This is a genomic window from Streptomyces sp. NPDC060194 (genome assembly GCF_042728285.1).
GTDB lineage: Bacteria > Actinomycetota > Actinomycetes > Streptomycetales > Streptomycetaceae > Streptomyces.
The window spans coordinates 1-52,031 of record NZ_JBHWZH010000030.1 but is presented as its reverse complement, the minus strand read 5'-3'; the positions used below and the strand labels follow the sequence as shown (position 1 = coordinate 52,031).

The 52,031-nt window shown below is 73.1% G+C and carries 39 protein-coding genes, 1 pseudogene and 1 riboswitch; of the genes and pseudogenes, 12 read left to right on the top strand and 28 right to left on the bottom strand.

Going from position 1 to position 52,031, the window contains the following annotated elements; translation table 11 throughout:
• Positions 1–183: 183 nt before the first annotated feature.
• From ACFWEG_RS09585 to ACFWEG_RS09575, 3 genes are all read right to left on the bottom strand, one after another.
• Positions 184–1,020, bottom strand: coding sequence for a M23 family metallopeptidase (locus ACFWEG_RS09585; protein WP_387211298.1), 837 nt, complete (start codon positions 1,018–1,020; stop codon positions 184–186).
• A 14-nt stretch (positions 1,021–1,034) separates the two neighbouring features.
• Positions 1,035–1,193: riboswitch (cyclic di-AMP (ydaO/yuaA leader) on the bottom strand.
• 266 nt (positions 1,194–1,459) lie between these two features.
• A complete protein-coding gene (locus ACFWEG_RS09580; protein WP_387211309.1) occupies positions 1,460–2,827 on the bottom strand; it encodes a M16 family metallopeptidase in 1,368 nt (455 codons plus the stop codon).
• Between the two features lie 23 nt (positions 2,828–2,850).
• A complete protein-coding gene (locus ACFWEG_RS09575; RefSeq protein ID WP_387211296.1) occupies positions 2,851–4,248 on the bottom strand; it encodes a M16 family metallopeptidase in 1,398 nt (465 codons plus the stop codon).
• A gap of 207 nt (positions 4,249–4,455) precedes the next feature.
• Here ACFWEG_RS09575 and ACFWEG_RS09570 point away from each other — a divergent pair, with 207 nt between their 5' ends.
• Positions 4,456–6,906, top strand: a complete 2,451-nt coding sequence (locus tag ACFWEG_RS09570; RefSeq protein WP_387211293.1) for a DNA topoisomerase (ATP-hydrolyzing) subunit A — start codon at positions 4,456–4,458, stop codon at positions 6,904–6,906.
• A gap of 34 nt (positions 6,907–6,940) precedes the next feature.
• On the opposite strand, the gene ACFWEG_RS09565 is transcribed toward ACFWEG_RS09570, so the two are convergent.
• Positions 6,941–7,993: a CobW family GTP-binding protein gene (locus ACFWEG_RS09565; RefSeq protein WP_387211307.1), complete on the bottom strand. Its 1,053-nt coding sequence runs from the start codon at positions 7,991–7,993 to the stop codon at positions 6,941–6,943.
• A gap of 289 nt (positions 7,994–8,282) precedes the next feature.
• On the opposite strand from ACFWEG_RS09565, the gene ACFWEG_RS09560 reads away from it, so the two are divergent.
• Positions 8,283–8,747 carry a DUF6082 family protein gene (locus ACFWEG_RS09560; protein WP_387211290.1) on the top strand — a complete coding sequence of 155 codons (465 nt, stop codon included), beginning with the start codon at positions 8,283–8,285 and terminating at the stop codon, positions 8,745–8,747.
• Positions 8,748–8,965: 218 nt separating this feature from the next.
• The gene (locus ACFWEG_RS09555) at positions 8,966–9,202 is read left to right on the top strand and encodes a hypothetical protein (RefSeq protein WP_387211287.1); all 237 of its coding nucleotides are present in this window, start codon (positions 8,966–8,968) and stop codon (positions 9,200–9,202) included.
• Positions 9,203–9,257: 55 nt separating this feature from the next.
• Here ACFWEG_RS09555 and ACFWEG_RS09550 read toward each other — a convergent pair whose 3' ends face one another.
• Positions 9,258–10,409, bottom strand: coding sequence for a citrate synthase (locus ACFWEG_RS09550; protein WP_387211284.1), 1,152 nt, complete (start codon positions 10,407–10,409; stop codon positions 9,258–9,260).
• Between the two features lie 105 nt (positions 10,410–10,514).
• Between ACFWEG_RS09550 and ACFWEG_RS09545 the strand changes: the two genes are divergently transcribed.
• Positions 10,515–11,747, top strand: a complete 1,233-nt coding sequence (locus ACFWEG_RS09545; RefSeq protein ID WP_387211281.1) for a citrate synthase — start codon at positions 10,515–10,517, stop codon at positions 11,745–11,747.
• A gap of 144 nt (positions 11,748–11,891) precedes the next feature.
• Here ACFWEG_RS09545 and ACFWEG_RS09540 read toward each other — a convergent pair whose 3' ends face one another.
• Positions 11,892–12,902, bottom strand: coding sequence for a LacI family DNA-binding transcriptional regulator (locus ACFWEG_RS09540; RefSeq protein ID WP_387211278.1), 1,011 nt, complete (start codon positions 12,900–12,902; stop codon positions 11,892–11,894).
• A gap of 110 nt (positions 12,903–13,012) precedes the next feature.
• Here ACFWEG_RS09540 and ACFWEG_RS09535 point away from each other — a divergent pair, with 110 nt between their 5' ends.
• The 3 genes and pseudogenes from ACFWEG_RS09535 (at position 13,013) to ACFWEG_RS09525 (ending at position 15,515) form a co-directional block, all read left to right on the top strand.
• Positions 13,013–13,969, top strand: coding sequence for a sucrase ferredoxin (locus tag ACFWEG_RS09535; protein WP_387211275.1), 957 nt, complete (start codon positions 13,013–13,015; stop codon positions 13,967–13,969).
• A 36-nt stretch (positions 13,970–14,005) separates the two neighbouring features.
• Positions 14,006–15,179 (top strand): annotated as a pseudogene (locus tag ACFWEG_RS09530) (ATP-binding protein); the annotation flags it as partial.
• Positions 15,180–15,212: 33 nt separating this feature from the next.
• Entirely contained in the window at positions 15,213–15,515 is a 303-nt protein-coding gene (locus ACFWEG_RS09525) for a response regulator (RefSeq protein WP_387211304.1), read from the top strand.
• Positions 15,516–15,551: 36 nt separating this feature from the next.
• Here ACFWEG_RS09525 and ACFWEG_RS09520 read toward each other — a convergent pair whose 3' ends face one another.
• The 3 genes from ACFWEG_RS09520 to ACFWEG_RS09510 form a co-directional block, all read right to left on the bottom strand.
• Positions 15,552–17,144, bottom strand: a complete 1,593-nt coding sequence (locus ACFWEG_RS09520; protein WP_387211272.1) for a cation acetate symporter — start codon at positions 17,142–17,144, stop codon at positions 15,552–15,554.
• Positions 17,141–17,611: a DUF485 domain-containing protein gene (locus ACFWEG_RS09515; RefSeq protein WP_387211269.1), complete on the bottom strand. Its 471-nt coding sequence runs from the start codon at positions 17,609–17,611 to the stop codon at positions 17,141–17,143. Before ACFWEG_RS09515 ends, ACFWEG_RS09520 begins: the two co-directional genes overlap by 4 nt.
• 138 nt (positions 17,612–17,749) lie before the next feature.
• Positions 17,750–19,867, bottom strand: a complete 2,118-nt coding sequence (locus tag ACFWEG_RS09510; protein WP_387211266.1) for a type IIA DNA topoisomerase subunit B — start codon at positions 19,865–19,867, stop codon at positions 17,750–17,752.
• 445 nt (positions 19,868–20,312) lie between these two features.
• Here ACFWEG_RS09510 and ACFWEG_RS09505 point away from each other — a divergent pair, with 445 nt between their 5' ends.
• Positions 20,313–20,543, top strand: a complete 231-nt coding sequence (locus tag ACFWEG_RS09505; protein ID WP_387211263.1) for a hypothetical protein — start codon at positions 20,313–20,315, stop codon at positions 20,541–20,543.
• A gap of 126 nt (positions 20,544–20,669) precedes the next feature.
• Here ACFWEG_RS09505 and ACFWEG_RS09500 read toward each other — a convergent pair whose 3' ends face one another.
• The 7 genes from ACFWEG_RS09500 to ACFWEG_RS09470 all read right to left on the bottom strand — a co-directional run bounded on the left by ACFWEG_RS09500 (position 20,670) and on the right by ACFWEG_RS09470 (position 31,497).
• Complete coding sequence (locus ACFWEG_RS09500) at positions 20,670–21,473, bottom strand: S1 family peptidase (protein ID WP_387211260.1); 804 nt, start codon at positions 21,471–21,473, stop codon at positions 20,670–20,672.
• A 223-nt stretch (positions 21,474–21,696) separates the two neighbouring features.
• Positions 21,697–23,268 carry an RNA polymerase sigma factor gene (locus ACFWEG_RS09495; RefSeq protein WP_387211257.1) on the bottom strand — a complete coding sequence of 524 codons (1,572 nt, stop codon included), beginning with the start codon at positions 23,266–23,268 and terminating at the stop codon, positions 21,697–21,699.
• 319 nt (positions 23,269–23,587) lie between these two features.
• Positions 23,588–24,457 (bottom strand): FadR/GntR family transcriptional regulator, encoded by an 870-nt coding sequence (locus ACFWEG_RS09490; RefSeq protein WP_387211301.1) that lies wholly within the window; start codon positions 24,455–24,457, stop codon positions 23,588–23,590.
• Between the two features lie 259 nt (positions 24,458–24,716).
• Positions 24,717–25,487: an NUDIX domain-containing protein gene (locus tag ACFWEG_RS09485; RefSeq protein ID WP_387211254.1), complete on the bottom strand. Its 771-nt coding sequence runs from the start codon at positions 25,485–25,487 to the stop codon at positions 24,717–24,719.
• 51 nt (positions 25,488–25,538) lie between these two features.
• A complete protein-coding gene (locus tag ACFWEG_RS09480; protein ID WP_387211251.1) occupies positions 25,539–27,464 on the bottom strand; it encodes a glycogen debranching N-terminal domain-containing protein in 1,926 nt (641 codons plus the stop codon).
• 395 nt (positions 27,465–27,859) lie between these two features.
• Positions 27,860–29,251, bottom strand: coding sequence for a DUF4192 domain-containing protein (locus ACFWEG_RS09475; RefSeq protein WP_387211248.1), 1,392 nt, complete (start codon positions 29,249–29,251; stop codon positions 27,860–27,862).
• 95 nt (positions 29,252–29,346) lie between these two features.
• The gene (locus tag ACFWEG_RS09470; RefSeq protein WP_387211245.1) at positions 29,347–31,497 is read right to left on the bottom strand and encodes a RecQ family ATP-dependent DNA helicase; all 2,151 of its coding nucleotides are present in this window, start codon (positions 31,495–31,497) and stop codon (positions 29,347–29,349) included.
• Between the two features lie 356 nt (positions 31,498–31,853).
• Here ACFWEG_RS09470 and ACFWEG_RS09465 point away from each other — a divergent pair, with 356 nt between their 5' ends.
• Positions 31,854–32,471: a hypothetical protein gene (locus tag ACFWEG_RS09465; RefSeq protein ID WP_387211242.1), complete on the top strand. Its 618-nt coding sequence runs from the start codon at positions 31,854–31,856 to the stop codon at positions 32,469–32,471.
• A 114-nt stretch (positions 32,472–32,585) separates the two neighbouring features.
• On the opposite strand, the gene ACFWEG_RS09460 is transcribed toward ACFWEG_RS09465, so the two are convergent.
• From ACFWEG_RS09460 to ACFWEG_RS09440, 5 genes are all read right to left on the bottom strand, one after another.
• Complete coding sequence (locus tag ACFWEG_RS09460; protein WP_387211239.1) at positions 32,586–33,218, bottom strand: hypothetical protein; 633 nt, start codon at positions 33,216–33,218, stop codon at positions 32,586–32,588.
• Positions 33,219–33,285: 67 nt separating this feature from the next.
• A complete protein-coding gene (locus ACFWEG_RS09455; protein WP_387211236.1) occupies positions 33,286–33,987 on the bottom strand; it encodes a ribonuclease HII in 702 nt (233 codons plus the stop codon).
• A 138-nt stretch (positions 33,988–34,125) separates the two neighbouring features.
• Positions 34,126–35,064: an ADP-ribosylglycohydrolase family protein gene (locus tag ACFWEG_RS09450; protein ID WP_387211233.1), complete on the bottom strand. Its 939-nt coding sequence runs from the start codon at positions 35,062–35,064 to the stop codon at positions 34,126–34,128.
• A gap of 4 nt (positions 35,065–35,068) precedes the next feature.
• Complete coding sequence (locus ACFWEG_RS09445; RefSeq protein WP_387211230.1) at positions 35,069–35,737, bottom strand: histidine phosphatase family protein; 669 nt, start codon at positions 35,735–35,737, stop codon at positions 35,069–35,071.
• 120 nt (positions 35,738–35,857) lie between these two features.
• Entirely contained in the window at positions 35,858–36,463 is a 606-nt protein-coding gene (locus ACFWEG_RS09440; RefSeq protein WP_387211227.1) for a YdbC family protein, read from the bottom strand.
• A 152-nt stretch (positions 36,464–36,615) separates the two neighbouring features.
• Here ACFWEG_RS09440 and ACFWEG_RS09435 point away from each other — a divergent pair, with 152 nt between their 5' ends.
• Positions 36,616–37,158 carry a TerD family protein gene (locus tag ACFWEG_RS09435; protein ID WP_387211224.1) on the top strand — a complete coding sequence of 181 codons (543 nt, stop codon included), beginning with the start codon at positions 36,616–36,618 and terminating at the stop codon, positions 37,156–37,158.
• A 120-nt stretch (positions 37,159–37,278) separates the two neighbouring features.
• Here the strand turns inward: ACFWEG_RS09435 and ACFWEG_RS09430 are convergent, their stop codons facing one another.
• Together ACFWEG_RS09430 and nrdR are read right to left on the bottom strand one after the other, a co-directional pair.
• Positions 37,279–40,170, bottom strand: a complete 2,892-nt coding sequence (locus tag ACFWEG_RS09430; protein ID WP_387211221.1) for a vitamin B12-dependent ribonucleotide reductase — start codon at positions 40,168–40,170, stop codon at positions 37,279–37,281.
• A 149-nt stretch (positions 40,171–40,319) separates the two neighbouring features.
• Positions 40,320–40,811, bottom strand: coding sequence for a transcriptional regulator NrdR (gene nrdR, locus ACFWEG_RS09425; protein ID WP_387211218.1), 492 nt, complete (start codon positions 40,809–40,811; stop codon positions 40,320–40,322).
• A 421-nt stretch (positions 40,812–41,232) separates the two neighbouring features.
• Here nrdR and lexA point away from each other — a divergent pair, with 421 nt between their 5' ends.
• The gene (gene lexA / locus ACFWEG_RS09420) at positions 41,233–42,015 is read left to right on the top strand and encodes a transcriptional repressor LexA (RefSeq protein ID WP_387211215.1); all 783 of its coding nucleotides are present in this window, start codon (positions 41,233–41,235) and stop codon (positions 42,013–42,015) included.
• 83 nt (positions 42,016–42,098) lie between these two features.
• Here the strand turns inward: lexA and ACFWEG_RS09415 are convergent, their stop codons facing one another.
• The 5 genes from ACFWEG_RS09415 to ACFWEG_RS09395 form a co-directional block, all read right to left on the bottom strand.
• Positions 42,099–44,078, bottom strand: a complete 1,980-nt coding sequence (locus tag ACFWEG_RS09415) for an ATP-dependent DNA helicase (protein WP_387211212.1) — start codon at positions 44,076–44,078, stop codon at positions 42,099–42,101.
• 32 nt (positions 44,079–44,110) lie between these two features.
• Positions 44,111–45,964 carry an IucA/IucC family protein gene (locus tag ACFWEG_RS09410; RefSeq protein WP_387211209.1) on the bottom strand — a complete coding sequence of 618 codons (1,854 nt, stop codon included), beginning with the start codon at positions 45,962–45,964 and terminating at the stop codon, positions 44,111–44,113.
• Between the two features lie 77 nt (positions 45,965–46,041).
• Positions 46,042–46,818, bottom strand: coding sequence for a GNAT family N-acetyltransferase (locus ACFWEG_RS09405; protein WP_387211206.1), 777 nt, complete (start codon positions 46,816–46,818; stop codon positions 46,042–46,044).
• Positions 46,819–46,880: 62 nt separating this feature from the next.
• On the bottom strand, positions 46,881–48,773 hold the full coding sequence (locus tag ACFWEG_RS09400) for an IucA/IucC family protein (RefSeq protein WP_387211203.1): 1,893 nt from the start codon (positions 48,771–48,773) through the stop codon (positions 46,881–46,883).
• A 172-nt stretch (positions 48,774–48,945) separates the two neighbouring features.
• Entirely contained in the window at positions 48,946–50,370 is a 1,425-nt protein-coding gene (locus tag ACFWEG_RS09395) for a diaminobutyrate--2-oxoglutarate transaminase family protein (RefSeq protein ID WP_387211201.1), read from the bottom strand.
• Between the two features lie 362 nt (positions 50,371–50,732).
• Between ACFWEG_RS09395 and ACFWEG_RS09390 the strand changes: the two genes are divergently transcribed.
• Positions 50,733–51,968 carry a trypsin-like serine peptidase gene (locus ACFWEG_RS09390; RefSeq protein WP_387211198.1) on the top strand — a complete coding sequence of 412 codons (1,236 nt, stop codon included), beginning with the start codon at positions 50,733–50,735 and terminating at the stop codon, positions 51,966–51,968.
• Positions 51,969–52,031: the final 63 nt, after the last annotated feature.

Genomic DNA, 52,031 nt, shown 5'->3' with positions numbered 1-52,031 from the left:
GTCCGCACCAGCGCCGGTGCCCTGCACACCTTCGAGATCCCCGACGCCCTCGCGGCCCGCCTCACCGCGGCCGGGCGCGGCGAGGGCGCCAGCCTGTTCATGGTGCTGACCGCCGTCACCCAGCTGCTGCTCTCCCGGTGGACGGGATCGCGTCGCCGGGGCCCTCGCGGGAGCGTGCTGCCGTCAGACCTTGACGCCGTGCCCGCGCAGGTAGGCGACGGGGTCGATGTCCGAGCCGTACTCCTCGGAGGTGCGGGCCTCGAAGTGGAGGTGCGGGCCGGTGGAGTTGCCGGTCGAGCCGGATATGCCGATCTGCTGGCCCGGGGTGACGGTCTGGCCGACGGAGACCGTGGCCGAGGTGAGGTGCCCGTACTGGGTGTACGTGCCGTCGTGCATCTTGATGACGACGTTGTTGCCGTAGGCGCCGCCCCAGCCGGTCTCGACGACCGTGCCGTGGCCGACCGAGACGACCTCCGTGCCGGAGGCGGCGTGGAAGTCGACGCCGGAGTGGCTGCCGGAGGACCACAGCGAACCGCCGGAGTGGTAGCCGGTGGAGACGTAGGAGCCGGCGACCGGCGCCACGTAGGTGTTGAGGCGCTTGCGCTCGGCGGCGGCGCGGGCGGCCCGCTCCTTCGCCTCGCGCTCCTTCTTCGCCTTCGCCTCCGCGGCGCGGCGCTCGGCGACCAGCCGCTCGGCCTCGGCCTTGCGGGCGGCCTCGACGCGGGCCTGCTCGGCGGCCAGCTGCTGGGCGGCGGCCTGGTCGCCGATGCGGTCGGCGAGCGCGTCGGTGGTGCCGATGGCCTGGGCGAGCGCCGGCTCCGCGTCGGGTTCGGCCTGGCTGACGCCCGCGGGCAGCAGGTCGAGCGTGGTCTCCGGGGCGGGGCCCGAGGCGAGCGCGGGGCCGGCCAGGGTTCCGATGACGCCGGTGGCGGCGAGGGCGCCGGTGGTGGCGAGACGCGCGGTGGTGCGGGACATCCGGCCCGGCGCACGGTGCTTGCCGGAGGGGCGGGTGAACGCCATCGAGTGGGGTGATCCTTTCCTTCCTTCTCGCCTACCGGGTTAGCTGACGGGTTCGGAGCAGGAAGGTCTCCTACGGACCCCGCCCGAGGACGGCGTCCGATTCACCCCAGGGACACAGGTGGGTCCCCGGCTCCCCAGGCTCGCGCCTGACGGGGACTCGGCGATGGCTGCCCGGTCGCCGCGGGCGCGGCGCGTGGGTGACGGACAGCCGGATCGAAGGTAGGCGGGTGATCGGGTAATCATCAAACGGAACATGCGATATGTAGCGCACCCCACATCCCATACGCCTCGCCGCGCGGCAAATCGGGCACAACTCGCGCACAGAGGGCCCCTGCTGACAGAACGGCCCCCGGCGACACACAACGGTCGCCGGGGGCCGTGCCGTTCGGGCGCGGGGCCGGTGCGGACCGGCGGGCCGGCCGCGGTGTCGGGCGCGGTCTCAGCCGCCGACGACCGTCACCTCGCCGATGCCCAGCGCCCTCACGGGTTCGGCGATCTGCGCCGCGTCCCCCACGAGGACGGTCACCAGGCGGTCCGCCGGGAAGGCGTTGACGACGGCCGCGGTGGCCTCCACCGTGCCCGTCTCGGCCAGGCGGGCGTACAACTGCGCCTGGAAGTCGTCGGGGAGGTGCTGCTCGACCTGGTCGGCGAGGGTGCTCGCGACGGCGGCGGCCGTCTCGTACTTGAGCGGGGCGACTCCCACCAGGTTCTGCACGGCGACGTCCCGTTCGGCGTCGGTCAGGCCGCCCTCGGCCAGGGTGCGCAGGACCGTCCACAGGTCGTCGAGCGCCGGGCCGGTGTTGGGCGTGTCGACCGAGCCGCTGATGGCGAGCATGGCGGCGCCGGTGCCGTCCGGGGCCGAGCGCAGCACCTGGCCGAACGCGCGGACGCCGTAGGTGTAGCCCTTCTCCTCGCGCAGGACCCGGTCGAGCCGCGAGGTGAGAGTGCCGCCGAGGCAGTAGGTGCCGAGCACCTGGGCCGCCCACACCCGGTCGTGGCGGTCGGGGCCGACCCGCCCGATGAGGAGTTGGGTCTGCACGGCGCCGGGCCGGTCGACGATGACGACCCGTCCGGTGTCGTCCGCGGTGACCGGCGGGACGGGGCGCGGCTCGGCGGTGGAGCCGGTCCAGGCGCCGAGGGTCTCGGCGAGCGCCTTGTCCAGGTCGACGTCCTCCAGGTCACCGACGACGACCGCGACGGCCGTCGCGGGGCGCACGTGGGCGTCGTAGAACGCGCGGACGGCGGCCGCGTCGATCCCGGCGACGGTCTCCTCGGTGCCCTGGCGGGGGCGCGACATGCGGGCCGTGGCCGGGAAGAGCTCCTTGGAGAGCTGCTTGGCCGCCCGGCGGGCCGGGTTGGCCTGCTCGTGCGGGATCTCGTCGAGGCGGTTGCGGACGAGCCGGCCCACCTCGGCGCCGTCGAACGCCGGGGCGCGCAGGGCGTCGGCCAGCAGCCCGAGCGCGCGGGGCAGCCGGGAGACGGGGACCTCCAGGGAGACCCGGACGCCGGGGTGGTCGGCGACGGCGTCCATGGTGGCCCCGCAGCGCTCCAGTTCGGCGGCGAAGTCCTCGGCGGAGTGGTTGTCGGTGCCCTCGTTGAAGGCGCGCGCCATGATCGTGGCGACGCCGTCGAGGCCGGCCGGTTCGGCGTCGAGCGGCGCGTCGAGGTGCACCTCGACGGCGACGACCTGCTGTCCGGGGCGGTGGCAGGTCAGCAGGGTGAGGCCGTTGGGCAGGGTGGAGCGGTTTGGGGCGGGGAACGCCCACGGCGTCGGCTCACCCGCCTGCGGCCGCGGGTGGAAGGTCATCTCGGTCAGGGGCGCGGTCCCGCTCACTTGGCCGCCTCCTCGGTGTCGGCGTCGGCTTCGGTCTGCGTGGCGAGGTCGGTCTCCGCGGCGTCGTCGTCGACCTCCTCCAGGTCGGCGCCCGGCAGCGGCTCGTAGACGAGGACGGCGCGGTTGTCGGGGCGCAGGGTGGCCGCGGCGATCGCCTTGACCTCGTCGGCGGTGACGTCCAGGACGCGCTGCACGGCGGTCAGCGCGAGCTGCGGGTCGCCGAACAGGACGGCGTAGCGGCACAGTTCGTCCGCGCGGCCGGCGACCGTGCCGAGCCGGTCCAGCCACTCGCGCTCCAGCTGGGCCTGGGCGCGCTCCATCTCCTCGGGCGTGGGGCCCTCGGCGGCGAAGCGGGCCAGCTCCTCGTCGACGGCCGCCTCGATGGCGGGCACCTCGACGCCGCCGGACGTCTTGACGTCCAGCCAGCCCAGCGAGGGGGCGCCGGCCAGGCGCAGCAGGCCGAACCCGGCCGCCACGGCCGTCTGGTCGCGGCGCACCAGCCGGTTGTGCAGCCGGGACGACTCGCCGCCGCCGAGGACGGTCAGCGCCAGGTCGGCGGCGTCGGCCTCGCGGGTGCCGTCGTGCGGGAGGCGGTAGGCGGCCATCAGCGCGCGGGCCGGGACCTCCTCCCGGAGCTCCTCGCGCAGCTCCTCGCCGATGACCGCGGGCAGGGTGCCGTCGCGCGGGGGCTGCTTGCCGTCGTGGGCGGGGATGGAGCCGAAGTACTTCTCCACCCAGGCGAGCGTCTGCTCGGGGTCGATGTCGCCGACCACCGACAGGACCGCGTTGTTCGGCGCGTAGTACGTGCGGAAGAACGCGCGGGCGTCCTCCAGGGTGGCCGCGTCCAGGTCGGCCATGGAGCCGATCGGGGTGTGGTGGTAGGGGTGGCCCTCGGGGTACATCAGGGCGGTGAGCTTCTCGAACGCGGTGCCGTAGGGCACGTTGTCGTAGCGCTGGCGGCGTTCGTTCTTGACGACGTCGCGCTGGTTCTCCATCGACTCCTCGTCGAGGGCCGACAGGAGCGAGCCCATCCGGTCCGCCTCCAGCCAGAGGGCGAGCTCCAGCTGGTGGGCGGGCATGGTCTCGAAGTAATTGGTCCGCTCGAAGCTCGTGGTGCCGTTCAGCGAGCCGCCGGCGCCCTGCACCAGCTCGAAGTGGCCGTTGCCCTCGACCTGGCCGGAGCCCTGGAACATCAGGTGCTCGAAGAGGTGGGCCAGGCCGGTACGGCCCTTCACCTCGTGGCGCGAGCCGACGTCGTACCAGAGGCAGACCGCGGCGACCGGGGTCAGGTGGTCCTCGGAGAGGACCACGCGCAGGCCGTTGGCCAGCCGGTGCTCGGTCGCTGTGTGGCCGCCGGACGCGGCGGCGGCGGTGGCCGTGTGACCCATGGGCATGTACGTCCCTTCGATCGCGGTGCGGAGAAGTCCCGCCACCCTATGCAAGCGAGCGGGCCCCGCGCGAAGTTCCCCTACCGGGCCACATGCACTCGTACGGTGCCCCGCCGGACCCCGGACCCGGGTCGCGGTCCGGGTTGTCAGTGCGACGGTCCACAATGGTCGGCGTCACCCCCAGACCTGGCATGTGAAGGAGCAGCAGCCGCGATGGCCCGCCGCAGCACCAAGACCCCGCCGCCGGACGACTTCGAGGAGAAGATCCTCGACATCGACGTCGTGGACGAAATGCAGGGCTCCTTCCTCGAGTACGCGTACTCGGTGATCTACTCCCGCGCCCTGCCCGACGCCCGCGACGGCCTGAAGCCGGTCCACCGCCGGATCGTCTACCAGATGAACGAGATGGGCCTGCGGCCCGACCGCGGCTACGTCAAGTGCGCGCGGGTCGTCGGCGAGGTCATGGGCAAGCTGCACCCGCACGGCGACGCGTCGATCTACGACGCCCTGGTCAGGATGGCCCAGCCGTTCTCCATGCGGCTCCCGCTGGTCGACGGGCACGGCAACTTCGGCTCGCTCGGGAACGACGACCCGCCGGCCGCGATGCGGTACACCGAGTGCCGGATGGCCGACGCGACCTCGCTGATGACGGAGTCGATCGACGAGGACACCGTCGACTTCGCGCCCAACTACGACGGCCAGGAGCAGGAGCCCGTCGCGCTCCCGGCGGCCTACCCCAACCTGCTGGTCAACGGCGCCTCGGGGATCGCCGTCGGCATGGCGACCAACATGCCGCCGCACAACCTGGGCGAGGTCATCGCGGCCGCCCGGCACCTCATCCGGCACCCGGGGGCCGACCTGGAGACGCTGATGCGCCTCGTGCCGGGCCCCGACCTGCCCACCGGCGGCCGGATCGTCGGCCTCCAGGGCATCAGGGACGCGTACGCGACCGGCCGCGGCACGTTCAGGATCCGCGCCACGGCGACCGTCGAGGACGTCACGCCGCGCCGCAAGGGTCTGGTCGTCACCGAACTGCCCTTCGGCGTCGGCCCCGAGCGGGTCCGGGCCAAGATCAAGGACCTGGTGGCGGCGAAGAAGCTCCAGGGGATCGCCGACTTCAAGGACCTCACCGACCGGGCCCACGGGCTGCGCCTGGTCATCGAGATCAAGAACGGCTTCGTCCCCGAGGCCGTCCTGGAGCAGCTCTACAAGCTGACGCCGATGGAGGAGTCCTTCGGCATCAACAACGTGGCCCTGGTCGACGGCCAGCCGCTCACCCTGGGCCTGAAGGAGCTCCTGGAGGTCTACCTCGACCACCGCTTCGAGGTCGTCCGCCGCCGCAGCGAGTTCCGCCGCTCCAAGAGGCGCGACCGGCTGCACCTGGTCGAGGGCCTGCTCGTCGCGCTGATCGACATCGACGAGGTCATCCGCCTCATCCGCTCCAGCGAGAACTCCGCGCAGGCCAAGGAGCGGCTGATCGCGCGCTTCTCGCTGAGCGACGTCCAGACGCAGTACATCCTGGACACGCCGCTGCGCCGGCTCACCAGGTTCGACCGGATCGAGCTGGAGAGCGAGCGCGACCGGCTCAACGAGGAGATCGACGCGCTCACCGTGATCCTGGAGTCGGACGCCGAGCTGCGCAAGGTGGTCTCCGGCGAACTGGCCGCCGTCGCCAAGAAGTTCGGCACCGACCGCCGTACCCTGCTGATGGAGTCCACCGGCGCGGCCCCCGTCGCCGTCTCCCTGGAGGTCGCCGACGACCCCTGCCGGGTGCTGCTGTCGTCGACCGGCCTGCTCGCCCGCGCGGCGGACGGCGCACCGGCCGCCGACGGGAACGCCAAGCGCGTCAAGCACGACGTGGTCGTCTCCGCGGTGCCGGCGACCGTCCGCGGCGAGGTGGGCGCGGTGACGTCGGCCGGCCGGCTGCTCCGGCTCACCGTCGTCGACCTGCCGCAGCTGCCCGACACCGCCGGCACGCCGAACCTGTCGGGCGGCGCGCCCGTCACCGAGTTCCTGTCGCTGGAGGCCGACGAGAAGGTGGTCTGCCTGACCACCCTCGACGAGTCCTCCCCCGGCCTCGCGCTCGGCACCGAGCAGGGCGTCGTCAAGCGGGTGGTGCCCGACTACCCGGCCAACAAGGACGAGTTGGAGGTCATCAGCCTCCGCGAGGGCGACCGGATCGTCGGCGCGCGCGAGCTGCGGACCGGCGAGGAGGACCTCGTCTTCATCGCCGACGACGCCCAGCTGCTGCGCTACCCCGCCGCGCAGGTGCGACCGCAGGGCCGCCCTGCCGGCGGCATGGCCGGCATCAAGCTGGCGGCCGGTGCGAAGGTGATCGCCTTCGCCGCGGTCGACCCGTCGGCCGACGCGGCGGTCTTCACCGTCGCCGGATCGCGCGGCACCCTCCTCGGCGACGCGGAGGGGACGGTCAAGCTGACGCCGTTCGACCAGTACCCGCGCAAGGGGCGCGCCACCGGCGGCGTCCGCTGCCAGCGCTTCCTGCGGGGAGAGGACATGCTGACCCTCGCCTGGGCCGGCGCGATGCCCGCCCGCGCCGCGCAGCAGAACGGCACCCCCGTGGACCTGCCGGAGCCCGACCCGCGCCGGGACGGTTCGGGGACGCCGCTGGGCCGCTCGGTCGCGGTGGTGGCGGGCCCGGCGTAGGGCCCGCCGATCCGGCGGACGGCGGCGCGCCCGCTCAGGCGGGGTCGTCGCCGTCCGGCGCGTACCGCAGCACGCCCCACATGGCGCGCTCCAGCACGTCGGGGTCCTGCGGGAGGTCCGCGTCGGTGACCCGGCAGCCGTCGAGCTGCTTGCGGACGGCGTCCGCGTCGATCCCGGCGCCGATCAGGACGAGCTGGGTGAGCCGCGGCTCGCCCGCCGGCCAGGGTTCGGGGTGGAAGCGCAGGAAGCGGCCCACCGCGTGCAGGCCGTAGCGGTTGCGCGGGTCGCCGGCGCCGAGGTCGACGAACCCCTTGATGCGGTAGAGGCCGGCGGGCCGGGTGTCGAGGAACGCCATCAGCCGGCGCGGGTCGAGCGGCTCGGCGGAGGTGAACGCGACGCTCTCGTACGCGGCATGCGGGTGGGCAGTGTGGTCGCGCTCGGGGTGCAGCAGCTCCTCGAAGGAGAGCTGCCCCGCGACCTGCTCCTCGCGCGGCCGGCACTCGAACAGCAGCTCCGGGTCGATCCTGCCGTGCGCGACCGGCAGCACCGGCGACCCCGGGGCGAGACCGGCGAGCACGTCGCCGACCCGGTCGAGCTCGGCCTCGGCCACCTGGTCCCGCTTGTTGAGGACCACGAGGTCGGCGAGCGCGAGGTGGCGGTCGGTCTCGGGGTGCCGGGTCCGGGTCGCGTCGAAGTGGGCGGCGTCCACGACCTCGATCAGGCCGCCATACCGGGCGTGCGGGTTCTCCGTGCCGAGGACCATCCGCACCAGCTCCTGCGGCTCGGCGAGGCCGCTCGCCTCGATGACGATCGCGTCGAGGCGGTTCTCCGGGCGGGTGAGGCGGTCCAGGTACGTGTCGAGTTCGCTGCCGTCCACCGCGCAGCACATGCAGCCGTTGCCGAGGCTCACCGTCGAACCCGCCTGTCCCGCCACGGACATCGCGTCGATGCCGATCGCCCCGAAGTCGTTGACGACCACCCCGATCCGGTTGCCGCCGCTGTGCGCGAGGAGGTGGTTCAGCAACGTCGTCTTCCCCGCACCGAGGAACCCCGCGAGCACGACGACGGGGATCGCCCTGAAGGACACCTTCACGACCTCGTTCCTCTCGTCGACACGCGCCTCTCCCGCGCGCCGGAGCCGTCCACCCTACGCCGTGGCCCGAGGTTGCACGTCCCGTGAACGGGGAACAACGTAATGGCACAACGCCGCACGACGCGGCGTGCTTCTGTGCGCCCGCTCTACGCCCCTCCACGCCGATCAAAACCACCCGGCACGCTGAGGGACGCAACATGGCTGCCCACCGATCGCTCGTCGGCACAGCGACTCCGCACAAGGGATCCGACGACCGGCGGGGGGCCAGACCCGGGGGGTTGACATGGCCACACGGAAGCACCGTCGGCGAGGATGGGGCTTCTCGCTTCCCAGCGCACGCCGACACCGCGAGACGAACCTGATCCAATACCAGCGGCTCCACCTCGATCTGCTGTTCAAAGCCATCGACGACCCGGATCTGGTGGCGGTGATGGACACCTACGGCGGCGCGGTCCCGGCCGACACGCAGCGCCAGTACCTCATGGCCAACGCGCTGTACACCAACATGCTGCTGGCGTACCGGGTGGGCAGCGTCACCCGCAAGGAACTGTTCGGGCACATGCGGTTGTTCTTCCAGAATTCTGTTTGCCGGGAGTTCTGGCTGGCCACGGCACCGCAGCGGGCGAGTCTCGACCCGGACTCCGAGGAGTACTCCATCGGTCGGATGATGGACCAGTTGCTTCAGGACCTCGACGAGGCCTCCGACAACGAGGACTGGTGGGTCGTCGGCACCCCGCCCGAGTCATAGCCCGCTGGGCCCGCACCGTCGGGGCCAGCGGGAGGGGTCAACCTCGGTCCCGGCACACAGGGTGAATCCGCACGGCAGGCCGCTTACCCAACTCCCCTGCGCACAGGCCATGTTGTGCAGAATCTATGTGTAACGTTTCCATGAAGCCCTGTGTGCACACCTGCCACTCCCGGACGATGGAACCTCATGTCCACATCCCTCCTATAGGACCGGTTCCATTGAAGATCGTGCGTCGCATCGGTGTGCCCCCGACAGCCCGTGGAAGCATCACAGGCCAGTCGTGTCCCGACATCTTCGAGCTGTCGGACGGCAACTTCGCCGTCATCGGCACCGAGGCCACCTCCCGCCTCGACGGTGAACTCCCGGACGACGCATCCCGCGCCGACTACGAGCGCATTGTGATCGTCTCCCGCGAAACCCTGGTCCGCGCGAAGGCCGACATCCCCGACGCCTGACTCCGTCCGCACCGCGGGACGGCCCGGCGGCCACGGCTGCCGGGCCGTCCGCGTGTCAGGACACCGCCGGCACGGGCCGCGGCGCCTCCGCCCCCACATACCGCGCGGACGGCCGGATGATCTTCGCATCCCGAGCCTGCTCGAGAACGTTCGCACTCCACCCGACGACCCGCGCCGCACAGAACGTCGGGGTGAACATCTCCCGCGGCAACCCGCACAGCTCCATGACCACACCGGCGTAGAACTCGACGTTGGTGTGCAGCTCCCGCCCCGGCTTGAGCTCGGCGAGGATCGCCTCCACCCGCGCCTCGACCTGCACGGCGAACTCCACCAGCGGCCCGCCGAACTCCTCGGCGATCCCCCGCAGCATCCTCGACCGGGGATCCTCGGTGCGGTAGACGGGGTGGCCGAAACCCATGATGCGCTCCCCGGCGAGCACCCGGGACCGGATCCACGGATCGATCCGGTCCGGCGTCCCGATCGCGTCGAGCGTGTCGAGCGCCCGGCTCGGCGCCCCTCCGTGCAGCGGCCCCGACAGCGCGCCGACCGCGGCGACCAGGCACGCCGCCACGTCCGCCCCGGTGGAGGCGACGACCCGGCCGGTGAACGTGGACGCGTTGAAGCCGTGGTCGACGGTGGAGACGAGGTACCGCTCGACGGCCCGGGCCCGCGCGGGGTCGGGCTCGGCCCCGGTCAGCATGTACAGGTAGTTCGCCGCGTAGGGGAGGTCGTCGCGCGGCGCCACGGGCTCCAGCCCCTGCCCGAGCCGGTGCAGCGCGGTGAGCAGCGTCGGCACGGCGGCGCACGCGGCGAGCGCGTCGGCCGCGCGGCGCTCGTCGGTCAGGTCGTACACCGGCCGGAAGCCGGCCGACGCGCCGAGCAGGGAGAGCGCGGTGCGCAGTCCGGCGAGCGGGCCGGAGAGGGCGCAGGACCGGGCGAGCGCGGGCAGCGCGTCCCGCACGTCGGCGGGCAGGTGTCGCAGCGGCGCGATCTCAGCGGCGAAACCGGCCCGTTCCGCCGCGTCGGGAAGCCGCCCGCGGAACATCAGGTGCCACACGTCCTCGAACGTGCGCTGCTCGGCCAGGTCGATCGCCGAGTACTCCCGGTAGTGGTAGAAGCCCTCGCGGCCTCGGACGTCGCCGAGCGCGGTCTCGGTGACGACAACGCCCGCGAGCCCGCGGGGGACGGTCGGTTCGGTGGTCTGCATGACGGCGGCTCCCATGTCTCGTACCTGACTCGACCATCCATGCTTGACCTATTGCATGTCAATATTGATTTGATCAACATTGAAAGCCGGACCTAGGATGTCGTCATGACGGAAGACAGCGCCCATCGCCTGACGACCGCCGAGGCCGCCGACCTCCTCGGCGTCAAGGCGGCGACGGTCTACGCGTACGTGAGCCGCGGCCGGCTGACCCGGCGGCCGGGCGAGAGTGGGCGGGGCAGCACGTTCGACGCCGCGGAGGTCGAGGCGCTCGCACGCCGGAGCCGGCGGGAGTCGGCGGCGCCGCAGGGCGAGCTTTCGGTGCGCACGGCGCTGACCCTGATCGAGGGGGACCGGTACTTCTTCCGCGGCGTCGACGCGACGGAACTCGCCGCGTCGCACCCGTTCGAGCAGGTCGCGGAGTGGCTGTGGACGGGAGCGTCGGCTCCGGGCGCCCACTTCACCGCCCCGCCGGACGCACTGGCGGCCGCGCGCAGAGCGGCCGGCGCCCTGCCGCCGCACAGCGGTCCGACCGACCGGCTGCGGGTCGCCGCCGTGGCCGCGGCGGTCGCGGACCCGCTGCGCTTCGACCTCTCGACGGACGCCGTCCTGGGGACGGCACGCGCCCTCATCCCCACCCTGGTCGGGGCGTTGACACCTGGAGAGGGCACAGAGGGCGAGGCCGGCGGCGACGCGTCCGTCGCCCTGCGGCTCTGGACCGCCCTGAGCGAGCGGGAACCCGACCCGGCGGCCGTGCGTTGCCTGGACACCGCACTCGCGCTGCTGGTGGACCACGACCTGGCGGCGTCCACCCTCGCCGCCCGGGTCGCCGCCTCGGCCCGCTCCCATCCCTACGCCGTGGTCTCCGCCGGGCTCGGCGCACTGGACGGCCCGCTGCACGGGGCGGCGAGCGCCCTGGCGCACCGGATGCTGGTCGAGGTGACGGAGCGCGGCGCCGCACCGGTGGTCGCCGACCGGCTGCGGGCGGGGCAGCGGGTGCCCGGCCTCGGGCACCGGCTCTACGCGGCCGAGGACCCGCGCGCCCGGCTCCTGTTCGAGCTGCTCGACGGCCTGCCGCAGGCCGCTCCCGCGCTGGCCGCGGCCCGGGACGTCGTGGCGACGACCGCGCGGCACACCGTGCTGCCCGCCAACGTCGACCTCGCGCTCGCCGTGCTCACGGTCGGCGCGGGCATGTCCGCGGAGGCGGGCGAGGCGATCTTCGCGGTCGCCCGCACGGCCGGCTGGATCGCGCACGCACTGGAGGAGTACGGGGAGCGGCCGCTGCGGATGCGGCCGTCGGGCACGTACATCGGCCCGCGCCCGCCTCTGCCCCCTCCCTGAGCCGATCCGGACACGGGCACCGCTCGCGACGTCATGATCTAGTAAAAGTCGAGACCTCTGACGCAAGAACCGGATGATCGACCGGGATTTCTTGAGTCGCCGACCGAAGGCGAGGGGTTGGACTCCCCGGTGAGTCCCGCGGGATCAGCTCCTCGGCGCCATCGCCGTCGAGCCCCGCACGACGAGCTCGGGCTCGAAGAGCAGCTCCTCCGACGGCACCGAGCCGCGTCCGATCTGGACCGAGAGCAGCTCGACCGCCGCCCGCCCCATCGCCTCGATCGGCTGCCGCACGGTGGTGAGCGGCGGCTCGGTGCAGTTCATGAACGCGGAGTCGTCGTAGCCGACGATCGAGACGTCCTCCGGCACCGAGAGCCCGCGCCGGCGCGCCGCGCGCACCGCCCCGAGGGCGATGGGGTCGCTCGCGCAGACGATCCCGGTGACCCCTTGGTCGAGGAGACGCGCGGTCGCGGCCTGACCGCCCTCCAGCGAGAACATCGCGCGGACGACGCGCTCCTCCGGCAGTTCCTCGCCGCTCGCCTTGAGCAGCGCCCGCGCGGCCGCCAGTTTGCGCTGGGAGGGCATGTGGTCGCCGGGGCCGAGGACGAGGCCGATCTTCTCGTGCCCCAGCGAGGCCAGGTGCCGCCAGGCCTGCTCGACGGCGACGGCGTCGTCGCAACTGACCCCGGGGAAGCCGAGGTGCTCTATGGCCGCGTTGACGAGGACGACCGGGATCTTGCGGTCTGCGAGCAGCCGGTAGTGGTCGTGGGGGGCGTCGGCCTGGGCGTAGAGGCCGCCGGCGAAGACCACCCCCGACACCTGCTGCTGGAGCAGCAGCTCGACGTAGTCCTCCTCCGAGACACCGCCCTTCGTCTGCGTGCAGAGCACCGGTGTCAGCCCCTGCTGGGCGAGCGCTCCCCCGATGACCTCGGCGAAGGCCGGGAAGATCGGGTTCTGCAGCTCCGGCAGGACCAGACCGACCAGCCGGGCGCGCTCACCGCGCAGCTGCGTCGGGCGCTCGTACCCGAGCACGTCGAGGGCGGTCAGCACGGACTGCCGGGTGGCGTCGGAGACCCCCGGCTTGCCGTTGAGGACCCGGCTCACCGTGGCCTCGCTGACCCCGACCTTCTTGGCAACCTGAGCAAGTCGTCGCGTCATGCCTGCAAGATTAGCGCAAGAGCCGCAAGCCGTTTGCGCGTGGTGGGAAGGGCGTGAAAGGACGTGAACCCGGGGGAGAGCGGTGACGAGGAGAGGCTAGCCTTGCCTGCGTGAGTACGTGCGCGACCGCGTCATGGAATCTGGCCGAGCCCCTCGCGGGGACAGCGGCCACGGCCACCACCTGGCTGCTGGTAGAGCAGCCGGGGCCGTGGGGCCCCAAGGCGCTCACCGCCAGCCGCCTCGACCCCGAACTGGGGCGGGCCCTGGAATCGGCCGCCGAGGGCACGGGCGTCCGCGTCGCGCTCGTACGGCGTCCGGGCCCCCACGCCGACGACCGGGCGCAGACCGCCCCCGCCCCGCGTCAGGTCTACGCCGCCCACACCGTGCCGGGCCGCTCGTGGGTCCGCTCCGCGCGGGTCGGGGACCCCGCGGCGCTCCGGCGGCTGGACCTCGCGGCACTCGGAGCGGGCGACCCCGCGTCGTTCGACCACGCGCTCGGCGGCGAGGCCCACACCGGGCCTCCGCTGGCGCTCGTCTGCACCAACGGCAAGCGCGACCGGTGCTGCGCCGTCCTCGGCCGTCCGCTGGCCGCGGAGCTCGCCGCGTCCGGCGAGGAGGGCGTCTGGGAGGTGACCCACCTGGGCGGCCACCGCTTCTCCCCCACCCTCCTGGTCCTCCCCCACGGCTACGCCTACGGCCGGGCCGACGCCCCGTCCGTCAAGGACGTGCTGCGCGCCGTCGAGACCGGCCGCGTCGTCACCGACGGCTGCCGTGGGCGCTCAGCCTGGGAGCGGCCCGCGCAGGCCGCGGAGCTGGCCGTGCGGCGCGCGACCGGGGAGGACCGCGCGGAGGCGCTGACCGTCGCGACGGTCCGGACCGCGGCGCCCGTCGCGGACGACCCGGGGCCGCGCTGGGAGGTGACCGTCGCGCACACCGACGGCGGACGGAGCTGGCAGGTGGTGGTCGCCCAACGGGCGTCGCTGCCGGAGCGGCCCGAGAGCTGCGGCGCGGCGCTGGGCGCCCCGGCGCGGATGGATGTCGTCGGCGTCACAGCCGCACCCCGCTAGCCGGTCCCGCCCGGCCCGTACCGTTCATCCCTACGGGTGCGGCGGAGGGTACGGATCGGCCCGCCCCGGCGGGTCTCCGCCCAGGTGCTCCTCGCGCAGCCGGCGATCGCGGCGGGGGTGGCGGTGCTCGCCACCGGCCTGTTCCTGGCACCGCTCGGCGACAAGCTCGACGACCAGGCGATGCGCCGGGCCCTTGCCGTCGCCCAGTCCACGGCGGCCTCCCCCTCCCTCGGCAAGGCCCTCGAAGCGCACGCCTCCGGGCCGGACGCGTCCGCCGCGCGACCGGCGCCGAGTACGTCGTCGTCATGGACGCGCGCGGCATCCGCCGGTCGCACCCGAGCGCCGACCTGATCGGGAGACCCGTCTCAGGGAGATCGACGACGGGACCCCTCGGCCGCTCCGCCCGCGGAAAGGTGCCGCTGTACGGCCCGGGCGGAGACGTGGTGGGCGCGGTGTCCGTCGGCATCGCCTACGACAGCGTCCGCGCCCGGCTGCTCGCGACGATCCCCACCCTGCTCGTCTACGCGGGCGGCGCGCTCGCCGCCGGCGCGCCGGCCGCCTGGCGGGGCTCCCGCCGGGTCCAGCGGCAGACCCGCGACCTGGCCTTCTCCGACACCGCCGGACTGCTCGCCGAACGCGAGGCCATGCTGCACGGCATCCGCGAAGGCGTGGTCGCCCTCGACCCGCAGGGCCGCATCAGGCTGCTCAACGACGAGGCCGCGCGGCTCCTCGGCCTCGACCCGGCGGTGCGCGGGCTGCCGCTCGACGACGCGCTCGGTCCGGGCCGGACGGCCGAGACCCTGACCGGCCGGGTCGGCGGCCGCGACCTGCTCGCCGTGGCGGGCGGCCGGGTGCTCCCTCGTCGTCGGGAAGGTGACCGTGGCCGCCGAGCGCGGGGTCGGTGAAGACCGCCGCGCGCCGGTCGGCGGGCTCCTTGGGCCCCGAGTCCCGCACCCGGGCCGACACCGTCCGCCCCCGTACGACCAGGGAGAGCCCCACCCGGGCCCGCTCCGAGCCGGCCGCCGCGTTGAGGGCGTTGTCCAGCAGGTTCCCCAAGGGCTGGACGACGAAGCCGGCGCCCGCGCACCGCGGCCGGGGCATCGGCCTCGCCCTCGTGCGGCGCTTCGCGGAGCGGCAGGGGGGCAGCGCCGAGGTGGCCGGCGCGCCGGGCGGGGGGGCGGAGTTCACCGTCGTACTGCCCGAGGCGCTGCCCGCGGCGGAGAGCGAGAGGCGCACTGTGGAGTTGTCGGTGCTCGTCGTGGACGACGACCGGCGGGTTGCCCGGATCAACGCCGCGGTCGTCGCGAAGGTTCCCGGCTTCCGGGTGGTCGCGCTCGCGCACTCCGTGGCCGAGACCCTCGACGCCGTGGCCCGGGCGCGGGTCGACCTGGTCCTGCTCGACCACTACCTGCCCGACGGCACCGGCCGCAGCCGGCAGACCGCCCAGCGCTACCTGAAGCTCCTGGAGCGCTCCGGCCGGGTCCGCCTGAGCCTGCGCTACGGCGACACCGGCCGTCCGGAGCACCGGTACGTCTGGGAGGGGTGACTCCGTAAGGGCCCGGTCTTGCGGGACCCGCGCCGCTCACACCGCGCCCGCGCCCGTCAGCGAGCGGACCTCCGTCTCCGCGTGCTTCGCCGCGTCGGGTGTCTCGCGCGAGGTGACCGTGCCGAGCCAGCCCGCCAGGAAGCCCAGCGGGATGGAGACCAGACCGGGGTTCTGCAGCGGGAAGACCTGGAAGTCCATCCCCGGGAACAGCGCGTCGGGCCCGCCGCTGACCACCGGCGAGAGCACCACGAGCGCCACCGCGGGCACGAGCCCGCCGTAGACCGACCACACGGCGCCGCGGGTGGTGAACCCGCGCCAGAACAGGGAGTAGAGCAGCACCGGCAGGTTCGCCGAGGCGGCGACGGCGAACGCGAGGCCGACCAGGAACGCGACGTTCAGGTCGCGGGCGACCAGGCCCAGGCCGATGGCGACCGCCCCGATGCCGGCCGCGGCGAGCCGCGCCACCTGGACCTCGCTGCGCTGCCGGGCGCCCGGGCGGCGGAAGGACGCGTACAGGTCGTGAGCGACGGACGCCGAGGAGGCGAGGGTGATGCCAGCGACGACGGCGAGGATCGTGGCGAAGGCGATCGCGGCGACGATCGCGAAGAGAACCGTTCCGCCGGTGGAGTCGGCGCCGCCGCCCAGGGCGCCGGCGAGCAGCGGGACCGCGGTGTTGCCGGCCGCGTTGGATTCGCGGACCGCGTCCGGGCCGATGATCGCCGCGGCGCCGAAGCCGAGCACGATCGTCATCAGGTAGAAGCTGCCGATCAGCCCGATGGACCAGATGACCGACCGGCGCGCCGCGCGGGCGGTGGGCACGGTGTAGAAGCGGGACAGGATGTGCGGCAGCCCGGCCGTGCCGAGGACCAGGGCGAGGCCCAGGCTGATGAAGTCGAAGCGGGCCGTCCAGTCGCCGCCGTAGCGCAGCCCGGGGCCGAGGAAGTCGCTGCCGTGTCCGCTGCGGTCGGCCGCGGAGAGCAGCAGCTGGTTGAAGTCGCCGTGGAAGCGGAGCAGCACGAGGACGGTGAGGGCGAGAGCGCCGCCCATGAGCAGCACGGCCTTGACGATCTGGATCCAGGTGGTGGCGCGCATCCCGCCGAGCGTCACGTAGATCACCATGAGCGCGCCGACGCCGACGACGGTCCCGGTCTGGGCCGCCTCGCCCGTCCCGCCGAGGAGCAGGGCGACCAGGCTGCCCGCGCCGACCATCTGGGCGACCAGGTAGAGGATCGAGACGGTGACGGACGAGGTGCCCGACGCGATCCGCACCGGACGCTCGCGCATCCGCGCGGCGACGACGTCGGCCAGCGTGAAGCGGCCGACGTTGCGCACCAGCTCGGCGACCAGGAAGAGCACGACCAGCCAGGCGACCAGGAAGCCGACCGAGTAGAGCATCCCGTCGTAGCCGTAGAGGGCGATCAGACCGGAGATGCCGAGGAAGGAGGCGGCGGACATGTAGTCGCCGGCGATGGCGAAACCGTTCTCCATGGGGGAGAACAGCCGCCCGCCGGCGTAGAACTCCTCGGCGGAGCCCTGGCGTCTGCGGCTGCACCAGGTGGTGATCGCCAGGGTGACGGCGATGAAGAGGCTGAAGAGGACCAGCGCGAGGGTCTGGTGGTCGGTGGTCAACGCCGCATCCCCCGGGTCATCTCCTGGGTGTCCCAACGCAGGTCGAGGGCGGCGCGGTCCCGGCGCAGCCGGGCGTGCCGGGCGTAGGCCCAGGTGAGCAGGAACGTGGTGAGGAACTGGCCGAGGCCGGCGAGCATGGCCACGTTGACCGCGCCGAGGACCGGGCGCGCCATGAGGTCGGGCGCGGTGGTCGCCGCGACGACGTAGGCCACGTACCAGCCGAAGAAGGCGACGGAGGCCGGGAGCACGAAACGGCGGTAGCGGCGGCGCACCTCCTGGAAGGCGGCGCTGTGCTGCACCTCCAGGTAGACGTCGCCCTCGGTGGTGCGGGGGGCCTCGGCCGCGGGCGGCCGCGGTGCGGGCACCGGGGCGGATCCGTCGGACTCGCCCCATCCCGCGGCCAGTGCGTCGTACCAGGGGTCGTCGAGCCGCACCGCCGCGGCCTCGCGCCCGTCGTCCTTCTCCACCGCTCCGCACTCCTTGTCGGCGGCCTCCGATGGCCGCGTGCCCAAGGATGGGCGCGAGGGTGGGCGGCGGACCCCGCAATCCCGACTCTTCACCCCATCAGGTGACGGGAGACGGGGTCCGCGGTGCGGCGCGGACCGTCAGGCGTCGATGCGGGAGCGGTCCAGGGTGGCCGCGGAGCTGGTGATGAACTCCTTGCGCGGGGCGACCTCGTTGCCCATGAGGAGGTCGAAGATCTGCTCCGAGGACTCCAGGTCGCCGATGTTGATCCGGCGCAGCGTCCGGAACCGCGGGTCCATGGTGGTCTCCGCGAGCTGGTCGGCGTCCATCTCACCGAGGCCCTTGTAGCGCTGGATCGAGTCCTTGTAGCGGACGTTCTTCCGCTGGAACTCCAGGAGCGTCTGCCGCAGCTCGTTGTCGGAGTACGTGTACACGTACTTGTCCTGGCCCTTCTTGGGCTGGACCAGCTCGATCCGGTGCAGCGGCGGGACGGCGGCGAAGACGCGCCCGGCCTCGACCATCGGCCGCATGTAGCGCTGGAACAGCGTCAGCAGCAGGCAGCGGATGTGCGCGCCGTCGACGTCGGCGTCGACCAGGAGCACGATCTTGCCGTAGCGGGCGGCGTCGATGTCGAAGGTCCGGCCGGACCCCGCTCCTATGACCTGGATGATCGCGCCGCACTCGGCGTTCTTGAGCATGTCCGAGACGGACGACTTCTGGACGTTGAGGATCTTGCCGCGGATCGGGAGCAGCGCCTGGAACTCGCTGTTGCGGGCCAGCTTGGCGGTGCCGAGCGCGGAGTCCCCCTCGACGATGAACAGCTCGCTGCGGTTCACGTCGTCGCTGCGGCAGTCGGCGAGCTTGGCCGGCAGCGACGAGGTCTCCAGGGCGGTCTTGCGGCGCTGCGCGTCCTTGTGCTGGCGGGCCGCGATGCGGGTCCGCGCGGCCGCGACGGCCTTGTCCATGACGGCCCGGGCCTGGGCCTTCTCGTCCCGCTTGGAGGACGTCAGGAAGGCCTTCAGCTCCTTGGCGATCACGTTGGAGACGATCCGGTTCGCGGCGGAGGTGCCGAGGATCTCCTTGGTCTGGCCCTCGAACTGCGGCTCCGCGAGCCGCACGGTGACGACCGCGGTGAGGCCCTCCAGGGCGTCGTCCTTGACGATGTCGTCCTCGGCGACGCGCAGCAGCTTGGCGGAGCGGAGCACCTCGTTGACGGTGCGGGTCAGGGAGCGCTCGAAGCCGGAGACGTGGGTGCCGCCCTTGGGGGTGGCGATGATGTTGACGAACGAGCGGAGCGTCGTGTCGTACCCGGTGCCCCAGCGCAGCGCCACGTCGACGCCGAGTTCGCGGGTGACCTCGGTGGGGGTCATGTGGCCGCGGTCGTCGAGGACCGGGACGGTCTCCTTGAAGGTGCCCTGGCCGGTCAGGCGCAGCACGTCGCAGATCGCCTTGTCCGGCGCCAGGTACTCGCAGAACTCGCTGATGCCGCCGTCGAAGCGGAAGGTCTCCTCGCTCTTGCCCTGGCCGTCGATCTCGCGCTCGTCGCGGACCACGAGGGTGAGGCCGGGGACGAGGAAGGCGGTCTGACGGGCGCGCTGGTGGAGGTTGTCGAGGGAGAGCTTGGCGTCCTTGAGGAAGATCTGCCGGTCCGCCCAGTAGCGCACCCGGGTCCCGGTGCGGGTCTTGGGGACGCGCTTGGCCTTGCGCAGGCCGCTCGCCGGCTCGAAGGAGGCCTCGGCGCCCTGGCCGCCGAAGGCGCCGGGGACCCCGCGGCGGAAGCTGATCGCGTGGGTCGCGCCGCCCTTGTCCACCTCGACGTCGAGCCGCGCGGACAGGGCGTTCACCACGGACGCGCCGACGCCGTGCAGACCGCCGGAGGCGGCGTACGAGCCGCCGCCGAACTTGCCGCCGGCGTGCAGCTTGGTCATGACGACCTCGACGCCGCTCAGGCCGGTCTTGGGCTCGACGTCGACCGGGATGCCGCGGCCGTTGTCCCGGACCTCGACGGAGTTGTCGGCGTGGAGGACGACCTCGATGTGGTCGCAGTGGCCGCCCAGGGCCTCGTCGACCGAGTTGTCGATGATCTCCCAGAGGCAGTGCATCAGGCCGCGGCTGTCGGTGGACCCGATGTACATGCCGGGGCGCTTGCGGACCGCCTCCAGGCCCTCGAGCACGAGGAGGTGCCGCGCGGTGTAGTTGTCGCCGTCCCGGTCCCCGGTCAGCAACGCTGTGGACGGCACGGACGTATCGGCGGTCACGCGGGTTCGCTCCTCGCTGAATCTGTGATCTTGCGGCGGTGGGGCCCGGCGCTCCGGGGTCGCCGGTGAGAGGGTACCGATGCCTGATGGGACAGGTGCAACGCCACCCTCGCACAGCCTTCAGCCTAATCCAGGCTCGAAGATGTGTTCGATCGCTCGATGGGGTGATGCAAACATCACGTTCCCTTCCAGGCATGAACCATTTAGGCTCCGGGCACGTCCTCATTTACAACCGGCAAGCCAGCCGGGAGGCCGACCACCGACAAGCGACCACCCGAGCGACGCGAAACCGTAAAGCAACGCACTACGGCACATTCGCCGCCAACCCGGCAGCAAGCCAGCCTCCTCGAGAAACTTTCGAGGAAAAGCCACGAGCGGGAACGTTTTGGGGCTGGTTGGATGTTGACCCTGGTACGACAGCTCGTCGAGCTAGAGAAGAGGCGACGTGACTACTGTTCTGACACCCGCGAGCCCGCTGACGGCCGCTGACCGCTGCGACCGGTGCGGCGCCCAGGCCTACCTGCGCGTCGTTCTCGAAAGCGGCGGCGAACTGCTCTTCTGCGCTCACCACGGGCGCAAGTTCGAGCCGGAACTCAAGAAGATCGCCGCGGAGATACAGGACGAGACGGAGCGACTGACCGCCGTTCGTGCCGCCGCACCCGACGAGGATCGCTGACCCTCGCACCACGACGAGCAGCGCCGACCGAGGTCGGTCGTCCGGGCCGTCGCCCCTGTGACCCACAGGAGCGGCGGCCCGTCCTCGTGTCCGGCCCGCTCAGCCCCGCTGGGCCCCCCGGACGCGTCAGGCGCTCTCCAGGGCCCCCAGGACCGCCGAGACGCGGGTGTACACGCCGGGGCTCCCCGCCTCCCCGCAGCCGTTCCCCCAGGACACGAGGCCGATGAGCCGCCCCTCGGCCACGAGCGGTCCCCCGCTGTCCCCCTGACAGGCGTCGCGCCCGCCCTCGGTCTCGCCCGCGCACAGCATCGAGCGGCGCCGGTAGGTGCCGTTGCCGTCACCCGGATAGGCGCGCTCGCACGTGGTGTCGGGCAGGACGCCGACCGAGGCCGCGCGGAGCGAGGTCGCGTAGTCCCCCCGCCCGGTGGTGTCCCCCCAGCCGTACACGGTCGCCCGGGTGCCGGGCCGGTAGGCGGGGTCGCCCGCACGGGCGAGCGGGACGGCGTCCTCGGCGGGCAGCGCCTCGGCGAGCGTGAGGACCGCGAGGTCGCCGGCGTTGGAGGCGGGGTCATAGGCCGGGTTGATGCGGACGGAGCGCACGGTGATCTCGCGTCCGGCGTCCCCGCGCAGATCGGTGCGGCCGGCCAGCACGGTGAGGTCGGTCAGGCGGCGCAGCGGGACGCCGAGCACGTCCCGGCCCAGGCAGTGGGCGGCGGTGACCACGGTGGTGGGTCCCACGAGCGCGCCGCCGCAGAACTGCCCGGACCGTTCGTCGCCGAAGCGGTCCCGGCTGCTGAGGGCCACGGTCCACGGGCTCGCGGTGATCTGCGCCGGCTCGCCGCCGATCACCGCCCCGTCCGCGCTCGCGGGGGCGGGCAGGGTCAACGAGGCCGCGGCGGCCGCGGCCGCAAGGACGAGGGGACGGCGCATGCGTGCTCCTGTACTCGGAGTGATCGATGTCCCACTCAGCGTCGATCAGCCCGCGCCCGCCCGCACGCGCACTTCCGGCGGATCGCCCGGACGGCGTCCGGGAGCGCGGCCCGGTGTCACCCGCACGGGCCTCTGCGCCCGAGACCGTAGAAGAGAGGCTGTGCAAAGGGCCCGGCCCCCTCGGAGGGAGGGGGTCGGGCCCGGGTGGTGCGCTGCTCGCGACTCAGTCGAGGTAGTCGCGCAGGACCTGCGAGCGGGAGGGGTGGCGCAGCTTCGACATGGTCTTGGATTCGATCTGGCGGATGCGCTCGCGCGTCACGCCGTAGACCTTGCCGATCTCGTCGAGGGTCTTGGGCTGGCCGTCGGTGAGGCCGAAGCGCATGGAGACCACGCCCGCCTCGCGCTCGGACAGGGTGTCCAGGACCGAGTGCAGCTGCTCCTGGAGGAGGGTGAAGCTGACCGCGTCGGCCGGGACGACCGCCTCGGAGTCCTCGATGAGGTCACCGAACTCGCTGTCGCCGTCCTCGCCGAGCGGGGTGTGCAGCGAGATGGGCTCGCGGCCGTATTTCTGGACCTCGATGACCTTCTCGGGGGTCATGTCGAGTTCCTTGGCCAGCTCCTCCGGGGTGGGCTCGCGGCCCAGGTCCTGGAGCATCTGGCGCTGCACGCGCGCCAGCTTGTTGATGACCTCGACCATGTGCACCGGGATGCGGATGGTGCGGGCCTGGTCGGCCATGGCGCGGGTGATCGCCTGCCGGATCCACCAGGTGGCGTACGTGGAGAACTTGTAGCCCTTGGTGTAGTCGAACTTCTCGACCGCGCGGATCAGACCGAGGTTGCCCTCCTGGATGAGGTCCAGGAAGAGCATGCCGCGGCCGGTGTAGCGCTTGGCCAGGGAGACCACCAGGCGGAGGTTGGCCTCCAGGAGGTGGTTCTTGGCGCGGCGGCCGTCCTCGGCGATGATCTCCAGCTCGCGCTGGAGCTTCGGCGCGAGCTTGTCGCTGCCCGCGAGCTTGTCCTCGGCGAAGAGCCCGGCCTCGATGCGCTTGGCGAGCTCGACCTCCTGCTCGGCGTTGAGGAGCGGGACCTTGCCGATCTGCTTGAGGTAGTCCTTGACCGGGTCGGCCGTGGCGCCGGCGACGGCGACCTGCTGGGCCGGCGCGTCGTCCTCGTCGTCGTCGGAGAGGACGAAGCCCTTGGCCTCGGTGCCCTCTTCCTCCTCCTCGCCCTTGCCGGGCACGACGGGGGCCTCGTCGACGACCTCGTCCTCGCCGAGGTCGTCGTCCTTCTTGGCCCCGGCCTTCTTCGCGACGGTCTTCTTGGCCACCGTCTTCTTCGCGGTGGCCTTCTTGGCCACCGTCTTCTTGGCGGCGGCCTTCTTGGCGGGGGCCGCGGTCTCGTCGGCGGGGACCGGCTCGGCGGCCGGGGCCGAGAGCTCGGAGCCGTCGGTCGCGGGGGGCGCGACGGCCGTCGCGGTCCGCGCGGGGGCGGCCTTCGCGGCGACGGTCTTGGTGGCGGTGCGCTTGACCGGGCTCTTCGCCGCGACGCTCTTGCGGGCGCGCTTGGGCGACTCCGCGGCACTGACCATCAGCGTCACACCCTCTTCCTCGAGGATCTGATTGAGGCTGCGCAGAACGTTCTTCCACTGGGTTGGCGGAATCTGGTCAGCCTCGAAGGCCCGACGCACGTCATCGCCGGCGATCTGCCCATCAGCCTTTCCCCGCTCGATGAGCGCCATCACAGACTCTGACTCGGCGATCTCCGGCGGGAGCGTACGGGATGTGCTGGCCGACACGAACAACCTCTCGGAACGTTGGAAAACGGCTTCCGGTCCGATCCGCTGGGGACCGGGACCGACGACCGCCGGCTTGGGGATGGGCCGACGACGCGGGCGGAGCCGGGGAGTAGTACAGCGCCTGGAACGGCCGCCGCATTCCCTCCTCGACTGTCACCTCTTAGGTCATCGCGCTGATTCGCGGAGCGTTACGCCCAATCTTCGTGGCCCGAGTCACACCGCCGGGTATGCCGGGGCGCCCGCCCGGACGCCCGCACGTCGGGACCGGCTCTCCGGGCCTTGGGCGGTCGGGAGAGCCGGCGATGCGGCCGTCGCCGCCTCAGTGCTCGCGCGGGGCGGGGACGACCGGGGGCTCCACGTCCGCGTGGACGACGAAGAGCTGCCGCATGGCCGACTCGGCGCCCGTGGGGTCCCCCTCGGCCACCGCCGCCACGATCCGGGCGTGGTGCGCGAGGGAGGCCTCGCCGAAACGGTCGCAGCCCGCGACGGGGCCGCCGGAGACCTGGAGGGCGGCGGCGACGATGCCGGAGAGGTGCTCCAGCATCCGGTTGTCGGCGAGCTGGACGAGCAGCGCGTGGAACTCGGCGTCGGCCCGCGAGAAGGTGAGCGAGTCGCCCTGGCCGAGGGCGTGGCCCATGATCTCCACCATGTCGGCGAGCCGCTGCTGGATCTCGTCACGTCCGTGGCCGACGGCGAGCCGGGCGGCCAGGGGCTCGATGACGAGCCGGAGCTCGCCGAGCTCCCGGCGCTGGTCGTCCCGCTGGGGGCCGTAGGCGCGCCACTCGATGATGTCGGGGTCGAGCAGGTTCCAGTCGCTGACCGGACGGACCCGGGTGCCGACGTTGGGCCGGGCACTCACCAGGCCCTTGGCCTCCAGGACGCGCAGGGACTCGCGCACGACCGTGCGGGAGACCTCGAAGCGCTGACCGATCTCCTCGGGCACCAGGGGGCGCTCCGCGCTGAGGTCGCCGGCGACGATCATCTGTCCGAGCTGCTGGACGAGCTGGCCGTGCAGACCTCGGCCGCGGCTGCCCGCCGCGCGCCGCGCGCCGCGGCCGAGGTCGGCGTCACCGCCGTCCCAGGCGGCGTAGCCGGGCCGGTCGACACCGGGGGTCTCGGCGTAGGAGTAGCGGTCGGTTTCGCCCGGTCCGGCGAGGCCGGAGTCGGCGGAGCGGGCGGCGGTCATCAGGGTGTGCGCAAGGGTACTCACGGAACCTTTGTCGGCGCTGTTCCCTTGTGGCTTGAGGTCTTTGGTGAAAAGCACACGAAAGGGTGATCGCTTGTCCCGCCCCAATTGACGCTGCACAGCGGGGAGATGATCCCACCGAACCCGATGGCGAGCGGTTGGCGGGGCGGGCGATTTCGACGAATACCGTTCGACAACTACCGCTGTGAAAACCTGAGTTGCGCGCGACGGGGACATCCCGCGGAGCCGGGACGTCCTCTCGTCAGATCTCGGGCCGCAGCATCGGCGGGTTGAGCACGGTGGCTCCGCCCGCGCGGAAGAGCTGGGCGGGGCGACCGCCCTGGCGGGTCGTGGTCCCGCCCGTCGGCACGAGGAAGCCGGGCGTCCCGGTCACCTTGCGGTGGAAGTTGCGCGGATCGAGGACGACGCCCCAGACCGCCTCGTACACCCGGCGCAGCTCGCCGACGGTGAATTCCGCGGGGCAGAACGCGGTGGCCAGGGAGGAGTACTCGATCTTGGAGCGGGCCCGTTCCACCCCGTCCGCAAGGATCCTCGCGTGGTCGAAGGCGAGCGGGGCGTCGCCCTCGGCGTCCCCCGTCCCGCCGTCTTCCTCGCCGAGGAGCGAGGCGACCTGGGCCCAGCGGGCGCTGTTCGCGTCCCCGCCCGCGCGCGGGGCGGGGAGGTCGGGGGCCAGCACCAGGTGCGCGACGCTGACGACGCGCATCCTCGGGTCGCGGTCCGGATCGCCGTAGGTGGCGAGCTGTTCGAGGTGGGCGCCGTTGCCGGCCGCCTCCGCCGTGGCCTTCGGGTCGTGGACGCTCAGGCCGGTCTCCTCGACGAGCTCCCGCGCGGCCGCGCCGGCCAGGTCCTCGCCGATCCGCACGAAACCGCCGGGGAGCGCCCAGCGCCCCTGGAACGGGGCCTCGCCACGCCGGACGGCCAGTGCGCACAGGGCGTGGCGGCGCACGGTGAGAACGACCAGGTCGACGGTGACGGCGAAGGGCGGGAAGGCCGACGGGTCGTAGGGCGACATGCGGCGATCATAGTCGTCTTCCTGACGATAAGCACTCCCTTCCCGCACGTCTCATCGACTCAGTTGCAAGCCGTCGGCAGCCTCCTCGATCATGCCGAGGCCGAGTCTGCTGACGCGGACCGAGAGCGGGGCGCCGGCCGCGGTGAGTCCGGTGAGCTGGAGCGCGCCGAGCGGCGCGCCGGGCAGGGGATGCAGGGAGAGCGTCCGGGCGGGGGTGTCCGGGCGGATGCCGACGAGCGCAGTGAGCAGGTGGAGGCAGGCAGCCGTGGAGACGGCGGCGGGCCGACAGGCCGCCGGGTGCGGCGAGGGGATCCTGCCGCGGGAGCGCTGCTCCCCCGCGTACATCTCGGGCAGGCGCAGTCCGAAGCCCTCCGCCGCGTCGAGCGTCCCCCGCAGCAGGGCTGCCGCCTCCTTCTCGCAGCCGGCCGCGGCCAGCCCCGCCACGGCGACCGCGGTCTCCTGCACCCTGACCGCGCCGCCCCGGTGGCCGAACGGGTTGAACCCCGGCTCCTTGGCGCCGAGGCTGCGCAGGCCCCATCCGGAGTCGAGAGCGGGGGCGGCGAGGAGGCGGGCGAGCTGTTCGGTGCGCGTCCGGTCGAGGAGGCCTGGCGCGAGGACCCGGCCGCCGAGCAGCCCCGTGTCGAGGAGGTGCGCGGCCGCGGCGCCCAGGTGCGGCACCGGGCGGCCGTCCGGCGCGAGCGCTGCAGCCGGGCGGCCGCCGCCGTGGTCGTCGACCCAGAAGTCGCGGCGGAACGCGGTCCGGAGCGCCTCGGCGCGCTCGCGCAGGGCGTCGGCTCCGGGGCGGCCGCAGTCGTCGAGCAGGTCGGCGCCGAGGAGCGCGGCGCGGTGGGCGTGCGCCTGCACCTCGGCCCGGACGTGGCCGGCGGGCCCGGAGGTGCCGGGATCGCGGAGGTACGGCCCCTCGCCGAGGGCGGTCCGCAGCCAGTCGAGGCATTTCTCGGCGGACGGCAGGAGCTGTTCGGTGTCGGGCTCCGCCATGCCCCACCGGCGGGCCTCGGCGAGGAGGACGGGGAAGAGCAGGGTGGCTTCGGTGCCCGTGCAGCCCGGCGGCAGATGGGGCCCCGCGTCCCGGAACGGTCCCGGGACGTGTCCCGCTTCCGGGCCGGCGCCGGTGCGCTGGGTGCGGGCCACGGCACGCAGGGTGCCGACCGCGAGCGCGGTGCCGAGCGGCAGGGCCATGCGGGCCGCCGCGAGCGCTTCGCCCGGCGCCAGTCCGCAGCGCCAGGGCACTCCGGCGGCCGGGAACAGATCGCCGGGCCGGTCGGGCGAGCGGGTGAGCAGGGCGCGCAGATCGTCCAGTGCGGCGTCGAGGAGCGGGCCGACCCGGGGGTCGTCCCCTTCGGCCCGTGCCGGGGAGAGCAGCCGGGCCGCGGCGGCCGGCCGGCCGGCGACGGCGCTCCGCCCCTCGCGGCCCTCACCGGTGTCCCCCGCCCGCACCCGGAGCTCGATGCTCCGCACCGCGCCGGGGGCGAGGTCGAGGTCCCAGCGCAGGAGGCCGGTGGCGGCCAGCACGGTGTGCGGGGCGGGATCCGCGGTGACGGTGGAGTGCCGCGTGCCCGAGGTCCAGCGCAGTCCCGAGTCGTGGACCGACGCCGGGAGTTCGCGGCCCGGTGTCCCGGCCGCGACCGCGCCCAGCTCGGCGAGGTCGGCGCCGAGCACGATCTCCACCGGGAGCCGCATCGGCCGGCCGGCGGAGCTGCGCAGGACGATCCGTTCGACTCCCTCGGCATGGCGGGTGCGTTCGACCACGAGGTCGGGGTCGGGTCCGGCCTCCGCCCCGGTGCGGAGGGTGGCGACGAAGACGGCCTGGTCGGCGGCCGTGACGGCGGCCTGGACCGGTACGGGTTCCCGGCCGCCGATCAGCAGGCGGCAGCGGGAGAGAATCCGCCGGCCGGACCGGTAGCAGCCTTCCAGGCCCGCTCCCGTCAGCTGCCCGTGGCGCGCGGAGACAGACATGGCGGGCAGAGCCACGCAGATGAGCAGCTCGTGGGTGGGGGGCGGGGCGACTCCGGACCGGGTTCCGGGCCGGGCGGCGCGTCGGGGAGGGATCGGATGGGGGGCGAGCGACATCAGGGGCCTCTTCCGCGCTCCGGGCGTGGGGGGACGGTGCGGTTCGGACGCGGGGCGCGGGCCGGAGCCGCCGCCGACGGCGGGGCGTGGCTCGGGCTCCCCCGCACCGACTCCCCGGTGAACGGAGCGGCGGGTGGCAAGGTCACGCATCCCTCGCCCGTGCGTGCGCCGTGCGGCAGCGGTGGGCCCGGGCGGCCAGGCCTCGGCGGGGCCCGGGATCCGGTCGCCGCCGCCCGGTGGGAGCGGTCCGGCGCCCTCCGGGAGCCGACGGCGGGCGGGGATCACCGCGTGCTCCGCGTCGTGCGTCGCAGCTCGCGGTTCCTGGCGCCGGGGCCGGACGCCGGGCGCTGGAGCTTCAGCTCCCTGAGCTTCCTGATCCTTCTCAGCCGCCTGGGCGTCGTGCCCGCACCGGAGTACCGGGCGTCCGCGGCCGCCGCCGGGGCCCGGCACGGGGCAGCGCGGCTCGCGGTGGGATCGGGCTCTGGGCGGGGCGCGGGCGGGTCGTCCGATCCGGCGGGGTCCACGTCCTGGTCGTCCTGCTCCTGGCGCAGGCAACGCCGCAGCTCCTCCGGGTCGAACCCCTCGTTGCACGCGTGGTGGAGGAGCTGCGCGAACCGGTAGCCGGGGTCGGCCCTGAGCGCCATGGCGAGGGCCACCCTTGCCTCCGGTTCGTCCCCGGTCGACCACGCCACCCAGCCGGCCAGGGTCAGCGGCGCCGCCGCGTACTCGGCGTAGGAGCCCACGCAGCGGCGGGCGAGGGCGCGCCAGAGGCGCAGGGCGGGACCGGCGACCTCGTGCTCCATCCATGCGGCCACGTGGTCCCGGGTGGCGCGGTCCTGGAGTCCGAGGATCAGCCGGGCGGCCTCCTCGGTGGTGAGGCAGGAGTCGTCCTGGGCGTCGCTCGGGCGGGATCCGCCACGCCGGGGGGCGGGCAGGGCCGGCCGGCCGCGCAGCCGGTCCATGACGCGCCGGGCCAGTTCGAGGGTCTCGGCGGCGACCGCGGTGCGGTCCTCCGGACGCAGGACCCGCGGGACGATGTCTGTCGCGGCCCGGCCCAGCGCCGCCTCCTGCTCCCGTACGCGCTCCGTGCCGCCCGTCCAGGGGGCGAGCCCGGCCTCCATGTCCCGGAGGCTGCCGCGGACGCGGACTCCCGCGTAGGTGGCCGCGGCCGCCATCACCGAGGTGCCGGGCGGGGCGAGCGGCGATCCCTCGGGTGGGCAGCAGTGCGCGTCGGGGCAGCAGTACGACCAGTGCCTGCCGTCGGAGATGCACAGGGCCTCCAGGACCGGGACGTCCAGTGCGCCGCAGCCGGTGCGCACGAGCTGGGCCAGCGGGCGCAGCCGCCGCATGACGTGCGCGCCCGTCTCGTCAGGGCCGGGTTCCTGGCAGAGGAAGGCGACGATCCCGTCGGGCCGGCCCGTCCGTTTCTCGCTGCCGCTCACCAGGCTCGTGGTGATCTGGTCGACCAGGCCGGGCCAGTCGTCGGGGTCGGGGATGCCGATGCGCAGCCGTCCGCCGAAGCGGCTGCGGCCACCGTGTACCGCGACGAGGACGAGGCTGTCGTTCGGGGTGAAGCCGAGCAGGTACGGCAGGGCGTCGGCGAGCTCCGCGGGGGTCCGGAGGGTGACCTGCTGCTCGGTGACGGGCTGGTTGGATTCCTGATGGTTCGTCATGGCTCGACTGTGCCGTACTTCGCAACACTTTGTCGGAGCACCTGTGGATAACCGGTACTTCAGTACTACTTATCGAATTTTCTCGACGTGACCGGTCAGCCGGCTGCCGCCAGCACCAGGGGCAGGACCGCCCCGGCGCCGACCCGGCGCAGTCGTCGCGCCGCGACGGCCAGGGTCCAGCCGGAGTCCGTGAAGTCGTCGACCAGCAGCACCGGACCGGGCGAGCCGGCGAGCGCCTCCGCCAGATCGTCCGGCACGTCGAAGGCCTCGGAGAGGGCGCGCAGCCGCTGGGCGGAGTTGCTGCGCCGGGCCCGGTGGGCCCCGTCGGGGCCGGTGTACGCGAGGGTGCCGAGGAAGGGGAGGCGACCCACGGTCGCAATGCCCCGGGCCAGGGAGTCGACGAGCTCGGGCCGGGTCAGCGAGGGGACGGCGACGACGCCCACCGGCCGGCGCCCCGCGTCGGAGGCCCAACCGCCGGACGAGCGCGCCCAGTCCGCGAGGACGGTCACGGCGGCGTTCAGGACCTCCTCGGGGACCGGCCCGTCGGGCGCGTTCTCGGCGAGGAGCGGGCGCAGCCGGTTGCCCCAGCCGATGTCGGAGAGACGGCCGAGCGCGCGCCCCGAGGAGCACTGCTCTCCGGCCGGGATGCGGCCCTTGAGGTCGATCCCCAGGGCCGGCATCCCCGTCGGCCACATGCGGCGCGGCTCGACCTCCACGCCCGGCCGGTCGAGTTCCTTCGCCGCCCCGCTCAGCACCTCCTCCGAGACCGACGGATCGGCCCAGGAGCCGGCGCAGTTGTCGCACCGGCCGCACGGGGCCGCTCCCTCGTCGTCGAGCTGCCGCCGGAGGAACTCCATCCGGCAGCCGGACGTCGCCACGTAGTCGCGCATGGCCTGCTGCTCGGCGGCGCGCTGGCGGGCGACCCACGCGTAGCGCTCGGCGTCGTAGCTCCACGGACGGCCGGTGGCGCTCCAGCCGCCCTTCACCCGGGTGACGGCGCCGTCCACGTCGAGCACCTTGAGCATGGTCTCGAGCCGGTTCCGGCGCAGTTCGACGGCGGCCTCCAACGCCGGGACGGACAGCGGGCGTCCGGCGTCGGCGAGGGCGGAGAGGGTCTGGCGCACCTGGGTCTCGGGCGGGAACGCGGTGTCGGCGAAGTAGCGCCAGATCGCCTCGTCCTCCTTGCCCGGCAGCAGCAGGACGTCGGCGTGCTCGACCCCGCGGCCGGCCCGTCCGACCTGCTGGTAGTAGGCGATCGGCGAGGAGGGGGAGCCGAGGTGGATGACGAACCCGAGGTCCGGCTTGTCGAAGCCCATGCCCAGCGCCGAGGTCGCGACGAGGGCCTTGACGCGGTTCTCCTGGAGGTCGGTCTCGGCCTGGAGCCGGTCGGCGTTCTCCGTGCGCCCGGTGTAGGAGGCCACCTCGTAGCCGCGCTGCCGGAGGAAGGCGGTGGCCTCCTCGGCGGCGGCCACGGTGAGGGTGTAGACGATCCCGGACCCCTGGAGCTCGCCGAGGTGGTCGGCGAGCCAGCCGAGGCGGTGGGCGGCGTCCGGCAGCGTCACCACGCCGAGGCGCAGGCTCTCCCGCTCCAACGGGCCGCGCAGCACCAGCGCCTCACCGGCCCCGGTGCCCAATTGCTCGGCGACGTCGGCGGTGACGCGGGCGTTGGCCGTGGCCGTGGTGGCGAGCACGGGCACACCGGGCGTCAGCTCGGCCAGCATCGCGCGCAGCCGCCGGTAGTCGGGCCGGAAGTCGTGGCCCCAGTCGGAGATGCAATGCGCCTCGTCGACCACCAGGAGGCCGGTGGTGGCGGCGAGCTTCGGAAGGACCTGGTCGCGGAAGTCCACCGAGTTCAGCCGTTCGGGACTGACGAGGAGGACGTCCGTCTCGCCGCGTTCGACCTCGCCGTAGATCGTCTCCCAGTCCTCCGGGTTGGCCGAGTTGATCGTGCGCGCCCGGATGCCGGCCCGGGCCGCCGACTCGACCTGGTTGCGCATCAGGGCGAGCAGCGGCGAGATGATCACCGTCGGGCCCGAGCCGCGCCGGCGCAGCAGGGCGGTGGCGACGAAGTAGACGGCCGACTTGCCCCAGCCGGTGCGCTGCACCACGAGGGCGCGCCTGCGTTCCTCCACGAGGGCGTGCACCGCCTGCCACTGGTCCTCGCGCAGCCGCGCCGTACCGCCGGGGTCTCCGATCAGCTCGGCGAGGACGGCGTCGGCTTCGGCACGCAGCTCGTGGTTGCTCATGCCTCCATGCAACCCCACCGCACTGACAACGGCCCAATCGCCGGCCCCGCCGCCGGGCGAATCGGAGGACGGTCCACCGGTTGTGCGCAGGGTGAGCACGCGGGCGACGGAGCGTCCGGGGCGGTCGCGGCGGCGGCCGGCGCCCGGAGTGGACATCGGCGGGGATATAGACGGCACTCCGGAAGATTCCGGTCGCTCCCGTCAATTGCTCGTTGCCGCATACGGATACGGCGGCGAGAATTGAGGTGCTCCCGCATCGCCTTCCGCCGTCCGGTAGGGGTGGATCGGTCATGCCGTGGCGCACTCCCTCCATCCGACCCTGCCCCCAGCGTGGGCGTGTAGCCGAAGGGAGGACCGTGAGCTTCGGATTCGCTCCGTCCGCAGCCGCCCCGATCCCGTCGTCAGCCGACTCCGCCAGCCGTCTCTCCCGTCAGCTCGAACCCGCCGAATGGACCGCCGCGGGCATCCCGCTGTTGCGCGATCCTCGCGAGGTCGTCAGCGGGCTGCACGCGCGGCACGAGCCCGGTCCCTCGACCGCGGTCGTCGCCGTCCTCGGTCCGGAGGAACGGCTGCTGGCGAGCGCCTCGTTCACGCCCCGGGCGGGCGCCCCGGACGGCTGGCTGTTCCGCAACGCGCTCCTCACCCAGCTCCGCAGGGTGATCCCGCACGACCTGCGCCGGCGCACGCCCGTCCACACCGCCGTGCTGATCTACTGCCGCGACGGGGACGCCCGGTGGACGGAGGAGGACGGGGCGTGGATGTGGGGGCTGCGGGACGCGTGCACGCTGCACGGACTGCGGTGCGGGGCGTACATCACGCTCACGGAGCACGGCTGGCAGGTCCTCGGCGAGGGCCGGGGCGGCCGCCGTCCCTCGACCGGGTCCCCGCCGCTGCTGATCGGTGAGGCGCCCGCTCCGCTGCCTCGTACGGGCAGCGGAGCGGTGGACGCGCTGCGGCACGCGGCGGCGCGCTGACCGCCGCACCGTGAGGGCGCACGAGGCCCTCGGCCGGGTCGCTCCCCTTGGGGGCGGCCTGGCCGGGGGCCTCGTGCGATCGGCGGGGACGCGGGCCGGACGGACCGGGCCGCGTCAGCCCTTCGTGCCGAGTACGCCGTCCACGCGCTGCGGGTCCCCGCAGACGATCAGCAGAACGCCCGCCTTGGCCAGCGCCCGCGGCAGGAAGCCGGTGAGCGCCGCATCGGGTCCGCCGTTGACCGCGACGACCACGACGGGACGCCCAGAGGCGCGCTCCAGAGAGTCGGCCGTCGCGTAGAAGACGTCGTCCTTGGCGTCGTGCTGCGCCCAGTAGGAGGCGGCTCCGAAGGACAGCTCGTGGGCCGCCCAGGGGTGCGGGTCGCCGGTGGTCAGCAGCAGGACCTCGCCGGGCGCGCGGCCCGTGTCGAGCAGCAGGTCCACCGCCTCCTCGGCGGCGTCCAGCGCACCCTCGGCCGAGGCCGGGATGAGCTGGACCTGCGGGCGCGCGACCGCCGGGGCGGGCGGGCCGGGACGGGCCGGCGCGGCGGGGCGGGCGGCCTGCGGGGGCACGCGCTGCACGGGCGGCGCGGGCCGGACACCGGGTCCGGGACGACCGGGTCGCGGCGGCGCCGCGGGGCGTGGACCGGGTACGGGACGGGGGGTCGGCGTGACGCGTCCGGCGGCCGGCGCGACGCTGGGACCCTGGGCACTCTCGTGAATCTGAGGCTCCTCGGGAGGGAGAGGCATGATGTGGTTTCTATCAAGAACCGGTGCGAAACGCATCGGAGATCACATAACGATGTGGCAGGAAGTATCAGAAGTCGAAACCGAGTTGACCTTCCATGACCGGTGCATCGGCCACCGCGGGCGCGCGGACCTTCTTGAGGTGCTGCCATCGGGGCAACGCATCAAGATACGACCACGACATCCGGTGGTACGGAGTGGGGCCCCGTTCCGCCAGCGCCGCCCGGTGGACCGGCGAGGGGTAGCCGGCGTTGGCCGCGAAGGCGAAGTCTGCATGCTCGGCGCCCAGTTCTGCCATCCGTTTGTCACGGTGGACCTTGGCGATCACCGACGCCGCGGCGACGGCCACGCAGGACTGGTCCCCCTTGATGACGGTCCGGACCTTCCAGGGCGCGCCGAGGTAGTCGTGCTTGCCGTCCAGGATGACCGCTTCGGGCCGCACAGGCAGGCCCTCCAGGGCGCGGACCGCGGCGAGGCGCAGGGCGGCCGTCATCCCCAGCTCGTCGATCTCCTCGGGTGAGGAGTTCCCGAGCGCGTAGGCGGTCACCCAGCTGCGCAGCTTCACGTCGAGTTCGTCGCGGCGCCGGGGGCTGATCAGCTTGGAGTCCGTGAGGCCCTCGGGGGGCCGGCGCAGGCCGGTGACGGCGGCGCACACGGTGACGGGCCCGGCCCAGGCGCCGCGGCCCACCTCGTCGACGCCTGCGACGATCCTCGCTCCGGTGGTGGCGCGGAGGGAGCGCTCGACGGTGTGGGTGGGTGCTTCGTACGGCATGGCGCCCATCAGGCTACGCCCCTCGGCCCCCGCACCGACACCCGGGCCGGTGAAATGCGGTGGTCGGGCGGATGACGGTTGCGCGTGGGGCGGAGCAGGCGGGCCGGCACCGCCCCACGGCTACGGCGGAACGCCAGGTCAGACCGGCTCGGTGGGCACCCAGGCGGGGACCGGCTCGGTGCGCCCGACCCAAGCGGCGGGCGGCGCCCCCAGGGGGCTCGCCGCCACGATCCCGCCGACGATGGCGCAGGTGGTGTCGACGTCGCCGCCCACCTGGGCGGTGGTCCAGAAGGCCGACGTGAAGTCGCCCAGACCGCGGGCGGCGGACCACAGGGCGAACGGCACCGTGTCGTGCGCGGTCGTACGGCGTCCGCAGCCCAGGACCGCGGCGACGGTCTGCGCGTCGTCGTAGTCGAGCATGCCGCGGGCCCTGCGCAGTCCCGCGGTCACGGCGCTGCGCGGCAGAAGCGCGATCACCGAGTCGAGCAGCTCGCCGGGTCGCGGCGGCGTCGGTGCACCGGCGACCACGGCGGCCGCGGCGGCGACCGCCATCGCCCCGACCACGGCCTCGCGGTGCTGGTGGGTGGGGTAGGCGGAGATCTCCGCCTGGTGGGTGGCCTGCTCGGGGTCGTCGGCGTACCAGGCGCCCAGGGGCGCGATCCGCATCGCGGCCCCGTTCCCCCAGGATCCCTGGCCGTTGAAGAGCGCGGCCGACAGCTCACGCCAGTCGCCGCCCTCGCGCACGAGGCGGAGCATGCGGTTGACCGCGGGTCCGTAACCGCGGTCGAAGTCGTGGTGCTCGGCGAAGGACCGCGCGAGCGCGTCCTGGTCGAGGCGGCCGTGGACGGCGAGCACGGCCGCGACCGAGGCGGCCATCTCGGTGTCGTCCGTCCACTGCCAGTCGCCCGGCGGCAGCTCGCGACGGCCCAGAAGGGGGTAGTTCGCGGGGACGAAGAACTGCGAGCCGAGGGCGTCGCCCACCGACAGGCCGCGGAGGCTCGCCAGGGCGCGCAAGTAGCGTTCGGTGGGCGTGGTGGCCGGGGTCCGGCCGGCGGAGGGGCTCAGGTCAGCGGTCATCGCTTCACGACTCTATCCGGTGGCGCCAGTGCGTCTCGGGATCGCACCACTGCTCGAACGGGCGGTCCAGGGTGTACCTGCCGTCCTCGCCGAGGATCAGCGCGCGGGTCTCCGCGTTGCCGGGGTTGACCAGCGACTCGAACTCGGCGACCGACCAGTGGAACCAGCGCATGCAGAACAGCCGCATCGTCAGTCCGTGCGTCACCAGGAGCACGTTCGGCGGATGGTCGGGGTCCTCGAAGCTGCGGAACAGGCTCTCCAGGAAGGCGCCCACCCGGTCGTAGACGTCGGCACCGGACTCGCCCTGGGCGAAGCGGTAGAAGAAGTGACCGTAGGCGTCCCGGTAGGCCTTCTGGAGCCGCACGTCCTCCCGGTCCTGCCAGTTCCCCCAGTCCTGCTCGCGCAGCCGTGGTTCCTCGCGGACCCGGACGAGGTCCGGATCGAGGTCGAGCGCGCGGAACGTCTCGTGGGTGCGGCGGTACGGCGAGACGTAGACGCTGACCTGCTCTCGGCCGAACAGCTCGCGCAGCGGTCCGCCGGCCGCCCGCGCCTGGCGGAGGCCGTTCTCGGTCAGCCGCAGGGCGTGGTCGGGCTCGCGCTCGTACACCGAGTCGTCCGCGTTGCCCTCCGATTCGCCGTGCCGTACCAATACGATGCGCCGCGGTCGTGCCATGTCGAAACCCTAGATCGTTTTCCGCCCGGGTGAGCGGTCGAGTCTGCTGCCGGGCGGGTGCCGATCGACGACCTCGGGGCGCGCTCGGGCTGTCGCGCGCCATAAGCGCACGTCGCGGTTTCAAACACTCCAGGCCGGATCGAGTTGGACCACGTCTCCGGTCAGCCTCACGACGTCCGTCTCGGTCTCGGCCCGCCGCAGGAGACGCCGGACGCCGTCGGCGCGGTACTTGCCGCGTTCGGCGGCCGACTGCCACAGCGAGAGGGTCACGAACTCGCTGCCCGGCGACTCCCCGAACAGCCCGCGCAGCATGCCCGGGGACCCGGCCATCGCCGGGTTCCACACCTTGCGCTGCATCAGGGCGAAGTGCTCGGCGCGCTCCTCGCGGACGACGCAGTGGGCGATCCGTGCGACGTCGGCGTCGGTGAAGCGGGGCTCGAAGCCCGACTTGACGTCGAAGCGGTGGTCGAAGAGCCTGACCTCGGCGTCCTTGAAGGTGCCCACCTGCGCCGCGGCCAGCCGGTCGTGCGAGCGGGCCATGAACGAGTCGTAGAAGGCCCGGCTCTCCCAGAAGGCGAAGACGTGCGCCACCTCGGGGCGTGCCCGGCTCCAGCCGCCGCCCTGCCCCCTGAACCCCGGTTCGCCGGGCAACCCCGCCCACTTCCGCTGCCCCCGTTCGAAAGCGGGGCGGTCCACCACCGTGCAGCGAATCCACTTGACCAGCACCGCGCCATCGTACGGTGCGCCGCGTGGGCCGGGTCACACTCCGCCGATCCCCGGCCGGCGGTCGCCGCGGTCATTTCCGACCCGGCGGGGTAGCCGGGCCCGGGAGCCGAGTACGTTCCCAGCGGAGCTTTGGACAACGGAGGGGAAGCCCGATGAGCACGAGAGGCAAGGACTTCGCGAAGGAATTCGGGAAGGTCGAGGCACGACTGCGATGGGACCCGAGCCCGCTGGGCGCACCGGCCCACGACCTCGACCTCGTCGCCGCGGTCTACCGCGCCGACTCCCCGCACGAGCGGCCCGTCTACCTGGTGCACTTCGGCGAGCGGTCCCCCGACGGCACGATCAGCCTCGACCGGGACAGCACCACGGGGCAGGGTCTCGGTTACGACGAGGTCATGTCCCTGGAGCCCGGCCGGATGTCCGCCGACCACGGCCGGATCGTGATCGGCGTCGTCGTCCAGCAGCGCGCGGGCCGTCTGACGTTCGGCGAGGTGGCGGGCACCGGCGTCCAGCTGCGCGAGGGCCACACCGAGCTGTTCTCGGACGACCTGTCGGGCGTGCCCGAGGCCACCGCGGCCACCGTCGCGGAGTTCGTCCGGGTCGGGGGCGGCAGCTGGACGCTGCGCAAGGACGTCCGCGGGTTCGACACCGATCCGCGGACGTTCGCCACGGTCATGGGCGCCCCGGGGGCCTGACAGGGCCGTCCCGGAACGCACCGGGGCGGGGAGCGCGGTCGTCGGACCGTGCTCCCCGCCCCGTCATGCCGTCCGGCCGCCGACCGCGCCCCTAAAGGGTGTCGACGGCCGGTCGAGCGGTCAGCTGCACCCGCTGGTCGAGCCGCAGCCCTCGCAGATGTAGCACGAGCCGGCGCGCTGCATCTTGGTGCCGCAGGAGAAGCAGAGCGGGGCGTCGGCCTGGACGCCGAGCTTCATCTCGACCAGCTCCGCGTTGTTGTGCGCGACCTGCGGGGCCGGCGCCTCGGCCGGCGAGGACACCGCCTTGAGCTCCTGCTGCAGGGGGGCCGACTGCGAGAGGCCCTCCACGTCGAGCTCGTCCTCCTCCAGCGGCTCGTAGGAGCCGGTGTCCAGGTGGCGCTGGCGCTCCTCGGCGGAGTGGATGCCGAGCGCGGAACGGGTCTCGAACGGCAGGAAGTCGAGCGCGAGACGGCGGAAGATGTAGTCCACGATCGACTGCGCCATCCGGACGTCCGGGTCGTCGGTCATCCCGGCCGGCTCGAAGCGCATGTTCGTGAACTTCGAGACGTACGTCTCCAGCGGGACCCCGTACTGCAGGCCCACGGAGACCGCGATGGAGAAGGCGTCCATCATGCCCGCGAGGGTCGAGCCCTGCTTGGACATCTTCAGGAAGACCTCGCCCAGACCGTCGTCCGGGTAGGAGTTCGCCGTCATGTAGCCCTCGGCGCCACCCACGGTGAAGGAGGTGGTGATGCCCGGGCGGCCCTTGGGGAGGCGCTTGCGGACCGGGCGGTACTCGATGACCTTCTCGACGGCCGCGCGGATCGTGTCCTCGGCGGAGGCGGTGACCTCGGCCTTCTCCTGCTCCTTCTTCTTCGCGGAGAGCGGCTGGCCGACCTTGCAGTTGTCGCGGTAGATCGCGAGCGCCTTGACGCCCATCTTCCAGGCCTGGAAGTAGACCTCCTCGACGTCCTCGACCGTCGCCGTCTCCGGCAGGTTGACGGTCTTGGAGAGCGCGCCGGAGATCCACGGCTGGATGGCCGCCATCATGCGGACGTGGCCCATCGCGGAGATGGAGCGCTCGCCCATCGCGCAGTCGAACACCGGGTAGTGCTCGGTGCGCAGGCCCGGGGCGTCGACCACGTTGCCGTGTTCGGCGATGTGCTCGACGATCGCCTCGACCTGCTCCGGCTGGTAGCCGAGGCGGCGCAGCGCCTGCGGCACGGTGCCGTTGACGATCTGCATGGAGCCGCCGCCGACGAGCTTCTTGAACTTGACCAGCGCGAGGTCCGGCTCCAGGCCGGTGGTGTCGCAGGACATGGCGAGACCGATGGTGCCGGTGGGCGCGATGACCGAGGCCTGCGCGTTGCGGAAACCGTTCTTCGCGCCCAGGCGGAGCACGTCCTGCCAGGCCTCGGTGGCCGCGGCCCAGACCGGGGAGTCCAGGTCGTCCATGCGGGTGGCCGCGGTGTTGGCGTCGGCGTGCTGCTTCATCACGCGCTGGTGCGGCTCGGCGTTGCGGGCGTAGCCGTCGTACGGGCCCACGACCGCGGCGAGCTCCGCGGAGCGGCGGTAGGACGTGCCGGTCATCAGCGAGGTGATCGCGCCGGCGAGGGCGCGGCCGCCGTCGGAGTCGTACGCGTGGCCGGTCGCCATGAGGAGGGCGCCCAGGTTGGCGTAGCCGATGCCGAGCTGGCGGAAGGCGCGGGTGTTGACGCCGATCTTCTCGGTGGGGAAGTCGGCGAAGCAGATGGAGATGTCCATCGCCGTGATCACGAGCTCGACGACCTTGGCGAAGCGCTCGGACTCGAAGGACTGGTGGCCCTCGCCGTCGTCCTTGAGGAACTTCATCAGGTTCAGCGAGGCCAGGTTGCAGGACGTGTTGTCCAGGTGCATGTACTCGCTGCACGGGTTCGACGCGGTGATCCGGCCGGACTCGGGGCAGGTGTGCCAGGCGTTGATCGTGTCGTCGTACTGGATGCCCGGGTCGGCGCAGGCCCAGGCAGCCTCGGCCATCTTGCGGAACAGCGCCTTGGCGTCGGTCTTCTCGATGACCTCGCCGGTCATCCGGGCGCGCAGGCCGAACTCGGTGCCGTTCTCGACGGCTTTCATGAACTCGTCGTTCACACGAACCGAGTTGTTGGCGTTCTGGTACTGGACGGACGTGATGTCGTCGCCGCCCAGGTCCATGTCGAAGCCCGCGTCGCGCAGGGCGCGGATCTTCTCCTCCTCCTTGACCTTGGTCTCGATGAAGTCCTCGATGTCCGGGTGGTCGACGTCGAGGACGACCATCTTGGCCGCACGGCGGGTGGCGCCGCCGGACTTGATCGTGCCGGCGGAGGCGTCGGCGCCGCGCATGAACGAGACGGGACCGGAGGCGTTGCCGCCGGAGGAGAGCAGCTCCTTGGAGGAGCGGATGCGGGAGAGGTTCAGGCCGGCGCCGGAACCGCCCTTGAAGATCATGCCCTCTTCCTTGTACCAGTCGAGGATCGACTCCATGGAGTCGTCGACGGACAGGATGAAGCAGGCGGAGACCTGCTGGGGCTGCGGGGTGCCGACGTTGAACCACACCGGCGAGTTGAAGCTGAAGATCTGGTGCAGCAGCGCGTACGCGAGCTCGTGCTCGAAGATCTCCGCGTCCTCGGGGGCCGAGAAGTAGCCGTTCTCCTCGCCGCTCTTGCGGTACGTCTTGACGATCCGGTCGATCAGCTGGCGCAGGCTCGTCTCGCGCTGCGGGGTGCCGACCGCGCCGCGGAAGTACTTGCTCGTGACGATGTTGACCGCGTTCACGGTCCAGAAGGCGGGGAACTCGACGCCGCGCTGCTCGAAGTTGACCGAGCCGTCGCGCCAGTTCGTCATGACGACGTCACGGCGCTCCCACGTGACCTCGTCGTACGGGTGCACGCCCGGGGTGGTGTGGATACGCGCGATGCGCAGCCCCTGCCGGGCCGCCCCGGCCTTGGAACCCTTGGCTCGGGAACCTCGCGCCGGTCCGCTCGTCGTCTCGGTCATGCCGCCTCCCATACATGGGCGAAACGCCCACTAGTGCCGCGATCTTCCCGTGGCACGGTGTCGATGCTGTCTGTTCTGATGTCGCACGCCGCGCGCGTCACGCGCGCGGCACGTCCTGTGGCGGCCGCGAACCCGCCGGAGGGCCGGGTTCAGTCGGCCGCGGCGGAGGGGACGGGGACCCCGGCGGCCCCGTCGGCCGACCGGGCACGGAGTTCCCCGATCGCGAGCTCGAAATCCTCGAGCGAGTTGAAGGCACGGTAGACGGAGGCGAAGCGCAGATACGCGACCAGGTCGAGCTCCTGCAGCGGTCCGAGTATGGCGAGGCCGACGTCATGGGTGGTGAGCTCGGCACTGCCGGTGGCCCGGAGCGCCTCCTCCACCCGCTGCCCGAGCTGGGCGAGCGCGTCCTCCGTGACCGGCCGGCCCTGGCAGGCCTTGCGAACGCCGCTGATGACCTTGGCGCGGCTGAACGGCTCGGTGACGCCGCTGCGCTTGATCACCATCAGCGAGCAGGTCTCCACCGTGGTGAAGCGCCGGGTGCAGTCGGGGCACTGGCGACGCCTGCGGATCGACGTCCCGTCGTCCGTCGTGCGGCTGTCGACGACCCGGCTGTCGGGGTGCCTGCAGAAAGGGCAGTGCACAACCTTCCACCCTTCTTGAACAGCGCGATTGAGCGATCCCCCGACAGACGTGATGCCGCCCCGCCGAGTGGCCACCAGCATAGCGGACCACTACTGGTGGGTTGCGCAGCCCATGGAACCACTAGATCTAGGGGTGCGCGATGACCGAGGGGTCGGAGCGTGTCGCGCCGCGTGATGCCCGGGGCGGCGCCCTGGCCGCTCGGCGTGTGAGCTGCCCGCGGCACCCGCGGGCGGCGCGAACCAGCCGGAACGATAGCGTAATGCTGCGAATCGCCGCCCGCCGGACGGGGCGGCCATACACCCGAGTGGTGGAGCGCGGCAGTCAATCCGGAAATATTCACTCGAACGTGTGTTTGGCGCAACCTTTCGAAAGCTACTACCGTTGTCCGGTCAGGGAGAGTCAATCTCGAGAGGGGCCGACGTGACCACGACCGCAGAGAGCGCCACCATCACCGCCCAGGGCGCCCTGGGCCGACTCGAGCCGGTGCATGCCATGAGCGAAGCATCCATGGCCCCCGAGGGGCCCAAGCCCACACGCTCGCTACCGGGCCGACCTCCAGGGATCCGCGCGGACAGCTCGGGGCTCACCGACCGCCAGCGCCGCGTGATCGAGGTCATCAGGGACTCGGTGCAGCGCCGCGGGTACCCGCCGTCGATGCGCGAGATCGGCCAGGCCGTCGGGCTATCGAGCACCTCGTCGGTCGCCCACCAGCTCATGGCTCTCGAACGCAAGGGCTTCCTGCGCCGCGACCCGCACCGCCCCCGTGCTTACGAGGTCCGCGGCTCCGACCAGCCGAGCCCGGTGCCCGCCGACACCACGGGCAAGCCCGCGGCCTCGTACGTCCCGCTCGTCGGCCGGATCGCGGCCGGCGGCCCCATCCTCGCCGAGGAGTCGGTGGAGGACGTGTTCCCCCTCCCCCGCCAGCTGGTCGGCGACGGCGAGCTCTTCGTGCTCAAGGTCGTCGGCGACTCGATGATCGAGGCGGCCATCTGTGACGGCGACTGGGTCACCGTCCGCCGCCAGCCCGTCGCGGAGAACGGCGACATCGTCGCCGCCATGCTCGACGGAGAGGCCACCGTGAAGCGGTTCAAGCGCGAGGACGGGCACGTCTGGCTCCTGCCGCACAACGCCGCCTATCAGCCGATCCCGGGTGACGACGCGACCATCCTGGGCAAGGTCGTGGCGGTCCTGCGCCGGGTCTGAGCCCGTCGCGGCCCCTGAGCCGGCCCCCGGAACCAACTGCGCCGGTTCCGGGGGCCCGTCGCATCCACCCCGGCCCGTCCCCGCTACGCGCCGTCGGCCTTCGCCGCCGCGTCGATGGCCGCCAGCGATCGGCGTACCTGGTTGCGATCGGTGGTGAACCAGAACTCGGGCAGTGAGGCGCGCAGGTAGCTCCCGTACCGGGCGGTGGCCAGGCGCGGATCAAGGACGGCCACGACGCCGCGGTCACCGGTGGCCCGCACCAGACGGCCGGCCCCCTGCGCCATCAGCAGCGCGGCGTGTGTGGCGGCGACCGCCATGAAGCCGTTGCCGCCGGCCTCCTCCACCGCCTTCTGCCGGGCGCTCATCAGCGGGTCGTCCGGGCGGGGGAACGGGATCCGGTCCATGATCACGAGCTGGCAGCTCGGACCGGGCACGTCCACGCCCTGCCAGAGGGACAGCGTGCCGAAGAGGCAGGTCTCCGGATCCGCCGCGAACTTCTTGATCAGCTCGCCGAGCGTGTCCTCGCCCTGCAGCAGGATCGGCATCGGAAGTCGCCCGCGCAGTGCCTCGGCAGCGGCCTGGGCGCCCCGCATCGAGGAGAAGAGTCCGAGGGTCCGGCCGCCGGAGGCCTCGATCAGCTCGGCGAGCTCGTCGATCATGTCGGTGCGGGTGCCCTCACGACCCGGCTGCGCCAGGTGCTTCGCGACGTAGAGGATGCCCTGCTTCCCGTAGTCGAACGGTGAGCCGACGTCGAGCCCCTTCCAGGTGGGGAAGGGATCGTCCTCGGGCCCCGTGACGCCTTCCGGCGCCAGGCCGAGGGACGCGCCGACCCCGTTGAAGTCGCCACCGAGCTTCAGGGTGGCGGAGGTCAGGACGACGGACCGGTCAGTGAAGAGCTTCTCCCGCAGCAGCCCGGAGACGGACATGGGGGCGACCCGCAGCGACGCTCCGAACCGGTCGTGCCGCTCGTACCAGACGACGTCCCACTCGGAGCCCTGCGTGATCCGCTCGGCCACGTCGTGGACGGACTCGACCGCGGCGAGCGCCTGCTTGCGGACGGCGTCCTCGTCCTGGACGGACTTGTCACGGGTGCTGCCGATCGCCGAGATCACCGTGCGGGAGGCGTCGCGCAGCGCCATGAGGGCGTAACCGAGGTCCTCGGGCACGGTCTCCAGACGGCCGGGCAGGGCGAGCTCCATGAGCCGCTCGAAGGTCTCCGCGGCCGTCTGCAGCTGGTCGGCGGCCTTCTCGTTGACGAGTTTCGCGGCCCGGCGCACCGCCCGGTTGACCTGGCCGGGGGTCAGCTCGCCGGTGGCGACGCCCGTGACCCGTCCCACCAGTTCGTGGGCCTCGTCGACGATCAGGACCTCGTGCGAGGGCAGGACGGGGGCGCCCTCGATCGCGTCGATGGCGAGCAGGGCGTGGTTGGTGACGACGACGTCGGCCAGCTTGGCCCGCTCGCGGGACATCTCGGCGAAGCACTCGGCCCCGTACGCGCACTTGCTCGCCCCGAGGCACTCCCGGGAGGAGACGGAGACCTGGTTCCAGGCGCGGTCGGAGACGCCGGGGGTGAGGTCGTCGCGGTCGCCGGTCTCCGTCTCGTCCGCCCAGTCGCGCATGCGCAGCAGGTCCATGCCCAGTTTGCTGGTCGGGGCGGCCGCCTCGAACTGGTCGAAGAGACCGTCCTCCTCGTCCTGCGGCATGCCCTCGTGCAGCCGGTGCAGGCAGAGGTAGTTGGAGCGGCCCTTCAGCATGGCGAAGTTCGGCCGCCGGCGCAGCAGCGGCTGCAGGGCGTCCACCGTGCGGGGCAGGTCCCGCTGCACCAGCTGGCGCTGGAGCGCGAGGGTGGCGGTGGCGACGACCACCCGCTCCCCGTGCGCGAGCGCCGGAACCAGGTAGCCGAGGGACTTACCGGTGCCGGTGCCCGCCTGGATCAGCAGATGGGAACCGTCGTCGATCGCCGCGGCGACGGTCTCGGCCATGGTGACCTGGCCGGTGCGCTCCGACCCGCCGACGGCGGTGACGGCGGCGTGCAGGAGTTCGGGGAGAGAGGGCTTCGTCATAGCTCGTCCACCCTAGACGGGACCACTGACACTCACGGCCCGGCCAGCGGATTCCGGACGGTGCCGTGGACGGCCGCGTGGGGGCGCGTGTCGCGGTCTCGGTAGCCGTCGAGATGCAGGCGATTGCGGTTGAGGCAGAGGCGCGCGATGTCCGGGGTGAGCAGGTCGAACATCTCGTGGCGCTCCTTGAGCTCCGGGAAGCGCGCCTGCTGGCGGAGGATCTCCGCTCGCACGAGTGACCAGAAGACGGTCTCCGGGACGTCGAGCTGCTCCTCGCACAGGGGTGCGAGGTAGCGGAAGACGCCGATGAAGAGGCCGGAGTGGATGAACTGCGTGAGGAACGCGGGCTCCTCGGTGAGCAGTACCGCGCGGACGTCGTCGGGCATGGTGTCGTGTTCGGGCAGCGGTTCGGAGCTGACGTTCACGTCGTCGACGAAGTCCTTGACGGCGAGGCGTACGGGGACGTCGTGCTCGTCGAAGACGACGATGGCGTTCTCGCCGTGCGGGGAGAAGACGGTGCCGTAGCGGTAGAGGAAGTGCAGCAGCGGCGGGAGCAGCGCGGCGAGGAGCCGGCGGAGCCAGTCCTGCGGGGCGAGCCCGGAGCGGGCCACGAGTTCCGCGGTGAAGGAACGTCCCGCCGGGTCCGTGTGCAGGAGTGCGGCCAGGGTGCGGGCGCGTTCGCCGGCGTCGAGCCGGCCGGCGAGCGGTTCCCGCCAGATCGCTCCCAGCAGCTCCTTGTACTGGTATGGCACCTCGGCGAGCGTGTCGTAGACCGGATGCCGCACGGTGACGGAGGCGACCTCGCCGAGCAGGATGACCCGGCATTCGTCGCGGAGGAACGGGTCGGCGTCGCGCAGGGCGTGGACCCAGGCGGTGACGGCCGGCGCGGCGACGGTGCGCTCGGTGGGCAGGCCGCGCCAGACCAGCGTGTTGAGCACCGACAGCGGGAGTTTCACCGTGTGGCGGTCGGGGCGGCTCGTGTTCAGGAAGGTGCGGACGGACTGCTGCGGCAGGCGGTCGTCGCCGTCCGTCGGCAGGGCGACGATGTCGCCCGCCGCCACGGACGGCGCGAAGAGCGGGCGCACGACCTCGTCCCACTGCCAGGGGTGCACCGGCAGCCAGAGGTACCGGTCGGGGTCCAGGCCGCGCGCTGTGAGCACGTCCGAGAAGGTCCGGTGTGTGCGGGGGTCGAGCTCACGGGCGTAGAGGCGTTCGGCGCTCTCGAGTCCGGCCGCGCCGCGGTAGACGGCGAGTTCCTTGCTGACGGCCATCCAGGGCAGCGGGCCTCGGACACGTGCCTCGGGTGTCCAGCGGGCGGTGTCCGCGGCGGAGAACCCGAGACGGCCCTTGTTGGCGACGAGCCAGGGGTGGCCGGTCTGGTGGCCCTCCAGCTCCGCGTAGCCGAGGTCGGCGAGCCGCGCGGCCGGCAGGGCGTGGCGTTCGAGGCGGACGTCGGAGGCGAGCGTGGCGGTGAGCTCGCGGATCAGGTGCCCGAGGGTGGCCCCGTCGAGGCCCAGGGTGTGCCGCGCCCTGGTGAGGAAGTGCAGGGGGTCGGGGGGCGTGCCGCGCAGGGTGGAGGGTTCGACCCGCCAGCTCCCGTAGGCGTGGCGCCGCGCGCGGAACCCGATCGATCCGCCGTCGTCCAGGCGCAGCCGGTACGCGTCGGGGCCGGCTCCGGGAGCCGGGGCGGGCCGGATGATCTCCTCGTAGGCGAACTCCCCCAGCATCTTGGCGAGCAGACGGCGGGCCGCCCGCTCCCAGACGGCGCGGGCGTCCGGGGGTGCCGGGTCCGGCCCGGCCGCGGGCAGGGTCCCGGATGGGCCGGGCGGGGTCCCGTGCGAGCCGGGCGGTTCGGGGTGGTGCGGTGGTTGGGGTGGGTCTGGCATCACGGAACTCCTCGAAAGTGACACGGATCGGCAGGGAACCCGATCGGGTCGAGCGGTGTATCCAAGGCAGCGGGTGTTCAGATCAGCCCGCGGAGGGCGCGGTCGCGCATCATCAGCGCGGCGCGCTTGTCCGGAAGTTCGAGCTCCGCCGAGAAGCGGAAGCCGGCATTGAGGAAGGCGGAGATGGAAGCGGTGTTGCGGAGATCGGGTTCGGCGACGACTCGTGAGCAGGCAGGGCGGCGGTCGAGGACGAGATCCGCGACGGCCCGCAGGAGAACGGCGCCGAGGCCGCGCCCGCGGTCCCCGACGGCGCCGATCAGGAGGTGGATGCCGGTGTCGTGCGGGCGGGCGGGGTAGTGGCGGGCGAGCGGGTCCAGGTCAGCCCGGTAGATCTCGAAGTAGCTCATCGGGACGCCGCCGAGCACGCCGAGACAGGGAACGCTGCGGCCGTCGCCGGCGAGTTGGGCGTCGAGGTGGGCGGCGGTCAGGGAGACCGACCCCTCCAGTTCCCAGAAGGCGGCCACGGCGGGGTCGTTCATCCACCGGGAGATGAGCGGCAGGTCGCGTTCCGTACGGGCCGGGACGAGTTGGAACACACCGGCGGAGGTGGGCACCGGGCCCCATCCGGCGAGCTGGTCGAGCAGTCCGTCGTCGGCGGTGGCCGCGCCGTCGGCGGAGGTGAGGCTCTCCTCGGCGATGAGCGCGACGAGTTCGTCGGGAAGGCGCAGGTCCAGGGTGTCGTCCGTGTCGACGGCGTCGTTTCCCTCGTCGACCGGGCCGAGGTGGTCGGCGGGTGCGCCGGGATCGGGTGCGGTGCTGACGACGGCTTCGGTGCTCACTTCGGGGGGCGGCACGACGGTGCTCCTCTCGGTGGGGCCGCGGGGCGCGGCCGGGCGGTGGTGGCGGGCGGACGGATTCAGAAGGAGTGGAGGGGGTTGGCGATGGTGACGTAGACGGACTGGGTGTCGACGGGGCCCACGAGTTCGTCCAGGCCCTGCAGCCGGGTCAGCATGTTGGCCTTGCACCGCAGCTCGGGCCGGTCGAGCAGCAGTCCGGGCAGCGGGGAGCGGAGTGCGGCCGGTCCGCAGGACGCCTCGCCGAGGAACCGGCGGAAGGCCGCGAGCAGCAGGGACTCGTCCACGAGCCGCTGGGACCCGAACGCTCCGATCAGACCGAGGACGTTGTTGATGCCGAGGTAGTAGGCGAACCGCTCATCGGTGACGTCGTCGGCGACGAAGGTGTCGCTGAGCTCGCCGATCCCCGGGAGCCGCCGGTCGAGGTCCGCCCGACGGGACTCGCGGAAGTAGTAGCCCTGGTTGTCCCGGTAGCGGCCGCCGATGGGCCAGCCTTCGGGGTCGAGCAGGACGAGCGTGTTCTGCTGGTGGGCCTCCAGGGCGATGCCGGCCTCGCTGTCGAGCCAGAGGACCGGCCGGATCACGCAGTGCAGGTACCGCAGGAACCACTCCGTGGCCACCGCCCCGGTCGGGCGGCGGGTACGGGCGACAAGGCGCTGGACGAGTTCGGCGAGACGGGAGGTGAAGGGGGCGCCGGGGACGGCCGAGGCCGGACGGGGCGAGACGAGTCCGGCGACGCAGGCAGCGTCGTCGCCCGGCCGGAACGGGTTGTGGCGGATGACCACGTCGAGGCCTGCAACCGGTCGGCCGTCCAGGCCCTGGACGGCGAGCCAGGCGGGGTCGCGGACGATGTCGAAGCCCGGGTGTGCCACCTGCCACTCCTCGGCGAGGCCCGCCCGGAGCAGCCGGTGCACCTCGACCCCGCGGTGGAGTTCCTTGTGGAGGTTCTCGCGGCGGGAGTTGGTGATGCGCAGGCCGAGCGACAGCTTGAGCATCGCCGGGGCGTCGGCGCGGTAGACGGTGCGCACCGAGGAGGTGGGATGCCAGGGGCCGCCCGTGGGGCCCAGATCGGTGAGGAGGCCGGCGTCGTAGAGCGCGGCGACCTCGGGCCGGTGGGCGAGTTCCCTCGCCTGCCAGGGGTGCAGCGGGAGCAGGGCCGCGCCGGCGGGGACGGCGGGGGCGTCGTCCCCGAGCAGGCGGGCGGTCAGCTGGGCGGCGGAGACGGAGCGGCCTCGCTCCGTCCAGGCCGAGTCCGCGAGCAGCGCGGAGGGGTCGACGACGGTCCAGTGGAGCGGGAAGGAGCCGTTCAACTCAGGCGAGTAGAGGTGGGATTCGGTCTCGGTGAGCCCCTCCCGACTCTTGGGTGTGGGGTGCAGGGGATGGCCGAGGAGCAGCGACTGCTCGGCGGAGAGGAAGAGGTCCGTGGGGTCGGTGAGGGGAGCGGCACGGGTGCCGCCGAGGTCGGCGGGGTGGGCCGGCGCGGGTCGTTGCCGGTTGGCGACATGGGTGAGGAAGGTGGCGGTGCGGCGCACGGAGTCCGCCACGCGGCCCACGAGGTCGGCGCCGTCCCCGGTGACGCCGTCCGCGGGGTACGACTCACGGCCCAGCAGCGCGGCCAAGGTCGCGGCGTCAACGCCGGGGGCGCCGAGGGGGGCGGTCTCCAGCCGAGGTGTCCCGAAGCGGTGCCATCCACCGGGCGACCAGTACCGCACGGGGACGAGCAGTGCGGTGCCGGTGGCGTCGAGCAGGATGCGCAGGGTGTCGCCGGCGGGCCGGCGCAGGTCGTTCTCCCGCACCCAGCAGCGCAGCAGGTTCTCCACCCCGGCCGCCTCGGAGACGCGTCGTGGGTCGGTGTGCTCCAGCGGATCGGTCTCCGGGCGGCGCGGGACCACGGCGGTGGCCGACGTTGGGAAGCCGCGGCTGCCTTCTTCTGCGGGGGCGGGGATCGAGTTCACGAAAGGGTCCTTGCGGTTCCGATGGGGGTGGTGCCGTGGGGCGGGGTGCAACCGGTGGGCCGACGTCTCGGAGGGCACGGGCGGCCTTCGGCGCACGCGATGGCGGGTGGTACGGCCGCGGGGCGCGCCCCGTTCACCGGCCCGGGGCGGCGGGGTTGCTCCGGCGAGTGGTTCACGGACCGCCTCCGGTGGTGGCGGTCGGCCGGTGGGTCCGGGCGGCGGCGTCAAGGGCGTCGGATAGCCGGTCGAGGACGGCTTCCGCCTGTTCGTCGGTCATGGTGAGCGGCGGCAGCAGCCGCACGACGCTGCTGTGCCGGCCGCCGAGTTCGACGATGAGCCCGCGGCGCAGGCACTCCTGCTGCACGGCCGCCGCGAGCCCCGGGTCGGCCGGTGCGGGCCCGGGCGCACCCTCTCTGTCGGCGGCGGGGTGGTCCCGGCCTTCGGCCGACGGCGCGGGGTCCCGGTGGGGGTCGACGAGTTCGATGCCGATCATCAGGCCCCGACCGCGTACGTCGCCGATGCACGCGTACCCGGTGGCCAGGCCCTGCAACCGGCCGAGCATCCGGGCGCCGAGCACGGCCGCCCGGTCGGCGAGTCGGTGCTCGCGGACGTAGGCCATGGTGGCCGCCCCGGCGGCCATCGCGAGCTGGTTGCCGCGGAACGTCCCGGCGTGGGCGCCCGGTTGCCACACGTCGAGGTCGTCGCGGTAGACGACGACGGCGAGCGGCAGGGACCCCCCGATGGCCTTCGACATCACCATCACGTCGGGCGCGACGCCGCTGTGCTCGACCCCCCAGAAGGTGCCCGTCCGTCCGACGCCGGTCTGCACCTCGTCCGCGACGAGCGGGATACCGCGTGCGGCGGTGATCGCGCGCATCCGGCGCAGCCACTCGGCGGGGGCGGGATGCACGCCTCCCTCCCCCTGCACGGGTTCCACGATCATGCCCGCCGGCGCGGGCGTCCCCGCCTTGGGATCGTCGAGGAGGCTCTCGGTCCAGCGGGCCGCGAGCTCGGCCCCGCGGTCACCGCCGGTCCCGAAGGGGCAGCGGTACTCCTGGGGGAACGGCAGCCGGGTCACCCGGACGTCCTGGGCGCCGCCGGACGCGTCCAGGGCTCCGGCGGTCATGCCGTGATAGGCCCCGGTGAACGCGAGCAGGCCGGAGCGACCGGTGGCGGTGCGGACCAGCTTGAGGGCGGCCTCGACCGCGTCCGTACCGGCCGGCCCGCAGAACTGGACGCGGGCCCGGCCCGCGAGCCCGGCCGGCAGGGTGCTGAAGAGTTCGGTGGTGAAGGCGTCCTTCACCGGGGTGGCCAGGTCGAGGACGTGCAGCGGCGCTCCCGAGTCGAGCACCTTCCTGATGGCCTCGAGCACCACGGGATGGTTGTGACCGAGCGCCAGCGTCCCGGCGCCGGAGAGGCAGTCCAGGTACCGGCGTCCGTCGGCTCCCTCGATCGTCAACCCCCGGGCGCGAACCGGGACGATGGGCAGGGAGCGGGCGTAGGTACGAGCGGCCGACTCGCGCGCCGACTGCCGGCGCAGAATCCCGTCGTGTGCGACCGCGGAGTGCGGGGTGGTCGCAGGTTCGGTCACGGCCAAGAGAGTTGTTCCTTAGCTCCTCAGCTCGCCGGCCCTCCGGCCGGCCCTGCGGCCGGCCCTCGGCCCCGCGGCTGTACGTCGGTCGGGGGCGGTGCGCGAGGGGCTGCGCCGCGCCGAACGCGGCGCAGCAGTCCCCCGTACGTACCAACGACGCGGGCCGCCAGGGATCACGGGCGAAACAGAAGATCCTTGCGATGAGGGCACCCTCAAGGAACCGGCGCGCGGTCTCCGACCGTCCCCCACGGCACCGGAATAGAGTGGGCGCCGCCTGGAAACCGTCTTCCCGGAGGCCGCGCCGCCCTGGCACCGGCCCCGGTCGCGCCCATGGCCCGACGCGCTCACTTCACAGGGGGATCAACCACATGCGACCGATACGTCCGCCCTTCGCCACCCGCCGGGAGCGGAGTCCGCGCCGCAGCTCCCTGCCCGCCCTCACGGCCGTCACGCTCGCCGCCGCTCTGGCGTTCACCACTACCGCCTGCGGATCGAGCGAGAACGGCGCCGCGGGGAGCGTGCCGAGCGTGAGCGTCGACCCCGGTCAGGACGGAGGCGACTCGGGCGGCAGCGGCGGGATCGAGATCCCGGAGGACCTGAAGGACCGCCTCAAGGAACACGGCATCGACGTCGACAAGTGGCGGGGCGGCGAGTGGAAGAACTGGGACAAGGACGACTGGCTGCGCGAGGCCGAGGACTACATCAACCCGATCATCGAGGACCTCTGGGACCCGGACCGGATGCGCGAGGCCGAGCAGCCGGAGAAGCCGGTGGCCGAGGACATCGCGGCGGGGCAGGGCGTCACCGACGCGGAGCCCGCGCCCGTCGAGGCCCGGCCGGTCGAGGCCCCGTACGCCGAGAACGCGCCGCAGGCGGGCAAGGTCTTCTTCGACGGCCCGAACGGCTCGATGGTCTGCTCGGCCACGGTCGTGCAGGACCCCGCCAATCCGGGCAAGTCCAACCTGGTCTGGACGGCGGGCCACTGCGTGCACGCCGGCGCCAAGGGCGGCTGGTACCGCAACATCGCCTTCGTCCCCTCCTACAACAACGACGCCCTGCCCACCGCCGAGCTCGGCGGGGCCACCCAGGAGGACGTCGCGCCCTTCGGGGTGTGGTGGGGCGACTGGGCGCAGACCTCCGACCAGTGGATCGCGCAGGGCGGCCCCACCGGCGGCGCCGGCGCGAGCTACGACTTCGCGGTGATCCACGTGACGCCGGAGAGCGGCGGGGGCAAGTCGCTGGAGGAGACGGTGGGTTCGGCGCTCCCGGTGAACTTCGAGGCACCCGAGGCGTCCGGCGTCGAGAACGTGACGGCCATCGGCTACCCGGCGGCCCCGCCCTTCGACGGCGAGTCGATGCAGCAGTGCTCGAGCGGCCCCTCGCGGCTCTCGCTCGGCGCGAAGGAGCCGACCATGTACCGCATCGGCTGCACGATGACCGGAGGCTCGTCCGGGGGCGGCTGGATCGGGGACATCGGCAACGGGCCCGAACTGCTCTCCAACACCTCCATCGGCCCGGTCAACGGCGGTTGGCTGGCCGGTCCGCGGCTCGGCGCGGAGGCGGAGGGCGTCTACCAGGCCGTGAGCCGCAAGTTCGCGGGCTGATCGCGACGCCGGGACCCGCACGGACGACAGGGCCCGCCCCGGACTGCTCCGGGGCTGTCTCTT

What these genes read in the sequence shown, in the direction of transcription:
- ACFWEG_RS09585 (WP_387211298.1), bottom strand. Translation starts at nt 1,020, where the DNA reads ATGGCGTTCACCCGCCCCTCCGGCAAGCACCGTGCGCCGGGCCGGATG.
- ACFWEG_RS09580 (WP_387211309.1), bottom strand. Translation starts at nt 2,827, where the DNA reads ATGACCTTCCACCCGCGGCCGCAGGCGGGTGAGCCGACGCCGTGGGCG.
- ACFWEG_RS09575 (WP_387211296.1), bottom strand. Translation starts at nt 4,248, where the DNA reads ATGCCCATGGGTCACACGGCCACCGCCGCCGCCGCGTCCGGCGGCCAC.
- ACFWEG_RS09570 (WP_387211293.1), top strand. Translation starts at nt 4,456, where the DNA reads ATGGCCCGCCGCAGCACCAAGACCCCGCCGCCGGACGACTTCGAGGAG.
- ACFWEG_RS09560 (WP_387211290.1), top strand. Translation starts at nt 8,283, where the DNA reads ATGGCCACACGGAAGCACCGTCGGCGAGGATGGGGCTTCTCGCTTCCC.
- ACFWEG_RS09550 (WP_387211284.1), bottom strand. Translation starts at nt 10,409, where the DNA reads ATGCAGACCACCGAACCGACCGTCCCCCGCGGGCTCGCGGGCGTTGTC.
- ACFWEG_RS09545 (WP_387211281.1), top strand. Translation starts at nt 10,515, where the DNA reads ATGACGGAAGACAGCGCCCATCGCCTGACGACCGCCGAGGCCGCCGAC.
- ACFWEG_RS09540 (WP_387211278.1), bottom strand. Translation starts at nt 12,902, where the DNA reads ATGACGCGACGACTTGCTCAGGTTGCCAAGAAGGTCGGGGTCAGCGAG.
- ACFWEG_RS09500 (WP_387211260.1), bottom strand. Translation starts at nt 21,473, where the DNA reads ATGCGCCGTCCCCTCGTCCTTGCGGCCGCGGCCGCCGCGGCCTCGTTG.
- ACFWEG_RS09485 (WP_387211254.1), bottom strand. Translation starts at nt 25,487, where the DNA reads ATGTCGCCCTACGACCCGTCGGCCTTCCCGCCCTTCGCCGTCACCGTC.
- ACFWEG_RS09480 (WP_387211251.1), bottom strand. Translation starts at nt 27,464, where the DNA reads ATGTCTGTCTCCGCGCGCCACGGGCAGCTGACGGGAGCGGGCCTGGAA.
- ACFWEG_RS09475 (WP_387211248.1), bottom strand. Translation starts at nt 29,251, where the DNA reads ATGACGAACCATCAGGAATCCAACCAGCCCGTCACCGAGCAGCAGGTC.
- ACFWEG_RS09470 (WP_387211245.1), bottom strand. Translation starts at nt 31,497, where the DNA reads ATGAGCAACCACGAGCTGCGTGCCGAAGCCGACGCCGTCCTCGCCGAG.
- ACFWEG_RS09460 (WP_387211239.1), bottom strand. Translation starts at nt 33,218, where the DNA reads ATGCCTCTCCCTCCCGAGGAGCCTCAGATTCACGAGAGTGCCCAGGGT.
- ACFWEG_RS09455 (WP_387211236.1), bottom strand. Translation starts at nt 33,987, where the DNA reads ATGCCGTACGAAGCACCCACCCACACCGTCGAGCGCTCCCTCCGCGCC.
- ACFWEG_RS09450 (WP_387211233.1), bottom strand. Translation starts at nt 35,064, where the DNA reads ATGACCGCTGACCTGAGCCCCTCCGCCGGCCGGACCCCGGCCACCACG.
- ACFWEG_RS09445 (WP_387211230.1), bottom strand. Translation starts at nt 35,737, where the DNA reads ATGGCACGACCGCGGCGCATCGTATTGGTACGGCACGGCGAATCGGAG.
- ACFWEG_RS09435 (WP_387211224.1), top strand. Translation starts at nt 36,616, where the DNA reads ATGAGCACGAGAGGCAAGGACTTCGCGAAGGAATTCGGGAAGGTCGAG.
- ACFWEG_RS09430 (WP_387211221.1), bottom strand. Translation starts at nt 40,170, where the DNA reads ATGACCGAGACGACGAGCGGACCGGCGCGAGGTTCCCGAGCCAAGGGT.
- ACFWEG_RS09415 (WP_387211212.1), bottom strand. Translation starts at nt 44,078, where the DNA reads ATGACGAAGCCCTCTCTCCCCGAACTCCTGCACGCCGCCGTCACCGCC.
- ACFWEG_RS09410 (WP_387211209.1), bottom strand. Translation starts at nt 45,964, where the DNA reads ATGCCAGACCCACCCCAACCACCGCACCACCCCGAACCGCCCGGCTCG.
- ACFWEG_RS09390 (WP_387211198.1), top strand. Translation starts at nt 50,733, where the DNA reads ATGCGACCGATACGTCCGCCCTTCGCCACCCGCCGGGAGCGGAGTCCG.